At 39.5% G+C, this 57,671-nt stretch carries 46 protein-coding genes (1 of these 46 running past the window's edge); 30 read left to right on the top strand and 16 right to left on the bottom strand.

Annotated elements, in window-relative coordinates:
* A protein-coding gene (locus H5158_RS11645) for a hypothetical protein (RefSeq protein ID WP_182718640.1) crosses the window boundary here: on the bottom strand, window positions 1–309 show its start. The gene continues 615 nt to the left of window position 1, outside the view; the window shows 309 of its 924 coding nt (coding positions 1–309); its start codon is at window positions 307–309; the stop codon falls past the left edge of the window.
* A gap of 91 nt (window positions 310–400) precedes the next feature.
* Complete coding sequence (locus H5158_RS11640; RefSeq protein WP_182740065.1) at window positions 401–2,314, bottom strand: bifunctional diguanylate cyclase/phosphodiesterase; 1,914 nt, start codon at window positions 2,312–2,314, stop codon at window positions 401–403.
* A 650-nt stretch (window positions 2,315–2,964) separates the two neighbouring features.
* Here H5158_RS11640 and H5158_RS11635 point away from each other — a divergent pair.
* From H5158_RS11635 to rluF, 10 genes are all read left to right on the top strand, one after another.
* Entirely contained in the window at window positions 2,965–3,264 is a 300-nt protein-coding gene (locus tag H5158_RS11635) for an isoamylase early set domain-containing protein (RefSeq protein ID WP_182718642.1), read from the top strand.
* A gap of 10 nt (window positions 3,265–3,274) precedes the next feature.
* The gene (gene malQ, locus H5158_RS11630) at window positions 3,275–5,272 is read left to right on the top strand and encodes a 4-alpha-glucanotransferase (RefSeq protein WP_182740064.1); all 1,998 of its coding nucleotides are present in this window, start codon (window positions 3,275–3,277) and stop codon (window positions 5,270–5,272) included.
* Window positions 5,273–7,501, top strand: a complete 2,229-nt coding sequence (glgB, locus tag H5158_RS11625; RefSeq protein ID WP_182718644.1) for a 1,4-alpha-glucan branching protein GlgB — start codon at window positions 5,273–5,275, stop codon at window positions 7,499–7,501.
* Window positions 7,485–9,545 carry a glycogen debranching protein GlgX gene (glgX, locus tag H5158_RS11620; RefSeq protein WP_182740063.1) on the top strand — a complete coding sequence of 687 codons (2,061 nt, stop codon included), beginning with the start codon at window positions 7,485–7,487 and terminating at the stop codon, window positions 9,543–9,545. The genes glgB and glgX overlap by 17 nt, the downstream gene beginning before the upstream one ends.
* Window positions 9,535–12,060, top strand: a complete 2,526-nt coding sequence (locus H5158_RS11615) for a glycogen/starch/alpha-glucan phosphorylase (protein ID WP_182740062.1) — start codon at window positions 9,535–9,537, stop codon at window positions 12,058–12,060. Before glgX ends, H5158_RS11615 begins: the two co-directional genes overlap by 11 nt.
* A 14-nt stretch (window positions 12,061–12,074) precedes the next feature.
* Window positions 12,075–13,376 (top strand): glucose-1-phosphate adenylyltransferase, encoded by a 1,302-nt coding sequence (glgC, locus tag H5158_RS11610; RefSeq protein ID WP_149980163.1) that lies wholly within the window; start codon window positions 12,075–12,077, stop codon window positions 13,374–13,376.
* Window positions 13,377–13,408: 32 nt separating this feature from the next.
* Entirely contained in the window at window positions 13,409–14,950 is a 1,542-nt protein-coding gene (locus H5158_RS11605; protein WP_182718647.1) for a glycogen synthase, read from the top strand.
* A gap of 118 nt (window positions 14,951–15,068) precedes the next feature.
* Window positions 15,069–16,280, top strand: a complete 1,212-nt coding sequence (locus tag H5158_RS11600; protein ID WP_182718648.1) for an EAL and HDOD domain-containing protein — start codon at window positions 15,069–15,071, stop codon at window positions 16,278–16,280.
* A gap of 16 nt (window positions 16,281–16,296) precedes the next feature.
* Complete coding sequence (locus tag H5158_RS11595; RefSeq protein ID WP_259398509.1) at window positions 16,297–17,382, top strand: DUF418 domain-containing protein; 1,086 nt, start codon at window positions 16,297–16,299, stop codon at window positions 17,380–17,382.
* 303 nt (window positions 17,383–17,685) lie between these two features.
* Window positions 17,686–18,609 (top strand): 23S rRNA pseudouridine(2604) synthase RluF, encoded by a 924-nt coding sequence (gene rluF, locus H5158_RS11590; protein WP_182740061.1) that lies wholly within the window; start codon window positions 17,686–17,688, stop codon window positions 18,607–18,609.
* A gap of 60 nt (window positions 18,610–18,669) precedes the next feature.
* On the opposite strand, the gene H5158_RS11585 is transcribed toward rluF, so the two are convergent.
* The gene (locus H5158_RS11585) at window positions 18,670–21,732 is read right to left on the bottom strand and encodes an efflux RND transporter permease subunit (protein WP_182740060.1); all 3,063 of its coding nucleotides are present in this window, start codon (window positions 21,730–21,732) and stop codon (window positions 18,670–18,672) included.
* A 1-nt stretch (window position 21,733) separates the two neighbouring features.
* Window positions 21,734–22,816, bottom strand: coding sequence for an efflux RND transporter periplasmic adaptor subunit (locus tag H5158_RS11580; RefSeq protein WP_145235892.1), 1,083 nt, complete (start codon window positions 22,814–22,816; stop codon window positions 21,734–21,736).
* 122 nt (window positions 22,817–22,938) lie between these two features.
* Between H5158_RS11580 and H5158_RS11575 the strand changes: the two genes are divergently transcribed.
* Window positions 22,939–23,832 (top strand): LysR family transcriptional regulator, encoded by an 894-nt coding sequence (locus H5158_RS11575; RefSeq protein WP_145235888.1) that lies wholly within the window; start codon window positions 22,939–22,941, stop codon window positions 23,830–23,832.
* On the top strand, window positions 23,833–24,138 hold the full coding sequence (locus H5158_RS11570; protein WP_145235885.1) for an MGMT family protein: 306 nt from the start codon (window positions 23,833–23,835) through the stop codon (window positions 24,136–24,138). It abuts the gene before it with no gap.
* Between the two features lie 9 nt (window positions 24,139–24,147).
* Here H5158_RS11570 and trhA read toward each other — a convergent pair whose 3' ends face one another.
* Window positions 24,148–24,786, bottom strand: a complete 639-nt coding sequence (trhA, locus tag H5158_RS11565) for a PAQR family membrane homeostasis protein TrhA (RefSeq protein WP_182740059.1) — start codon at window positions 24,784–24,786, stop codon at window positions 24,148–24,150.
* A 255-nt stretch (window positions 24,787–25,041) separates the two neighbouring features.
* Here trhA and H5158_RS11560 point away from each other — a divergent pair, with 255 nt between their 5' ends.
* The 15 genes from H5158_RS11560 (at window position 25,042) to H5158_RS11490 (ending at window position 36,279) form a co-directional block, all read left to right on the top strand.
* Entirely contained in the window at window positions 25,042–25,332 is a 291-nt protein-coding gene (locus H5158_RS11560; protein WP_149980170.1) for a hypothetical protein, read from the top strand.
* Window positions 25,333–25,545: 213 nt separating this feature from the next.
* On the top strand, window positions 25,546–26,124 hold the full coding sequence (locus H5158_RS11555; protein ID WP_182718651.1) for an LON peptidase substrate-binding domain-containing protein: 579 nt from the start codon (window positions 25,546–25,548) through the stop codon (window positions 26,122–26,124).
* Between the two features lie 66 nt (window positions 26,125–26,190).
* Window positions 26,191–26,814: a sigma-70 family RNA polymerase sigma factor gene (locus H5158_RS11550; protein WP_182740069.1), complete on the top strand. Its 624-nt coding sequence runs from the start codon at window positions 26,191–26,193 to the stop codon at window positions 26,812–26,814.
* Window positions 26,807–27,469 (top strand): ChrR family anti-sigma-E factor, encoded by a 663-nt coding sequence (locus H5158_RS11545; protein ID WP_182718652.1) that lies wholly within the window; start codon window positions 26,807–26,809, stop codon window positions 27,467–27,469. The genes H5158_RS11550 and H5158_RS11545 overlap by 8 nt, the downstream gene beginning before the upstream one ends.
* A gap of 8 nt (window positions 27,470–27,477) precedes the next feature.
* A complete protein-coding gene (locus H5158_RS11540) occupies window positions 27,478–28,431 on the top strand; it encodes a DUF523 and DUF1722 domain-containing protein (protein ID WP_145235868.1) in 954 nt (317 codons plus the stop codon).
* On the top strand, window positions 28,431–29,825 hold the full coding sequence (phrB, locus tag H5158_RS11535; protein WP_182740058.1) for a deoxyribodipyrimidine photo-lyase: 1,395 nt from the start codon (window positions 28,431–28,433) through the stop codon (window positions 29,823–29,825). Before H5158_RS11540 ends, phrB begins: the two co-directional genes overlap by 1 nt.
* A 1-nt stretch (window position 29,826) precedes the next feature.
* Window positions 29,827–30,255 (top strand): nuclear transport factor 2 family protein, encoded by a 429-nt coding sequence (locus tag H5158_RS11530; RefSeq protein ID WP_145235859.1) that lies wholly within the window; start codon window positions 29,827–29,829, stop codon window positions 30,253–30,255.
* Complete coding sequence (locus tag H5158_RS11525; RefSeq protein WP_182718654.1) at window positions 30,255–30,965, top strand: SDR family NAD(P)-dependent oxidoreductase; 711 nt, start codon at window positions 30,255–30,257, stop codon at window positions 30,963–30,965. Before H5158_RS11530 ends, H5158_RS11525 begins: the two co-directional genes overlap by 1 nt.
* The gene (locus H5158_RS11520) at window positions 30,962–32,218 is read left to right on the top strand and encodes an NAD(P)/FAD-dependent oxidoreductase (RefSeq protein WP_182718655.1); all 1,257 of its coding nucleotides are present in this window, start codon (window positions 30,962–30,964) and stop codon (window positions 32,216–32,218) included. Before H5158_RS11525 ends, H5158_RS11520 begins: the two co-directional genes overlap by 4 nt.
* Window positions 32,211–32,945 carry a DUF1365 domain-containing protein gene (locus H5158_RS11515; RefSeq protein ID WP_182740057.1) on the top strand — a complete coding sequence of 245 codons (735 nt, stop codon included), beginning with the start codon at window positions 32,211–32,213 and terminating at the stop codon, window positions 32,943–32,945. The genes H5158_RS11520 and H5158_RS11515 overlap by 8 nt, the downstream gene beginning before the upstream one ends.
* 26 nt (window positions 32,946–32,971) lie before the next feature.
* Entirely contained in the window at window positions 32,972–34,234 is a 1,263-nt protein-coding gene (locus tag H5158_RS11510) for a cyclopropane-fatty-acyl-phospholipid synthase family protein (protein ID WP_182718657.1), read from the top strand.
* The gene (locus tag H5158_RS11505; protein ID WP_182718658.1) at window positions 34,212–34,724 is read left to right on the top strand and encodes a DUF2878 domain-containing protein; all 513 of its coding nucleotides are present in this window, start codon (window positions 34,212–34,214) and stop codon (window positions 34,722–34,724) included. The genes H5158_RS11510 and H5158_RS11505 overlap by 23 nt, the downstream gene beginning before the upstream one ends.
* 44 nt (window positions 34,725–34,768) lie before the next feature.
* Window positions 34,769–35,260, top strand: coding sequence for a chalcone isomerase family protein (locus tag H5158_RS11500; RefSeq protein ID WP_182740056.1), 492 nt, complete (start codon window positions 34,769–34,771; stop codon window positions 35,258–35,260).
* A gap of 1 nt (window position 35,261) precedes the next feature.
* Window positions 35,262–35,795, top strand: coding sequence for a DUF3833 domain-containing protein (locus H5158_RS11495; protein ID WP_149980180.1), 534 nt, complete (start codon window positions 35,262–35,264; stop codon window positions 35,793–35,795).
* 208 nt (window positions 35,796–36,003) lie between these two features.
* Window positions 36,004–36,279: an HU family DNA-binding protein gene (locus H5158_RS11490; protein ID WP_145235830.1), complete on the top strand. Its 276-nt coding sequence runs from the start codon at window positions 36,004–36,006 to the stop codon at window positions 36,277–36,279.
* 69 nt (window positions 36,280–36,348) lie between these two features.
* On the opposite strand, the gene ilvN is transcribed toward H5158_RS11490, so the two are convergent.
* Window positions 36,349–36,846, bottom strand: coding sequence for an acetolactate synthase small subunit (ilvN, locus tag H5158_RS11485; RefSeq protein ID WP_149980181.1), 498 nt, complete (start codon window positions 36,844–36,846; stop codon window positions 36,349–36,351).
* Entirely contained in the window at window positions 36,846–38,570 is a 1,725-nt protein-coding gene (locus H5158_RS11480) for an acetolactate synthase 3 large subunit (protein WP_182740055.1), read from the bottom strand. The genes ilvN and H5158_RS11480 overlap by 1 nt, the downstream gene beginning before the upstream one ends.
* 543 nt (window positions 38,571–39,113) lie before the next feature.
* On the opposite strand from H5158_RS11480, the gene H5158_RS11475 reads away from it, so the two are divergent.
* Window positions 39,114–42,146: an immune inhibitor A domain-containing protein gene (locus H5158_RS11475; RefSeq protein ID WP_182740054.1), complete on the top strand. Its 3,033-nt coding sequence runs from the start codon at window positions 39,114–39,116 to the stop codon at window positions 42,144–42,146.
* 64 nt (window positions 42,147–42,210) lie between these two features.
* Here the strand turns inward: H5158_RS11475 and H5158_RS11470 are convergent, their stop codons facing one another.
* The 6 genes from H5158_RS11470 to H5158_RS11445 form a co-directional block, all read right to left on the bottom strand.
* Window positions 42,211–43,218 (bottom strand): isocitrate dehydrogenase, encoded by a 1,008-nt coding sequence (locus tag H5158_RS11470; protein WP_182718661.1) that lies wholly within the window; start codon window positions 43,216–43,218, stop codon window positions 42,211–42,213.
* Between the two features lie 345 nt (window positions 43,219–43,563).
* Window positions 43,564–45,252: a hypothetical protein gene (locus H5158_RS11465; protein WP_182740053.1), complete on the bottom strand. Its 1,689-nt coding sequence runs from the start codon at window positions 45,250–45,252 to the stop codon at window positions 43,564–43,566.
* A gap of 10 nt (window positions 45,253–45,262) precedes the next feature.
* Window positions 45,263–45,646: a DUF3192 domain-containing protein gene (locus H5158_RS11460; protein ID WP_149980185.1), complete on the bottom strand. Its 384-nt coding sequence runs from the start codon at window positions 45,644–45,646 to the stop codon at window positions 45,263–45,265.
* 69 nt (window positions 45,647–45,715) lie between these two features.
* On the bottom strand, window positions 45,716–46,489 hold the full coding sequence (gene xni / locus H5158_RS11455; RefSeq protein WP_182740052.1) for a flap endonuclease Xni: 774 nt from the start codon (window positions 46,487–46,489) through the stop codon (window positions 45,716–45,718).
* Window positions 46,490–46,503: 14 nt separating this feature from the next.
* A complete protein-coding gene (gene ppnN, locus H5158_RS11450) occupies window positions 46,504–47,847 on the bottom strand; it encodes a nucleotide 5'-monophosphate nucleosidase PpnN (protein ID WP_149980187.1) in 1,344 nt (447 codons plus the stop codon).
* A gap of 41 nt (window positions 47,848–47,888) precedes the next feature.
* Window positions 47,889–49,424 (bottom strand): diguanylate cyclase, encoded by a 1,536-nt coding sequence (locus tag H5158_RS11445; protein ID WP_404687826.1) that lies wholly within the window; start codon window positions 49,422–49,424, stop codon window positions 47,889–47,891.
* A 217-nt stretch (window positions 49,425–49,641) separates the two neighbouring features.
* On the opposite strand from H5158_RS11445, the gene H5158_RS11440 reads away from it, so the two are divergent.
* A complete protein-coding gene (locus H5158_RS11440; protein WP_182718664.1) occupies window positions 49,642–51,426 on the top strand; it encodes a M61 family metallopeptidase in 1,785 nt (594 codons plus the stop codon).
* A gap of 21 nt (window positions 51,427–51,447) precedes the next feature.
* On the opposite strand, the gene H5158_RS11435 is transcribed toward H5158_RS11440, so the two are convergent.
* The gene (locus H5158_RS11435; protein ID WP_182718665.1) at window positions 51,448–52,248 is read right to left on the bottom strand and encodes a glycosyltransferase family 25 protein; all 801 of its coding nucleotides are present in this window, start codon (window positions 52,246–52,248) and stop codon (window positions 51,448–51,450) included.
* Window positions 52,249–52,465: 217 nt separating this feature from the next.
* On the opposite strand from H5158_RS11435, the gene H5158_RS11430 reads away from it, so the two are divergent.
* The gene (locus tag H5158_RS11430) at window positions 52,466–54,625 is read left to right on the top strand and encodes a S46 family peptidase (RefSeq protein ID WP_182718666.1); all 2,160 of its coding nucleotides are present in this window, start codon (window positions 52,466–52,468) and stop codon (window positions 54,623–54,625) included.
* Between the two features lie 150 nt (window positions 54,626–54,775).
* On the opposite strand, the gene H5158_RS11425 is transcribed toward H5158_RS11430, so the two are convergent.
* Both H5158_RS11425 and H5158_RS11420 read right to left on the bottom strand, forming a co-directional pair.
* Complete coding sequence (locus H5158_RS11425) at window positions 54,776–57,193, bottom strand: PAS domain S-box protein (protein WP_182740051.1); 2,418 nt, start codon at window positions 57,191–57,193, stop codon at window positions 54,776–54,778.
* Between the two features lie 230 nt (window positions 57,194–57,423).
* Window positions 57,424–57,671 (bottom strand): transposase (locus tag H5158_RS11420; protein WP_182740050.1); only part of this gene is annotated, 248 nt, incomplete at its 5' end.

Raw genomic sequence — 57,671 nt, 5'->3', positions numbered from 1 at the left:
ACCTAAAAAGAAGTGCCCAAAGTCATTCTGAGTCATATCTTCCCAATCAATGTTTTTCGCATTAGTAACAAGGACCTCTTTGGCGATAGAGCCATCTTCGTTGAGGCGATAAAGTTTTGGATCATCACCGCTGTCATTTATTGCCCACAAGCGCTTGAATTTATCAAATTCGATCCCCGATATTTCTTTGAGTTTAGGATCAACACTGAGTTTCTTTTTGCTGTATAAGGTATAAATTGAAATGCTGGTAAGTACAATACTCACCAAAATGATGATTGAGATTAATGAATAAATACTTTTTTTAAGCATGGAGGAAGTAGAATCTGATACTAAGTTATTGAGTATTATTATCTATTTTAAGGTGAATTTCCATGCCAATAAGACTATAAATGAATAATCGTTAAGTTTCGAGGCTCCATACGCCAGTGCCTGTCGCCGCGATATGATTAACATTTCCTTGTAGTACTTTGCTGCCAACATTCACAGATGACTGCGGACGACTGACCAAATACCCTTGCACGCAGCTAATACCCATACGCTTCACTAATTCAAACTGGGCGATTTCTTCCACCCCTTCAGCAACGATTTTAAGGCCGAGCTTCGAGCCTAACTCACTGATTGAATTTAATATTTCATTATACTTCGGGTTTTCATTAGCTTGGGCTATGAATAATCTATCAATTTTGATCACATCAATAGGTAGATCAGCTAAGGTGCTTAAAGAACTAAAACCGGTACCAAAGTCATCAATTGCGATAGTGACGCCTTCTTTTCGTAATTTTTCTAATTCATTAATAATAGTGTGACTTGCGGTGATCAATGTTGATTCGGTGATCTCTAACATCAAAGAAGTAGGCGGGAGACCCGTTTTTGCGAGTTTTTTCATTACCCATTCGTGAATAGGGCGATGTTTGAGTTGAATGCCTGAGACATTAACTGAGATTTTAACTTTGCGCATACCAGCATTATGCCAAGCTGCCATTTGTCGACATGACTCTAGCATTATCCAATCACCAAGCTCTAATATAAGGTTTGATTCTTCGGCAATCGGAATAAACTCTACTGGAGAAATAGCCCCTTCAACAGGATGATCCCAGCGCACTAATGCTTCGAAGTAATCGATGGCGCAATCTTCAACATGCACAATAGGCTGAAATGATAAATGAAAATTATGACACGCAATCGCTAAACGCAGCTCTTCGAGTAAGTAGTGGTAGCGACGCATTTTATTGCCCATTTCTGGCGAATAGACTTTAAAAATACCACGTCCATCGGTTTTAGCACGATACATAGCCACATCCGCCATTTGCAACAAAGCATGGGGAGTTGATGCACTCTCAGGATAAACCGCAATACCGACACTGGCACTGATCTTAATTAGTTTATTGCCTAGTACAAAGTCTCGCTCTATTTCGTTTAATACATGCTGTGCAACATCCAAACTTTTAGAACTGGAATCAATGTTATTAATAAAAATAGAGAATTCATCGCCCCCTAAACGTGCTAGATTTTGCTCTAGCAGACTGGTGGGATTGATATCATTAAGCTTGTGATGGCGTAATACGCTTGCGAGGCGTTCGGCTACTTGAATCAATACTTCATCACCAAAACTGTGACCAAAAGAGTCATTTACTTGCTTAAAACCATCTAAATCAATAAATAACAAGGCACAGTGAATGTTTGTGAGTTCAGCACCACTGAGTTGACGGTCTAAGTGCTCAATATAAGCGTGACGGTCAATTAACAAGGTCAATTTATCTTGGCAAATACTGGTTTGAGTTTCACGAGCATAATTGGCTACATGGCTGGTTAAGGCATTAATTGCTTGGCTTAAGCGGGTAACTTCTGTTGCATGCTCAAGCTCAGGAAGTTGAATGTTAAATGACTCGATTACTTTTTTTGTTTGTGTATTAAGTTGTTCTATTAATTGTTTTTCGCGTTTAATGTTTAATTGCTTACCAAAATACCACGTTAAAAATAAACCTATTAAAATCAATAAAATAAAGTTTATGGGTGACAAAATAGTGGCATTGAGCATTGATGATACTTGGGCAGTAATAAATTGTGCGTCTGTTGCTTTAATAAGTAAATAATCCGTACCATCTTTGCGAACAATATAATGGCCATTTAATATAGGATTATACCAAGAGGGCATCGTTAGTTGGGTGGTAGCAGTATCAAAAGCGCGAGTGGCAATACTAGATTGTTGCGGGTTAATGGTATTGACTTGCTTGGTCAATAAAATATTCATGCCGTAGCAAAAAATAAACATAGCAATAAAGGCAATACTGAGTAAGCGAAAAAATTTAGTCATTCCATTAAACCATTTTATCCCAATTATATGAGTTTTTTATTAGGTATTACATAATTTTATCAGTATATAGTTTGTCAGAGTCACTGACAAAACATTTCTTTTACAATAGTCTTGTAAAAGCAACCCTTTTCCTGTTAAGTGTTATTTTATCGATGTTTGCCGAACTTTTACTCAATTTAATCATTAAATAAATTCACTTTACCAGCGGTTATTTGTTAACTACTTTAAAGGTCATAATTCAGACCTTGATTAAACTTGGTTTAGTTCTTGCTCTCATTTAATTGGTGATAATGAGGTGAGTGTTTTGTGTTTTATTTGCACATATTTGGTGCGATATTTTTTTAATTGCACTGTCATAAAGCATAAATATAACTTTGTTTAACTAGGGTGTGTTTATTTTTCGAGGTTACTTTTACTGCAGTATGTTTGATTGTTAGGCAAATCAGAGCACATAGTAGTGTTTTATCTACATAGATTGTGCGATAACGTAGCATAACGACCAAGCGCAGTCTGAAAGTTGAACAAATTTCAAGCTTGAAAAGTTACACGCCCTAATAAAAATACATTTTACAGCCCTGCGTATGTTGAGTAGTTGAACGCACTTCTGTGGCAAGGATTAATTGACCTTAAGGTTTAGTTTGGAGCCCACTATGTTAAGTAAACGATTTTTTAAAACTAAAAATGAAGCTGAAGTTACATTTGAATTTCAGCATCCTCAGGCTGAGCAAGTTCAGTTAGTTGGTGAATTTACTGATTGGCAACCTGTTACTATGAAGTTTAATAAAAAAGAGCAATGTTTTAAGTTAAAACAGCGCTTACCGAACGATCAACAGTTTCATTTTCGATATTTAGTTAATGGTACTATTTGGGATAATGATCACCATGCTGATGGATACATAGCAAACAGCTTTGGTACAGAAAATAGTATAGTCAATACACAACGTATTTAAGGCGCGGTAAATGGAGTCTCTTTCACAGCTTTTTTATCTACATGGTATTGGCTATGAATACACCAAATATACCGGTGAACACGTGGTTTTTAGCGATGCAACCCGCAGTGCGGCACTCAGTTGTTGTGGTGTTGATGTTACAGATCACGCTCAAATAGCGCATTTAAATATCAGCTTAGATGCCAATAAGTGGCTGCAACTAGTACCAGAGTGTAGTTTGGTATGTGCTGAACAACCAGCCGTTAAAGTGCGTATTGATAGGCGTATGCTAGGGCAACAATGTACCGTATCATTTGCACAGCTTGATTTGCCCAGCATTACTCACCAATTAGCTGATTTGCAATGCAGTGGCGATTATTTATTTAACGACGTCACTTATTTAGAGCTTATTTTTCCGCTTCCATTATTGCCAATTGGTTATCATGATGCGCATATTAGCGTTGCAGGTTTAACGGCGACAACTCAACTGTGGGTGACACCTAAATATAGTTTCCAAGTGACAGATAAAAAGCAAAGCGGGCTTTCAATTCAACTTTATAGTTTAAAAAATAATGCAGCACTAGGGATAGGCGATTTTGCCGATTTATTATCGCTGACCGAGCAAGCAGCAAGTCATAAACTGGATTATATTTTACTCAATCCACTGCATTTATTATTTTCTGAGCAACCAGAGCGAGCAAGTCCCTACAGTCCAAATAATCGCGCGTTATTAAACCCACTCTATATATCAATTGATTTATGCGATGACAGCATTAATAACCCCGATATCACTGCGTATTTACAAAGCAGCTATGCGAGTGACTTTAAAAAGCGGACTCTGCAGTCGCAGTATATTAATTACAGTGCAGTGAGTGAATTCAAATACGCAGCCTTTAACTTGCTATACCAGCATTTTTGTATGCATGGGAGTGAGCACCGCAAACAACACTTCAGCGATTTTTGTCAACAGCATGGTTCGACACTTGCGACCTTAAAAGTTACTGACAGCGACTTTGCTTACTACTTGCAATGGCTAGCATATGTGCAATTAAAATTATGCCAAACTACCGCCCGAGAGCAGGGAATGAGTATTGGTTTGATCAATGATTTAGCGGTGGGTTGCGCCGGTGATGGCAGCGAGTTTCTCAATCAACAATCGTTGTTTACCGATTCTGCTTATGTAGGTGCACCGCCTGATCCATGGGCAGAGCATGGCCAGAACTGGGGATTGCCAGCATTGAATCCGATTAAGCTCAGCGATAATAATTTTAGCTACTACCGAGCATTGATCCGTGCCAATATGGAAAACGTTGGTGGCTTACGTATTGACCATGTTATGGCTATCCGCCGTTTATGGTGGTGTTTTGAGCATCAACAGCAACAAGATGGTTGCTATGTGTATTATCCATTTGAGCATTTATTAGCGGTACTGACAATAGAATCCCATTTGAATCAATGTATTGTCATTGGTGAAGATCTTGGGGTTGTTCCACCAGAGGTGAAAGCTGCACTTGCAGATAAAGCAATATTTTCAAATAGCTTATTCTATTTTGAAAAAGATTATCATGGTGAATTTTTAGCGGCTCAGTCATTTGCGCCACAATCATTGTTAATGGTTGCAAACCATGATGTACCGCCTTTCTTTGGTTGGTGGCAGGGGCTTGATCTTACTTTGAAATTAAAATATCAATTAATTGATGAACAACAGTTAACTCAACTGCATGCAGACCGAGAAATTGAAAAACAACGACTACTGCGTTTTCTGTCAGGATGTGCAGAGCACTCCTTGTTTGTGGACAGTACAGCAAGTGATGTTTATCAGGCGCTGACCTTAGGCTTGGCCGCTGCACCAGCGCGGTTATTTACTATTCAGCTCGATGATTTAGATGAGCAAACATTACCTGTAAACATTCCTGGAACGGATCAAGAATACCCTAATTGGCGTCGGGTATTAACGCATTCAAGTGAACAAATATTAACTCGTCACAGTGCATTTCTCAGTGCTATTAATTCCATAAGGACTAATTAAATGAACAGTATTGTTCGTAAAACCGCAAAGTCACAGCACTATGATCAACAAGTTAATGCTTTAAAGCGCGGCTGTTTTAAAGATCCGTTTAGTTTTTTAGGCGTACATGCAATTACTGACACGCACAGTGAAATACGCTGTTATATGCCCGGGGCAACAAAATTAACGATTAAACTGCCTCAGCAAATGATTGTTAGCATACGCTATGGTGATTCAGATTTATTTATAGCACAGCTTAGTAATCAAGATATTTCAGCTTATCAGCTAGTGGTAGATTACAGCGATTGTCAGGTTATTTGTGAAGATGTGTATAGTTTTGATAGCAGCCTAGATGATAGTGCAATGTACTTATTTAATGAAGGCACATTAGAGCATGCATATCGCCATCTTGGTGCCCACTTTATTGATTTTAAAGGTGTTGCAGGTGTGCGTTTTAGTGTTTGGGCACCTAATGCTAGCAGTGTTTCAGTTATTGGCGAATTTAATCACTGGCAGCAAAGCCAACACTTTATGCGTTTTAACCCTGCGTCTGGAGTCTGGGATTTATTTATTCCAGAGCTCAGTGAAGGTCAGTGTTATAAGTTCTCTATAACAACTCTCAGTGGCGAAGTGCTCGAAAAGGCTGATCCATTTGCATTTAAAATGCAGCAAGCACCAGGCACTGCTTCAGTACTTCAAACTCGGCCCACAGCAATTAAACTAACTGATAAAATGCAACGTCAGCGTGTTAAACGCAACGCGATTGATGCACCTATCTCTATCTATGAAGTGCATTTAGGTTCTTGGCAGCGAGAAGAGGGAGATCGTTATTTAACTTATCAAGAATTAGCACAGCGGTTAATTAATTATGTCACTGAGCAAGGCTTTACGCATATCCAACTTATGCCGATCAGTGAATTTCCATTTGATGGTTCTTGGGGGTATCAGCCAGTTGGCTTATTTGCACCAACGAGTCGGTTTGGCGGTTTGGATGATTTTCGTTATTTTGTAGAGCAATGCCACCAAGCTAACATTGGTTTACTCATTGATTGGGTTCCAGGCCACTTCCCAAGTGATCCACATGGCTTGCATCGTTTTGATGGCACACATTTATTTGAACATGCCGATGTGCGTCAAGGTTTCCATCCAGATTGGAATACCTATATCTACAACTATGATCGCCCAGAGGTTCGCAGCTTTTTAGTTGCTAATGCAATGTATTGGTTAGAAGAATTTGCCATTGATGGATTACGTGTCGATGCTGTTGCCTCAATGCTATACCTTGATTACAGTCGTGAAGATGGACAGTGGATCCCGAATAAGTTTGGCGGACGTGAGAATCTTGGTGCTATTGAGTGTTTAAAACAAGTTAACTTACGTTGTTATGCTAATAACCCCGGCATTATGATGGTAGCTGAAGAGTCAACGGCATGGCCTGGTGTTACCCGTCAGGTGAATCATGATGGCTTAGGGTTTGGTTACAAGTGGAATATGGGCTGGATGAACGACAGCCTTCACTATATGCAACGCGATCCTTTATATCGCCAACATCATCATCACGAATTAACTTTTTCGATGGTGTATGCCTATAGTGAAAATTATATTTTACCTTTAAGCCATGATGAAGTGGTGCACGGTAAAGGCTCATTAATTGAAAAAATGCCTGGTGATGATTGGCAAAAATTTGCAAATTTACGCGCGTATTATGCATTTATGTGGGCGCATCCAGGCAAAAAATTACTGTTCATGGGCGGTGAGATTGCCCAGCGTAGCGAGTGGAATCATGATCAATCAATTGATTGGCATTTACTTGAGCATCTATCGCATCAAGGTGTACAACGAACTATCGCGCAGCTCAATAAAGTATATCGCGATGTTCCAGCTTTACATCAGCTAGATACTGATCCGTCAGGTTTTAGCTGGATCGATAATCAAAATGCTCAACAAAGTATTTTTAGTTTTATTCGCTTTGCTAAGAAAGCCAGTAATTACGTGGTTGTGGTAAGTAACCTCACACCAACGGTTTATCATGATTATTGTATTGGTGTACCAAGCTCAGGTGAATTTGAAGTCATTTTAAATACCGATGACGAACAGCTATTTGGCTCTGGAGTACAAGTGTGTGGGCAATCAGCTAAAACAACCAGTACAGCAACTCCATGCCACGGGCATCAACATAGCATTAAACTCTCACTGCCAGCGCTTGCGACGGTTTATTTAAGAAGGGTGGCTGATGAGTTTATCGATTGAATTAAATAAAGGGCAAACTTTTCCGCTGGGAGCCAGTGTATTAACAAACGGTGTAAATTTTGCTGTTTATGCGCCATTGGCTAAACAGTTGTATGTGTGTTTATTTGATGCCAGTGGTCATACCGAAGTTTTAAAGTTAGCAATGAATAATAATGAAGGGGGGATATGGAGTTTACATATAACCCCACTGGCTATGGGCACTTTATATGGTTATCGCGCAGAAGGTGAATATCAACCTAAAAAAGGATTGTTTTTTAATAGCCAAAAATTGTTAATTGACCCCTATGCAAAAGATTTATTTGGTGAGTTTACCTGGAGTGAACGCCACTATGGGCAAATGCCTAAAGGTACTTTGAGTACGGTAAACAACGCCATTGATATCCCTAAATCTAAAGTCACACAGCTGCAGCCTTATCAAGGTAAAAAACCGAGCCATAGTTGGGGAGAAACGGTTATTTATGAATGTCACGTTAAAGGCGCCACAGCACGACATCCCTCTATTCCAAGTCAGCTACAAGGTACCTATTTGGGCTTGAGCCATCCCAGTTTTATAGAGCATTTACGTACACTTGGCGTAACCACTTTAGAATTGTTACCGGTACATAGCTTTATTAGCGAACAGTTTTTAACCGCCAAAGGCCTGCAAAACTACTGGGGTTACAATACATTAAATTTTTTTACACCAAATAAAGATTACTTAGTAACTGATGAAATTGGTGAATTTCAACAAATGGTTACTAAACTTCATCAAGCGGGTATTGAAGTGATTTTAGATGTGGTTTACAACCACACCGCAGAGGCTGGTAGCGACGGTCCTTTGTTATCTTGGCGCGGCCTAAATAACCCAGGTTATTACCGTAGTGTTAACGATAACCCTGAAGTTTATATCAATGACACTGGGTGTGGTAATACCTTAAATATAGACGACCCATTTAGCTTGAAAATGGTACTCGATAGCTTACGTTATTGGGTAGAAATAATGGGTGTTGATGGTTTTAGGTTTGATTTAGCAACTATTCTTGGACGGACGCCGCATGGCTTTAGCCAAACCCATAGTTTTTTACAAGCAATCAATCAAGATCCAGTGTTAAGCCAAGTGAAATTAATTGCTGAGCCTTGGGACATAGGCCCTGGTGGTTATCAATTGGGAGCATTTCCTGCGCCTTGGCGTGAGTGGAATGATAAATACCGTGATGTTGTTAGGCGCTTTTGGCAAGGGCAGCACAATATGCTGGCTGATCTTGCAAAACGTTTACATGGCTCTTTTGATTTGTTTGATCATAATCACCGTGGGCCATTAAATAGTATTAATTTTATAACCAGTCATGATGGCTTTACTTTAACCGATTTAGTGAGTTACGAACAAAAGCATAACGAAGCAAATGGTGAACAAAACCGCGATGGGCACAGTGCTAATTATTCGTTTAATTGCGGTGTTGAAGGCTTTACTGATGATTTAAAAGTTACCTCCATGCGGTTACAACAACAAAAAAACTTTTTACTTACCTTACTACTTTCCAAAGGGGTGCCTATGCTGTCATCAGGCAGTGAAATGGGGCACTCGCAAGGAGGGAATAACAATGCTTATTGTCAAAATAACCGCACTAGTTGGCTGGCATGGAAAGACTCGCAGCGTAGCCACAGCCTCATTCGTTTTATTGACGATGTATTGACCTTACGAAAGCAACACTGTGTGTTTAAACACAGTGTATTTTTACACGATAGCGATAAGCGATTTAGTGTTGATTGGTATACCGAGCAAAGCCAAGCCATGCAAGAAAGTGACTGGCATGATGGTTCAAAACAGTTTTTGATGTATAGCTTAAAAGATACACAACTAAATACGGCATTACTCATTATTTTGAATGCCAGTAATGTGGCAGTTAAATGTCAATTACCTACTAATCACGATTTATCGGTATGGCGTTTAGCGCTTAGCAGTGTTGATCAAGCAATGGTTAAAAATACAGAACAGTTTGAGGTTGCTGCACAAAGCAGTTGGGTTTTTACAGCCAATTTAGAGGACGAATGTAATGGCGAATAATGGTGAACAAATGTGTGTTGCTAAAGGTTGGCAAGATGCCCCTTTAATAGATGAAAGTACGCTTGAAGATGATTTATCACGCCATTTCTATTATACCCTTGGGCGCGATAAGGTCGGAAAGTCTCAACTGTATTTGTATAACGCACTAGCGTTGACAATTCGCGATCGATTAGTCGCTCGTTGTCGAGCAACAAAACAGCAAATGCACAGTGAAAAGCGTCGTAAAACGGCTTATATATCACTTGAGTTTTTAATGGGCCGAGCACTAGGTAATGCCATTTTAAATTTAGATTTAGAAGAGCAAGTCAAACTTGCACTTAATAATTATTGCGCTCACATTGAACATGTTGCGCAAGCAGAGCATGACGCTGGGTTAGGTAATGGTGGTTTAGGCCGCTTAGCTGCGTGTTTTCTAGATAGTTGTGCGAGTTTAGCATTACCTGTAACCGGTTATGGTATTCGTTATGAATACGGCATGTTTAACCAGTCAATCGAAAATGGCCATCAAATAGAGCAGCCTGATAATTGGTTACGTGAAGGGCATCCATGGGAGCTGAGCGCACCAGAGCAAGCCAAGCGTGTTAAGTTTTTTGGCCATGTTGAAAGTTATACTGATAAGAACGGACGCATTCATCGACAATGGTTAGACACTGAAGATGTATTAGCTGTCCCTTATGATGTGCCGATCCCTGGCTATAAAAATGACATAGTTAACACCCTCAGACTCTGGAAATCAGAAGCCACTGATGAGTTTGATTTAGGTGAGTTTAACGCCGGTAGTTACTCAGAAGCCGTCGCGCATAAAAACCTTGCCGAACAAATCACCATGGTACTTTATCCTAATGACAGCAGCGAAAATGGTAAAGAGCTACGTTTAAGGCAGCAATACTTTTTATCGTCGGCGAGCTTACAAGATATTGTTGGTCTATGGGTATCACAGCATGGTGAAAAGTTTAGTGATTTTGCTGATTTTCATGTTTTTCAACTTAATGACACCCACCCAAGTATTGCTGTTGCAGAGTTAATGCGATTGCTGATTGATGATTATGACTTGGATTGGGATGCTGCATGGCAGATCACCACAAAAACCATGGCGTATACCAATCATACGTTACTTCCAGAAGCGCTCGAAAAGTGGTCTGTGTCATTATTTGCGCGTTTATTACCGCGTATTCTTGAAATAATTTATGAAATAAATGCACGTTTTCTTGCTCAAGTTGCGTTGGCGTGGCCGGGGGATGTTGCAAAACAACAAGCGTTGTCTTTAATTGAAGAAGGCTCAGATCCACAAGTAAGAATGGCGTATTTAGCCATTGTTGGCAGTTTTTCAGTTAATGGCGTAGCAGCATTGCACACAGAATTACTTAAAGAAGGTTTGTTTAAAACTTTTTATGAATTGTGGCCTGAAAAATTCAACAATAAAACTAATGGTGTAACGCCAAGGCGGTGGATAGCTCATTGTAACCCCAAACTAACACAGTTGATTGGTGAAAAAATTGGTCAAGATTGGGTGAGGGATTTTGCGCAAATTAGCCAGCTGCGTCGCTATTATGATGATGTTAAATTCCATAAACAATGGCAAAGCGTCAAACTTGAAAACAAACAACGGCTAGTTGATTTAGTCAAAGAGCGTTGTGGTGTTGAATTTGACACTAGCATGCTATTTGATGTGCAAGTTAAACGAATTCATGAGTATAAGCGCCAATTACTGAATGTATTACACATAATTCACTTGTATGACCGGATCCGTCGTGGCGATACCGCCAATTTAGTGCCACGCTGTGTATTACTAGGAGGAAAAGCTGCACCGGGGTATTACATGGCTAAGCGCATTATTAAGCTAATTAATAATGTTGCAGATGTGATCAACAAAGATCCGCTTGCTCAGCCTTATTTACGGGTGGCATTTTTACCAAATTATAATGTTACAGCAATGGAAACGATTTGCCCCGCAACAGACTTGTCTGAACAAATTTCAACCGCAGGTAAAGAAGCATCTGGTACCGGTAATATGAAGTTTATGATGAATGGGGCGTTGACGATTGGCACTTTAGATGGTGCTAATATAGAAATTCGCGATGCAGTAGGGGCTGATAACTTCTTCTTATTCGGCGCACAAGCGGAACAAATTGAGGGAATAAAACAAAGCTACAACCCATTACACATTATTCATAATACGCCTGACTTACTAAGTGTTATGCAATTACTTGAAAGTGGGCACTTTAATTTATTCGAACCTGGTTTATTTGACGACATTATTGGTGCAATCAAAAGCCCACATGATCCTTGGTTGGTTGCCCACGATTTTGATAGTTTTGTACAAGCACAAAAGGCGGTTGAACACGCTTATCAAGATCAACAGCATTGGACGCAAATGAGTATTTTAAATACTGCGGCCAGTGGTACTTTTTCAAGTGATAGAACGATCAGCCAATACAGTGATGATATTTGGCATTTGGAAGCATTAACAACATCTAGTTCGGCCGACACAGCCGTAAGCAACAGCAAAGATTAATACGGAGATAAATTATGCCAAGTTATGCAAATCGCTACATAAGTAGTCTGACACGAGAAACCTACGCACTGATTTTAGCAGGGGGCAGAGGTTCACGCTTACATGAATTAACAAACTGGCGGGCCAAACCGGCAGTTTATTTTGGTGGCAAACATCGTATTATCGATTTCCCGCTATCAAACTGTATTAATTCAGGTATTCGTCGTGTTGGGATTGCCACACAGTATAAATCGCACTCGCTGATCCGCCATGTCAACCGTGCATGGGGCCACTTTAAAAAAGAACTGGGTGAATCGGTAGAGATATTACCGGCATCACAGCGTTATGGTGACGAATGGTATTGCGGCACTGCAGATGCGGTGTTCCAAAATATGGATATTATTCGTCATGAGCTACCTAAGTATGTAATGATTTTATCTGGCGATCATGTTTACCGTATGGATTACGGCGGCTTATTGGCAAAACATGTTGAAACAGGTGCAGACATGACGGTGTGCTGTATTGAAGTTCCTTGCGAAGAAGCCGCAGAAACATTTGGTGTGATGACGGTAGATGAAGAGAAACGAGTACGTCGTTTTGATGAGAAACCGAAAATGCCAAGTTCAATTCCTGGTCGTCCGGGCACTTGTTTAGCGTCAATGGGTAATTATGTATTTAATACTGAGTTCTTATTTGAACAACTAAAAAAAGACGCAGAAAACGAAGGTTCAGGCCGTGATTTTGGTCATGATATTATTCCGGCAATTATTGAAGAGCATAATGTATTTGCTTTTCCATTTCGAGAGCCAGGTCATGACGGCCAACCTTATTGGCGTGATGTGGGTACACTTGACTCATTCTGGGAAGCAAACATGGAGCTGGTGATGCCAGAACCACAGCTGGATTTATACGATCCAACTTGGCCTATTTGGACTTACCAAGAACAACTGCCACCGGCTAAGTTTATTTTTGATAATGATGACAGACGTGGCATGGCTGTAGATTCAACCGTATCAGGCGGCTGTATTATTTCAGGCTCGGTGGTTCGTAAATCACTGTTATTCTCTAATGTACATATTCGCTCATACTGCGTCATTGAAGAGTCGGTGATATTACCAGGTGCGATTATTCAACGTAATTGCCGTATTCGCCGTGCTATTATCGACCGTGGATGTGAAGTGCCAGCCGGTGTTGAAATCGGTTTTGATCGTAAAGCAGACGAAGAAAATGGTTTCAGAGTATCTAAAAAGGGTATTGTGTTAGTGACCCGTGAAATGCTCACAGAACTTTCCAAAAAACTTGAGCGCCAAGAGCGTGAGAGTAAACAATTAGCTTAAAATATCATACAGTTGTAGGAAGTAAGAAAAAGATGCATGTATTAATGGTTGCGGCCGAAAATGACGCTTTACCAAATGCCAAAGTGGGTGGTGTTGCAGATGTACTACGAGATTGTCCCAAAGCATTAGCGGAGCTTGGCTTAACCGTTGATGTGGTTATTCCAGATTATGGTTTTACCACGTTAGAGCGTGTGCAATTAGGCACGCTCCATGTGCCCTTTGCCGGATATATCTATGATGTTCAAGTGTGGCAAGTATATGTTGATCAGCAGCAAGTCAGGCAATTAGTACTATCACATCCGTTATTTAGTCAGCACCATGGCGCTGTATACTGTAATGATGATGGTGACCGACCTTTTGCCACTGATGCCACTAAGTTTGCATTATTTAATGCTGCAGTGTGTGAAGCGCTATTGCAAGGTGTGATCACTCGTCCTGATGTGTTGCATTTGCATGATTGGCACAGCGCGTGTGTGGCGGTATTGTTAAAGTTTGATCATCGGTTTGCATCTTTTTCTTCTTTGCGCAGCGTATTTACAGTACACAATATTGCACTGCAAGGGATCCGCCCATTCAAAGGAGATGATTCAAGTTTAGAAGCATGGTTTCCGGCGTTAAGTTATAACGGCGAGATATTATGCGATCCGCGTTATCCTCATTGCTTTAATCCGATGCGCAGCGCTATCAATTTAGTTGATAAGATACATTTAGTATCTCCAAGCTACGCACAAGAAGTATTGCAAGCCAGTGAACCGCATAATGGTTTTTTTGGTGGTGAAGGCTTAGAGCGCGATTTGAATAATGCGATGGCGAACAATAAAGTCGTCGGAATATTAAATGGCTGTGAGTACACTGAGCACAACGCACAGTCAACCAGTACGCTATCACAATTATACTTTGAGATAGAGCAGGCATTGTTTGTTTGGATGGTTAAAGAAGTTAACCTGCAAAGCAGTTACTATATAGCTCATCAACGGTTACAGCAGTTCATTGAGCAGCCAGTTAAAGGGCCTTTAGTCACCAGTGTTGGACGCCTAACCGATCAAAAAGCTTTGTTACTGCGCCAACCCTACGAAAACCAGCAAGTGCTAGATGCATTGTGTGAAAAGTTAAATGAACAGCAAGGACGTATGATCATTTTAGGTTCCGGTGACACGGCCCTTGAAGATGTTATGACAGCCGCCATGGCACGAAATAGTAACTTATTATTTTTAAAGGGTTATGGTAATAGCGTTGGCGAATTACTGTATGAGTTAGGGGACTTATTCTTGATGCCTAGTTCCTTTGAGCCATGTGGTATTAGCCAAATGCTTGCTATGCGAGCAGGGCAGCCTTGCTTAGTACATCAAGTCGGTGGTTTAAAAGATACTATTACTCATTTGGAAAATGGTTTTAGCTTTAGTGGTGACACATTACAAACACAAAGCGAGGCGCTGGTAACGTGTTTTGCTAATACTCTTACTCTGAGACAAGAACAACCCAAACAATGGGATGAAATTGTCAGCAATGCTAAGGCTGCTCGCTTTACATGGTCTTATGTAGCAAAGGACTATATCAGTAAACTTTATAATTAATACTGCTATTTATCATCTTACTAGCTATAATGGATTGCAATAACATTATGATTTAGTTACTTAGTATTGTGTTTTATTTCGTAACTAACCATCAATAGTCGAGTTTAAGGGTGAAAAAGTGCAAGTATTTGTTGCGCGCCAAGCAATATTCAATCGTCAACAACATGTAGTTGCCTATGAATTATTGTTTCGTAATAGTACCAATAATTGTTTTCCAGATATTGACGAAAGCGTCGCAACAGCAAAACTGATCATGGAAAATCAGCTTAATTTTGGCACTCGACATATTACTGCTGGTAAAAAAGCACTGATTAATATCGGTCCTGATTCTTTAAAAATGGATTTATGTGCATTTTTGCCTTCGCAAGATGTGGTACTTGAGTTGCTCGAAACAATTGAGCCGACAGAAGAAAACTACCAGCTATGTCGTGCGCTGTTTCATAAAAACTTTGTGTTAGCACTTGACGATTTTGTATATGAGCCTAAGTGGGAAAGGTTTTTAAAACTTGTTAAATTAATCAAATTTGATATTCAAATAACTCCTTTGCAGCAAATTGAACCGATGATTCGACGGCTGCAAAAATACAAAAAGCTAAAGTTGCTTGCTGAAAAAGTCGAAACTATTGATGATTTTAAAATAGCTCATAAGATGGGCTTTGATTATTTTCAGGGTTATTTTTTTGCCAAGCCGGTAGTCATTCAACAAAAAGACATTGATATAAACTATGCATTAGCATTGACCATCTATGCACAAGTTATGAAAGAGCATCCTGATATCAATGCGATTGCGCGATTGTTTCAATTAGATACAGCGTTAGCATTTAAGTTATTAAGATTGATCAACAGCGGTGTGTTTCCTGTCCAAAAAGAAATAGAGTCACTCAAACAGGCTTTAGTCTATTTAGGCCATGATCATATAAAGAAGTTTGTTAGTTTGATCATTACCGCTCACGTTGGACAAACGAAACCTAACGAATTGATCAAAATGTGTATCATTCGGGCGCGATTTTGTGAGCTGATAGCGAAAAAGATAGCGCCTTCGCAAGCGAATAGTGCCTTTTTAACCGGTCTTTTTTCGTTGTTGGATGCAATATTAGATCGCCCAATGGAGCAATTACTCCTTCGTTTACCATTTCCAGAACCAATCAAAGACGCTCTAATGGAAGAAAAAAACACCCTGTATTATATCCTTGCAACAGTAAAAGCGTATGAATCAGGTAGCTGGTGGGCTATGGAGCAAGCAGTTGTATTTATTAACATAAATAGTGATTTACTGCCGAAGTTTTATCGAGATGCGCTAGACTGGTCAAACATACATAAGCACAACTAATAAGTCGAGCCCAATAATGCGTAATCAAAATATGGATGTTATTCGTGGTGTTGCTGTGCTTGGCTTAATGTACATGAATGCCTATTCCTTTGGTTTATTTGAATTTGGTTACGTACCATTACAGTCCCCGCCTTTTTCGGATCATGTTATTCAATGGGTGAGCCTTAGTGTTATTGACGGCCGCTTTCGCAGCTTATTTTGCTTACTCTTTGGTGCTGGCTTATATATTCAGTGGCAGCGTTACCAGCAGCTTGAGCAATTGCAAAAACGCTTAAAAGTATTGGCCGTGTTTGGTTTACTACATGGCTTTTTGTTGTGGGCTGGTGATATTTTGTTTATCTATGCATGCGCAGGTTGGTTGGTCATACAGTACCTTGATGCGAGTGACGAGATGTTATTAAAACGCGGTTGGCAATTTCTATCATTAGCCGCAGCGATAACGTTTTTGATAGCCTTAATTGACCCCACACTGACTATCTATCGAGATTCAGCCGATTTTTTAGCAAGTTATAATGCTTCACGAGGATCGGCATTAACTATTTTTGTCAATAATAGTGTGATGTTTATCGTGATGCTCATTGCACTTCCGCTGATCACTTTGTGGATGGCTGCAGGATTAATGCTATTCGGTATTTATGGCTATAAAAATAAACTGTTTGAGACTGGTTTAACTAAATTAAGCAAAATCAGAGTTTTGTCAATTGCGCTACTGTTAAGTGCGATTAGGATCAGTTTTGAATACCAATCTAGCTTATTTATTAGTGCATTAAAAGAACCCGTAAGCTGGTTTGCAGCATTATTCACAGCCCTATTAATTATTCATTTTGTGGTAATGCTGATGACAAAACATGACTTTCACTTTATTGCATTGCAGCGTGCAGGAAGGCTCGCATTAACTTTATATCTAATGCAAACTATTTGCTTGTTATTGTTGTTTAAAGTTTTTTATCCGCACTGGGTGCTAAGCTTTAATCATTTAGAATATTACGTATTAGTGAGTGGTTTAGTTATTTTTCAACTTAGTTTTAGTGTGATTTATTCGCGTTATTTTAAGCAAGGTCCAATGGAATTTATTTGGCGAAAGTATGCAAATGCTGCTTGAGTTGAAGCTACTGTAAATAGTGTGGTAATTTTTCACTGTCACTGCAGGTTAAAATTATCGCAAACCCATATACCGTAAAACAGAGCAATCGTTTAAGTATAAACAAACAGACTAGATGTTTGCTGTGAAAAGGCTAATTGTTGGTTTAACGGCGCTTTATACTGCGTTATTAATTTTAACAAGTGGCTTCTATTGTTTGCAATCTATGCCTTGTCTAAATCGCTTTTAAATTCAACTGAGCTCGCATCTTAAGGTGGTTTGGGTATACAATATCGGCCTTTAAAATTAATATGAATTTGGCCCATGACAGACTTAAAACGATTAAATAAATTTATTAGTGACACTGGTTTTTGTTCACGACGCGAAGCGGATAAATATATTGAAGATGGTCGTGTTACTGTCAATGGTATTCGACCGGAAATGGGTGTCAAAGTAGCATTGTCTGACACGGTACTGATTGATGGTAAGCCGCTGAAAAAAGTGCCGAAACGCGCGTACATCGCTTACAACAAACCCGTTGGTATAACCTGTACAACTGAGCGTAAAATTCAAAGTAATATCGTCAAAGCGGTTAACTACCCAGATCGTATTTTTCCAATTGGTCGCTTAGATCGCCCATCAGAAGGGTTGATTTTCCTGACAAATGAAGGAGATATCGTCAATAAAATCCTTCGTGCAGGCAATAATCATGAAAAAGAGTATGTTGTTACAGTCGACAAGCCATTAAATCGTCAGTTTGTGAATAAGATGGCAGGTGGTTTACCAATTTTAGGTACAGTCACGAAAAAATGCAAAGTTACACAAACAGGACCGCAACAATTTACTATTGTATTAACGCAAGGTTTGAATCGTCAAATTCGTCGTATGTGTGAGTACTTGGGCTATGAAGTGGTCACCTTAAAACGCGTACGTATCATGAATGTCACGTTAAAAGGCTTAAATGTTGGCCAGTGGCGCCATTTAACTGAGCAAGAAATGGCTGAGATTAATAACTCGATTGCCGACTCGGGCAAAACCGAGGAGTTATCAGTGGATGAGAACAAACAATCTGCGAATATCAGCAAGCCTAAACAAGCATGCACGCCTTACAAAGATAACGATAAAAAGCGTGATTTTGCTAAGCATGTCAAACAAGGCCGTTTTGATTCTAAAAATGACCAAATTAACGCCAAACCTGCAAGAAGAAATAGCACCACTCGAACCGGCACATTAAGCCTTAAAAAATAAGATCAAATTGTAAAACCAGGAACAACATAAATTGTGCTCCTGGTTTTATTTAAACCTCAGTTATTTTGCTTTTGGCACCTCAATTTTAAATAGCACGGTATAGAGCACCGGCACTACGATTAATGTCAGCACGGTTGCAAAGCCTAAACCAAACATAATCGTCACCGCCATTGATTGGAAAAACACATCAAATAATAATGGGATCATTCCTAAAATGGTGGTGATTGCTGCCATCGCAACGGGGCGCACACGGCTTACACCGGAATCAAATACTGCTTGATAAGGCTCTTTGCCTTCACTGAGCTCAAGGTTGATCTGATCAACCAACACAATGCCATTTTTAATCAACATACCGCTTAAGCTTAATAACCCAAGTAGCGCCATAAAACTAAATGCGGCGTTCATCACTAGCAAGCCGGCGCTGACACCGATGATTGCTAAAGGTACTGTGGCCCAAATAACCAGAGGTTTTTTTACTGAGTTAAATAGCAACACAGTGACTGCAAACATCGCTAAATAGCCCAAAGGTAACGAGCCAAAAATAGCTTTTTTTGCCTTTGTTGATGATTCAAACTCACCGCCCCATTGTAATTCATAGCCATTAGGGAGTTTAATTGCTTCAATACCTGGCCTGACTCTTGAAAATAGTTTAGCGGGTGTTTCATCGCCTATTACGTCATGATCGGCCATTACTGTAATAGTACGTTTGCGATCGCGGCGCATTATTAGGCTGTCTTCCCACTGTACAACAAACTCATCCACCACTTGAGTAACTGGCACGAATACGCCTAATACTGGGCTGTATATTTGTAGGTCACGGAGGCTTTCAACATTAAGACGCTCTTGTGCCGGTGAGCGGGCAATAATGGGGATCTGTTGAGTACCATCTTTGTAAATGCCGACTTTTTTACCGGAAAAACTGGTTAATAATAGTTGGTCCAAGTCTGTTTTAGCGATACCCAGACGCCGCGCTTTTTGTTCGTTAAGTTGCGGGCGAATGAGTTTTGAGCGTTCACGCCAATCATCACGAATATTATAAGCACCGGCATCTTTTGCTAGCACTTCTTTTGCTTGTTTAGCTAATTGGCGAAGCACTACTGGATCAGCCCCCGAAAAACGCGCTTCTATTTTAGCATCAGTAGAAGGGCCTATTTCCATACGTTTTATTTTAAGCTTGGCATCAAATACGTGGCTGTATTCATAGTCGCGAACTTTTGCAATCATCGTCGCCACTGCTTCGCGGTCTTTTACACGGATAATTAATTGACCATAAGCTGGGTATGATTTTTCAGGTGCGTAGGTCAACATAAACCGTGGTGCGCCTTGTCCTATCGTTGATGTTACTTCTTCGACCAGCTCATCTTTTTGTAAGAATGCTTCGAGTTTGGCGACGCCATCTAAAGTGGCATGAATATCAGCCCCTTGGGTATGCCAATAATCTACGTAAAACATTGGCGTGTTAGAAGCTGGAAAAAACGCTTGTTTAATAAACTTAAAGCCAAAAACAGAGCTAGCTAATAAAACGACCATCAACAATAAAGTGGTTTTACGAAAACGCATCGAGGTGCTTAATAAACTTTTATATAGATTAAAGATCACACCTTGATATGGATCTTCATCATGGCTTTGCTGCTTGAGCTCTGTTTCTTTGAACATTAAGTCAGCAAAGAAAGGAGTTAAGGTGATGGCAGTGATCCAGCTTAGTAATAATGAGATAAATAATACCCAAAATAAGCTGCCGGCAAATTCCCCACTAGCGTCAGAGCTTAAGCCAATTGGCGCAAATGCAGTAATCGCAATCACGGTTGCGCCAAGTAAAGGCCACTTTGTTTGCTCCACTATATTAGCCGCTGCTTTTATCTTTGTTTGCCCTCGCTTTAGGTTTATTAAAATCCCTTCGGTGACTACAATGGCATTATCAACCAACATTCCTAATGCAATGATCAGCGCACCTAAAGAGATTCGTTGTAAATCAATCGCAAACAGTTTCATGAAAATGAATGTACCTAATACGGTCAGCAATAAAATTGCCCCGATCAGTACGCCACTTTTAAAGCCCATAAAGACAAGCAGGACAACAATAACGATAGCGACAGCTTCGAGTAAGCTGATGATAAAGCCATTGACTGATTTTTCGACTTCAACAGGTTGGTTATAAACGGTATTTATTTCCATGCCATGGGGGCGTTGATATTCAAGCGATGCTAAATGCGCTTTAATGTTATCGCCTATATCCACAACGTTTACACCACTGCTAAACGATACGCCAACTAGTAAGGCTTGCTGCTGGTTAAAACGGATTACATTATTAGGTACTTCGGCGTATTCACGAAACACCGTTGCAACGTCACCGAGGTAAATCAGTTCATTTTCACCTGGTTTTGAGATCAGTAGATTTTCGAGCTCTTTTACGTCTTTGAATTCGCCTGTTGGGTGCAGTCTAATTGATTCATCGCCTACGCGTATTTTACCTGCATTCGATACGGTATTTTGTGATTGCAATAATTGATAAATTCTAGTTGGTGCAATACCAAGCTGCGCCAGCTTACGCGTCGATATTTCAACCATCACCTGTGCTTGTTGTTCACCACTGACGGTCACTTTACCTACGCCGTCAACGAGTACCAGTTCGCGCTTTAAGTAATCAACATAGTTTTTTAGTTCGTCATAAGAGTAACCATCGCCAGTGACGGCATACATTACGCCGTATACGTCGCCAAAATCATCTAAAATGGTACTTGGGTATACACCACTTGGCAGTGATGAAGCGTTATCGTTAATCTTGCGCCGTAGCTCATCCCAAATTTGTCGTAAGTCTTGTTTGCGATAGTTGCTTTTCATTTCAACGGTAATTTGTGATTTCCCTGGAGATGAAATGCTGGTTACGTAATCCACATACGGCAATTGTTGAATTGCATTTTCAATCGGAAAAGTAACTTCATCTTCTACCTGTTGTGGTGAAGCGCCAGGATATAAGGTGATCACCATGGCTTTTTTTATTGTAAATTCAGGGTCCTCAAGCTGACCAAGTCCTAAATAAGATACTACGCCACCGATTAATAGTAATAGCGCGCACATCCAACTGACGACCTTTTGTTTTATGGCAAGTTCAGCAATGCTCATTTTATAAGCCTCGCTCTTTTTGCCACGGACGTACTTGCATGCCTTCTTTAAGGTAGTGAACACCAGCTGCGACCACAGTTTGACCTTGCTCTAAACCAGCAAGCACTTCAATACCACGTCGATGTAATTGGCCAACTTCAACAGCTTGCTTTTTCACCTTGCCAGTCTGTGGATCGTATAGCCAGACATAGCTGTTATTAGTAGGCTGTGTTGGTTCAGAGAACACAGCTTCAACAGGGAGTAAAATATAGTGTGATTGCGAGTGAGTAACTTTACTTAGATCAATATCTACACTGCCGGTCATGCCTGCCAACAGGTTAAAATCTTTAGGCACTGGTAATGAAAATACCACCTTGTAAGTTAATGTGGCTGGATCTGCTTGGGTGTCGAATTCTTTAATCATTAAGGTATATGATTTATTTGGAAAACCGTCAAAAACCACGCTTGGCTGATAGTCAATGTCTTTATCAATACGGGCGATTAGTTTTTCGGGTACTTGAATGATCACATCCATTAAATCACGGGTTTCTAAGCGAAGAATGTTTTGTTTTGCTTGGATATTCTCAAAGTTTTTAACAAACACTTTGGAAACGGTGCCGCTAAAAGGGGCACGTAATTCGCTATTATCTAAGTTGGTTTTTGCAATTTTTAATGCCGACTCAGCTACCTGTTTATTGGCAAGTGCCTGATCAAGTTCGGATTGACTGGTAATTGATTTATTAAATAGTTTTTGTACGCGTTCAAGTTGCGAGTGCGCCAATTCAAAACGTGCTTTTCGCTCATCATATTGCAGTTGAAAATCTTCAGGGTCTAACTTGGCAAGGAGTTGATCTTTTTCAACATGTTGACCCGCCAATGCCGGGAACTCTAATAACTCACCGTTAACTCTAAACGCCAAATAAGAGCCTTGATTTGCCACTACTTCTGCCGGAAAACTGCGTATTGTCTGATCTGAGTTAGTATCAATTTCAAATAGTTTTACTGGACGAATAGCTTGTTCGACGTGAGTGTCGGTATTTGATTCTTTACAGGCGACTAAACTCAGTATTAATGTAGATATAATTAAAACTGGCGACAGTTTCATGGTCTTCTCCGTGGCTATGAAAACATAAATTAGGTGCAGCATACGCCGCGAACATATAAAATAAAAATTATTAAATTTTAAAAAGATCATAAATAAAATTTATGATTTTAAGTTGGACCATTATGAACTTAGTGCAGTTAAAAATGCTTGATGCCATTGTTCGCACTCAAAGCTTGTCGCAAGCTGCTTTAGCACTGTATAAATCGCAACCAGCTTTAACGTTAGCTATTAAGAAACTTGAAGCTGAGCTTGGTTTTGAATTGTTAGATCGTAGCCATTATCGATTGCAATTAACTGAAAAGGGTCGTATTTATCATCGCGAAGCAGCATTATTATTAGATGCTCAGGCACATTTAGCACAACTGGCCAGTGAGCTTGCACTTGGTAATGAAGCAAATTACAAAATTTGTTATGAGCAGTTATGTCACCAAGCACTGTATAACGATATTATTTGCAATGCTTTTGTTAAACATACCAGCACCGAGTTTAGTGTAACCAGCGGAAAACGCTTTGTTTCTCTTGAGCAAGTTAATAAAGGACAAGCAGACTTAGGGATTGGACCGTGGTTTGATTTGTTTCATGCTACAGGCGATTTAGAAAGTTTACCGATTGGCAAGCTCGATATTGGTATTGTTAGTGTGACAGGATTAGTGCCAGATAAAGTAACTTATCAACAATTACAGAACTTTCCTTGTTTAGCGATGTTTGAAAGTGATATGAGTTTTGACTCTGATCGTTTATCGTATTCAAAAGGCTCTACCATGATGAAAATTGATGATATATCAACTTTAAAATCGTTTTTATTATCGGGAGCTGGCTGGGCAATGATGAGTTTAGCGCATTGTCAAAATGAACTTGAAAGTGGTGTATTACAACAAATTAAAATACTAGACAGAGAAAATACGTTTAGCGCACAGATCAGAGTATTCCGACAAAATGCCACTCATCATGGACCCGTGGCAAGAGCCGTGTGGCAAGATTTTAAGCAGTTAAGTAAAACGTTTTTAGGGTCGTAAATGCAAGCCAGTAAAGAAGACAAAATTTATACTGTGATGGCGAATATACCGCCAGGAAAAGTAGCTAGTTATGGACAAGTAGCGGCAATGGCAGGATTGCTAAATAATGCTCGGCTAGTAGGGCGGTTATTAAAGTTAATGCCAAAAGATTCAAGCATACCTTGGCATAGAGTAATCAACAGCCAAGGTAAAATTTCTTTTCCTGAAGGGACAGCGCAGTACCAAAAGCAATATCAATTACTGCAAAGTGAAGGCGTAATTTTTAAAAATGGTCGTGTTAATATGCGTCAATTTCAGTGGGACTAATTAAAAAATTTAACCGACCGTAATAATATAGCGGCTGATTGCAATATAGTGACAAACACAGCCTGCAATCACAAATACATGCCAAAGTGCGTGGCTATATTGACGACTTTTAGCACTATAAAAGAGTGTGCCGAGACTATACAAAATCCCTCCACTGAGTAACCACCATAGTGCATTTACTGGCACATTTAAATAAAGCGGGTAGACAATTGCAACTGCAAACCAACCCATTAATAAATATGTTGATAAAGACACCTTTTTGTTTTGTTTTTTCACCATTAATTTATAGCACACTCCGCCAAGTGCTAAAGACCATATAAATACCAGCGTTAAAATCGACCAAATTCCGGTTAATGAGAGTACTAAAAAAGGGGTGTAAGTGCCTGCAATCAAAATATAAATAGCACAGTGGTCACATTTTTTATAAAAAGCCCGCGCACCTATGCTGCTACTGCTGTGATAAAGCGTAGATGATAAAAACAGCAACAATAAACTACCGCCATAAATAATTGCACTGACCGTTGCTTCAATCGTGTGTATCTTGCCGGTAAGCTCCCACAATACAAACAGTGAAAATACAACGCCTGCGCCGTGAGACAAGCTATTAAGTTGCTCTTCTTTTTTAGAATAAGCGGGTTCAACCGACATCACATACTCATCGTAAAACATTAATATGGGTTTGAGTGTACAAGTGTACGCTGAAACTTTCAATGCTTATTTATTGACTATATTTTAGTATTTTTAACCACTTTGAATGGTTTTAAAATTCACATCATCAAAAGGTTATGCACTTATGTGATTTAAAGTGCATAAAAAACAATTGGTTAAAATTTATTTCGTGGTTGGCACAACCTTTGATTAAGTAATAGCGACTAACTTAATAACACAATAGGGAATACCATCATGAAAAGCATTATTAAATTATCTGTTGCAGCACTTTTGGTTGTTGGTTCTACACAAGCAAGTGCAAATGACGGTCAATTAGATATCACTCAAACGCTATCAAACAGCATTGCACATTATATTGAAAGTACGAGTGATGAATTACAAAGCAAATTAAAACAGTCATTGTTTAGTGATTCGCAAAAAATGTTAACTGAACTGCTTTCACAGCATAGTGAGCAATCAGCTAAAGTTGCGGAAAATACATCACAACTCGTTGCAACTAGCAATGCAGTAAAAGTTGAGGATTAAGGCAATGAGCAGCGAATTAGGATTATTAGCTTTAATGTTAGCACCTGTAGTGAGCTTATTAAGTGTGTATGCCTCAGTTGAATTATTACGCAACGTAGGGCAGTGGTTAAACATAGGCTAAGGGGATAGCGATAAGTAATAATCAGTAACGTTGATCTTATTTGCTGCGGTGCACGTAACGTAATGCATAGTTAAACTGATGTAGTAAGCCTTATGAAACGTGCAATCTTTCCATTACCGGTATTTATTCTACCAAGCGGGTATACGCGGTTACGTATCTTCGAACCTCGCTATCTTGATATGGTTAAAGAATCACTTAAAAATGATCATGGTTTCGTACTTTGCCAGTACGATGTTGATAGTTATCTCAACGTTCCTAAGTATGGATGCTTAGTTGATATTATTGACTTTTCACAAGATCAACAAGGACAACTATTAATTGATGTGGTGGCCAAATCTGTGGTTGAGTTAACTGATATAACTCAAGATAAACAGCAACTGCGTTTCGGTCAGCTATCTGCACCTAAAACATCTCTTTGGTTTGAACAACCTCACAACTTAGAGCGCGATGATTCATATTTAGTATCGGCACTAGAGCAGTTGTTTGCTGCTAATCTAGAGTTAACCGATTTATACCGCCAGACACACTTTGATGATCTAAACTGGGTGCTTGCAAGATGGCTTGAATTATTACCTATTTCAATTGATAAAAAACAACAGCTTGCCTTTAAATCGGACTTTGCGAATATCCACTCTTTCCTTCATACTGTGATTAATAACGAATTTTCCTAATTAATATGATCTTATTTTAGTTGCTTTGCGTATTGCATATGCAAGAACACTAATAGGAATATTATGATGGTAAGTCAACAACTTTCAACACGTTGTGAACCTAACACAGGTAATTACACTGCCATGCCACAAACGCCAAGCAAAGAACTTGCAGATGCATTATCTGCGGTTGCAGCTAATCGTGATAAACAGGCTTTTGCTTATTTATTTGCGTACTTTTCACCGAAAATAAAACGCTTCGGTATTAAGCAATTTAATTCAGAAGCGCAAGCGATGGAATTAGTGCAAGACACCCTTACCTCAGTGTGGCGAAAAGCACATCTTTATAATAATGATAAAGGTGCAGCTACAACGTGGGTATATACCGTAATGCGTAACGCATCATTTGATATGCTCAGAAAAATGAAAAGTAACAAAGAAGACAATATTAGCGAAGATATTTGGCCGCTAGTTGAGCAACATGATAATGCCGACCATGAATTTAGTGATCATCTTGAAAACCAGCAAATCAAAAATTACCTCGATAAATTACCTCAAGCTCAACGCGATGTTGTTAAAGGCGTTTATTTTCAAGATATGTCACAAGAGCAACTTGCAGATCAATTGAATATTCCAATTGGTACTGTGAAGTCACGTTTACGTTTAGCGTTACAAAAATTACGCAATGAAATGGGAGACCGCAATGATTAAACATCACCCAAGTGATGCGCTATTAGCGCAGTATTGTAATGCGTCATTACCGGCGAGTATCAGTGTTGCTGTCGCTATTCATCTTGACATGTGTAGTTGCTGTAAAGATAAAGTGCAACGCATTGAAGCGAAAAATGCTGTAGATGTGTTTGCGCATCATAATGAACAACTGCAAACTACAGATTTAGCTATTGATGAACTATCATTACTTGATGCAATTACCGCTGACGATAGTGTTGATGATGTATATAAAGTGACGCCACAAACTATCCTTGTCAATCAGCAAAATTATCAATTGCCCCGTGCTCTTGCCCGTATTTCACATGGTAAGTTTATGCAAATGGGTAAGTTATCACGTTCTCGTATCGCTCTCGATGATGGCGCGCTACGTTCGAGTTTGCTACACATAGATGCCGGTGGGGAAATCCCTGAACATACACACACTGGTTTTGAACTGACTTTATTACTCGATGGTGAGTTTAGTGATGAAGACGACCATTATGTGCCTGGCGACTTTATGTGGCTCGATGGTCGTCATCAACACACTCCGATCACAGAAAAAGGCTGTTTATGTTACACAGTAGTCAGTAGTGCTCTACACTTTAATAAAGGACTGAGTAAGTTACTCAATCCAATTGGCAATTTGATTTACTAGGAGTGTATATGCAGCAATCGACTATTCAAATAGGCATAAGTGCATGCCTTGCAGGTGAGAAAGTTCGGTTTGATAGTGGCCATAAAAAATCAAATTTTTGCATGGATGAATTCGCAAAACACGTTGAATATAAACGCTTTTGTCCCGAAGTGGCGGTAGGTTTACCGATCCCAAGACCGACAATTAGACAAGTTAAAGTAGGCACAACTATTAAAGTGTGCCGTCCTGACGGCAGTGGTGATGTTGGCCCACAATTGACAGAATATGGTAAAAAAGTTGCCACAGAGCAGGCTGCACAATTAAGCGGCTTTGTTTTTTGTGCTAAAAGTCCAAGCTGCGGCATGGAACGGATCAAAATATACAATGAAGCAGGCACCGGTAATACATCTGAAGGCGTGGGCTTTTTTGCTGCGCAAATTATGGCTCACAACCCATTGTTACCGTGTGAAGAAAATGGTCGTTTAAATGATATGCACTTGCGTGAAAACTTTGTAATGCGAGTGTTTACTTATAAAAACTGGCAATTATTGCGTCAACAGCCAGCAACCCTGCATAGGTTAACGCAGTTTCATGCGCAATATAAGTATTTGTTAATGGCTCACAATTATCAGGCATATAAAGATCTTGGTAATTTACTGGGCACCTATGTTGGCGATGATTTTGAGCAGCTTGCTGACGATTATATTGCAGGTTTAATGGCAGCGCTGAAAAGACCTGCATCACGCAAAAATAACAGCAATACTTTAATGCACTTACAAGGCTACTTTAAAAAACATTTATCCAAAATTGAAAAAGAAGAGTTACGAGATGCAATTGATGAATATCGCTCAGGTTTAGTGCCGCTGTATGTACCGCTGACACTCTTAAAACATCATTTGAAAGTACATCCAAACGAATACTTAGCAAAGCAAGTTTACTTCAACCCTTATCCTCACGAACTAAAATTACGCTACGGAATTTAATGAACACTGTATTTTGGTTTAGGCGCGATTTGCGCCTTTTTAATAATCATGCCCTTTATCAAGCAATCGACAATGGTTGTAAAGACGCTATATTTTTTATCACTGAGCAACAATGGCAACGCCATGGTGTTGCTTCAATACAAATTGATTTGCTAAAACGAAGGTTAAACTTCTTAGGTCAGTTACTAGCTGATAATGGCATCACCTTGCATATCATTGAAGCGGGTAATTACGCAGGATGTGTGCAGCAGTTAAGCGAATTCTGCCAGCGACATTCAGTAACGCAGTTATTTGCCAATAAAGAATATGAAATTAATGAAGTTGAGCGCGATAACGCATTTTTACATCATACTGATGAACTTAAAGTATCAGTCACCTTGTTTGATGGTGACGTGGTTGCACCGCCTGGAACGGTACTGAATCAAAGTGGTGAGATGTTTAAGGTGTTCACCCCTTTTAAAAATGCCTGGCTAAAGCAATATCAAGATACTCATTTTTATTTTCAAGCCCCCCCGACAATGTTTAGCCCAATACCTTGGCAAGGTTCAGCGTTACTTACCGGTGATGATTCCTCACATAAGTGGCCAGTTGATGATGCGTCATTAAGTCAAATCTGTGCCCGCTTTATCAGCGATAAATTACTCAGTTATAAAGATCAGCGAGATATTCCAAGTATTAAAGGCACATCAGGCTTAAGTCCGTATTTAGCTTTAGGAATTGTCAGCGTTCAGCAATTAATTGCTCTTGTACAGCAACAATATGTCGATGTTTTAAGTAGCTCTAAAAGCAATTTATTTACTTGGGTCAACGAGTTAGTGTGGCGTGAGTTTTATCGTCATTTAATTGTGGCTTATCCAAAACTTAATAAATATAACAATTTTAATGAGAAATATGACCCAGTAAAGTGGCGAACTGATGAGGCTGATTTCACTGCTTGGTGTGAAGGTAAAACAGGCTACCCGCTTGTTGATGCCGCTATGAGGCAGCTTATTCAAACTGGCTGGATGCATAATCGCTTACGAATGGTAGTTGCCAGTTTTCTTACCAAACACTTGTTAATTGATTGGCGTAAAGGTGAACGTTTCTTTATGCAGCATTTGATCGATGGCGATTTAGCGTCTAACAACGGCGGTTGGCAATGGGCTGCAAGTACCGGGTGCGATGCCCAGCCATACTTTAGAATATTCAACCCGATTACTCAAAGTGAGCGATTTGATCCTGATGGTGATTTTATTCGTAAATATATACCGGAGTTGGAAAATGTGCCGAATAAGCAAATTCATTTTCCACATGAATATTTAGCGAAAAGCGGCAAAGCAAAAGCAGTTTATTGGCCAGCAATCGTTGATCATAAAACGGCTCGCTTACGAGCGCTTGATGCATTTAAGGTATGATATGAGCAACCACAGAACAGATAAATTTATCGCGATATACCAAAAGCTAAGTAAAGAAAATCTACATTTACTGAGTGATATTTATGCTGCAGACATTCACTTTTCTGATCCATTGCATGAAGTCGATGGTTTAGCTGACTTACATCAATATTTTGCTAAACTTTATAGTAATGTTATTGAATGCACGTTTGATATCAGTGATGCTGTTAGTGTAGGCGATAATGCTTTTGTTTACTGGACTATGTATTATCGCCATCCAAAGCTTAGTAATGGCCAGCAAATAGCCGTAGCAGGCCATAGCAAGTTAACATTTACTGGTGACAAAATCAGCCTTCATAAAGACTACTTTGATGCTGGTGCATTACTTTATCGACATATCCCTATTCTCGGTTCAATTATTAAATACATAGATAATAAGGCAGCGGAATAATGATCACGCTTATAACAGGTGCAACATCAGGTATTGGTGAACAACTTGCGAAACTGTATGCGCAAGCCGGGGATACAGTGATCGCTTGTGGGCGTAACCAAGAAAAACTAAACGAACTTGCGCAACTAACGAATATTGAAAGTTGTCAGTTTGACGCTACTGATTTACAAGAAATACGAAGTAGCACTGTTGCTTATACGCAATTTGATCGCGTTATTCTTAATGCTGGCAATTGTGAGTATATCGATGATGCGCATAATTTTGACAGTGCATTGTTTACCCGCGTTGTTACTACTAATTTGCTTTCGATGGGTTACTGTCTTGAGGCTTTACTACCGAGGATAAAGTCCGGTGGTCAGTTGGTGATTGTCAGTTCAAGCGTAACTTATTTACCGTTACCGCGCTCACAAGCATATGGCGCATCAAAAGCTGGGGTCAGTTACTTAGCAAAAAGTTTAGCCATTGATTTAGCTGATATTGACGTAACCTTAGTGCATCCAGGCTTTGTTAAAACACCGTTGACTCAAAAAAACGATTTTCCAATGCCAATGGCAGTTACTGCAGAAAAAGCGGCAAATTATATTATCAAAGGGGTCGCTAAGCGCCGCAAAGAGGTGCATTTTCCTTATCGTTTTACCCTTATTTTAAAATGTTTACGCATGTTGCCGCTGCCAATTTGGCTCATGCTTGCAAAAGGATTAAGTCGTTGAAAAAAATAGCAATTATAGGTTCTGGAATTGCAGGATTAAGCTGCGCGCATTTGTTGCACAAAAAGTATGATATTACGGTATTTGAAAAAAACAACTACATTGGTGGGCACACCGCAACGATAGATATACAGGTTGATGGTGTTAAGCGTGCTATTGATACTGGCTTTATTGTTTTTAATGATCGCACTTACCCTTATTTTGAAAAGCTGTTAAAGCGCATCGGCGTTGAACGACAACCGACAGAAATGAGTTTTAGTGTGCATAATCAGCAAACTGGTTTTGAATACAATGGCCACACTTTTGCCAGTTTGTTTGCTCAAAAGCGCAATATATTTCGTCCGCGTTTTTGGAAGTTACTTAGTGATATTGTGCGTTTTAACACCTTGTGTAAAAAACTATATCATGACAACGACTACCAAAGTGAGCAGATGCTAGGTCAGTTGCTCGACCAACACGGTTTTAATGATTTTTTTCGTTACCATTATATTTTGCCAATGGGCGCAGCTATCTGGTCAACAAGTATTAAAGAAATGAGTAATGTTGGCGTTGAGTTTTTTGTAAAATTCTTTTTCAATCATGGCTTATTAGATATTACTAATCGTCCGCAGTGGTATGTTATTCCCGGTGGCTCAAGGGAATATATCAATCCATTGATCAGTGGTTTTAAAGATAAAATAAAATTGAACACGGATATACAGTCTATTTTTCGCACCCCGGAGCAGGTGTTGATCCGATTGAAAAATGGTACTGTTGAGCAATTTGATAAAGTGATTTTTGCTTGTCATTCTGATCAAGCTCTCGCTTTACTTGAAAACCCAAGCACAGATGAAAAAGCAATTTTATCAGCCATTCCCTACACTGAAAATTCAGTGATTTTGCATACTGACACTGCTTTGCTGCCAAAACGTAAAGCCGCATGGGCAAGTTGGAATTATCTACTTACCGATAATCTTGATAAAGCTGCTGTTGTAACTTATCAAATGAATATTTTGCAAGGCATAACAAGCAAAACGCAATTTTGTGTCACGCTTAATCACCGCGAAGGAATTGATAAAACTAAAATACTCCGAGAATTTACGTATCATCATCCAGTATTCAATAAAACGTCTATTGCTGCTCAGCAACAGAAACAGCTTATTGATGGAGCCAACAACAGTTATTTTTGTGGCGCTTATTGGTATAACGGATTTCACGAAGACGGCGTGAAAAGCGCTGTAGATGTTGCTCGCAAACTTGGGGTTGAATTTGAATAGTGCACTTTTAATCGGTGATGTTCGTCATCACCGATTAGCAATTAAAGCGCATAGCTTTAATTATCAGTTGTACATGATGTGGGTTGATCTTAATGCTCCTCAGCAACTTGATGGTGTTCACCCTTGGCTTGGAACAACAGGCTTTAAAGCACTTAAATTTAAACAATCCGATTATCTTAATCGTGATTTAGATACTCAACAACCAATCAAACAACGAGCAATTAATAAAATTGTCGAGCTGGGGATTACTGCTCCGTTTAGTAATGTCTATATGCTCGGACAGCTGCGCTGTTTTGGGGTGTATTTTAGCCCAGTTAACTTTTTCTTCTATGAAACGGCTGATGGCGATTTTCCCTATATGGTTGCTGAAGTGAGTAATACCCCCTGGAACGAGCGACACTATTACTTGGTTGATTTACACAGGAAAGTGAACTTTAAAAAGGCTTTCTCCGTATCACCATTTATGAGTTTAGATATGGATTACCACTGGAAAGTGCGTTTAACAAAGCACAATACTATGATCCATATAGAAAATAAAAAAGATAATACGCTATTATTTACTGCCAGTTTGCGTTTACAACGCCAGTCACTCAGTCGTGCTGCGGTTACTGCGTTACTGAAACGTTTTCCTGCCATGACCATCACTGTGATGAAAGGAATTTACGTACAGGCGTTTAAACTATTTTGTAAGCGAGTGCCTTTTTTAGGTCACTCAGGCAAGAATTGATTAGCTAAAATAACGAAGGTCATGAGATGGAAAAAATATCCAGTTTAGCTGATAACGCATCAAGTAGCTTGTTAAGTAAGCTGTATAAAAAGTTAGTCATTGGTGCGTTTGATAGCATTGAAGTTGGCGCAATTACCCTAGTTGATGGTAACGACGTTCAACACTTTGGTGATCCTCAAAGTCACTTGCAGGCTAAAGTAGTTGTTAATAATCCGGCAATGTATAAAGCATTTGCGCTCTCTGGCAGTGTCGGAGCTGGCGAAGCTTATATTTTGGGCCAGTGGGAATGTACTAACTTAACTCAGTTGATTGAAATTTTTGCCATTAATCAGGCTCAACTGGACCAATTTGAACGTAAGTTTGCGTTTATTAGTAATCTTTACAATCGAATAAATCACCGTAAAAACAAAAATTCTGAGCAAGGTTCAAAGAAAAACATTGTTGCTCATTACGATTTAGGCAATGAGTTGTATTCATCATTTTTAAGCACTGAAATGCTTTACTCAAGCGCTGTCTACCCATCAAAAGATGCTTCTCTTGAGCAAGCACAAAGTCATAAGCTTGATTTAATCTGCCAACAAGTAGATTTACAACCCGGTGAAACGGTTATTGAAATTGGCACAGGGTGGGGAGCGTTTGCCATTCATGCTGCAACACATTATGACTGCCACGTTACTACTACAACTATTTCTGATGAGCAACATGCGTTTGTGGCAGAAAAAATTATCCAGTTGGGGCTTGAAGATAAGATAACCTTATTGAAACAAGATTATCGTTTACTCGAAGGCAGTTACGATAAGCTAGTGTCAATAGAAATGATAGAAGCGGTTGGTCATGAATACCTACCCAGCTTTTTCAAAAAATGTAATGACTTACTCAAAGACAGTGGTGCAATGCTGATCCAAGCAATTACAATTGCTGATCAACGCTATCAACATTACCTGAAAAATTCTGATTTTATTCAGCAGTATATCTTCCCTGGTGGTTGTTTACCGTGTATTGATGAAATGAATAAGCAAATAAAAAGTCAATCAGACATGGTGGTACACAGCATTAACGATATCGGCGTTCATTATGCAAGAACCTTAGCTGATTGGCGCACACGGTTTATCGCAAGCTGGCCAGAAATCGACAAAGTTAAGTTTGACCAGCGCTTTTATCGATTATGGTTATTTTACTTAGCTTACTGTGAAGGCGCATTTAGGGCGCGAGTAACCAGTACAGTGCATTTAGTTGCCCGTAAACCGCGTTTTAACCATTCAAGTGATGACATTGCGCTCAGTTATTAATTTTTTGCTGTTTCAAGGAGTGTGGTTTTTAGCATTATTCCTTGAGCAGCGCGCTATCATACCGATTTTATTAATCATCATAGTGATGTTATGTCTGTCGCAACAAAAGCAACAAGATATGCTGTTACTGTGCTATGGCTTAATGATCTCGTTAAGCTTTGAATATTTGATGGTTGAGGTTGGCTTTTTATCTTTTAGTATATCGCCCTTTCCATTGTGGTTTGTATTACTTTGGTGTGCTTTACTGTTAACCATCAATACATCAATGCAATTTTTGCATCGCACGCCTTGGTATTTAGCGCTGTTGCTCTGTGCAGTTTTTGCCCCCGCAAGTTATATTGCTGGTGCACGCTTTGGGGCGTTAGAGGTTCATCCTGTAGTTTGGCAATTTTGGCTTATATATGGTTTAGCTTGGTCGTTTATGTTCAATTTTATCAGGATTATAAATACATACAGCAAAAAGTACCTGTTAGTTTCTGAACATAAATGAACATACAGGTGTAACTATTTAACTTAGAAATTTGGAGTCCGGTAATGATAGCAAGATTAACTAAAGGGCTAATTATTTTAAGTGTATTGGTATGCAGCCGAAGCTTTGCTGCTGATTTTAAAGTGGTCGGTGAGGCTCGTTTTGAGTATCTATTTTGGGATGTTTATCAGGCGCAGTTAGCAACCCCATCGGGGAGCTATCAGTTTAGCAATCACCCCACTAAACTGACATTGACCTATTTACGCGATTTTGCTGCCAAGGACATAATCAAAGCGACGAACGAACAATGGCAGCATTTGGGCAAAAAAGAGATCATTAAAAAATACGATGCACAGTTAGCTGCGCTTTGGCCGGATATCAAAAAAGGTGAATCGCTATCGTTCATTACGGATGAAAATGGTATTGGCACATTTTATTTTAATGATAAAAAGCTAGGGGCTATAGAGCAAAGTGGTTTTGCGGATGACTTTTTAGCTATTTGGCTTGATGCTAATACCTCTGAGCCACAGATGCGAAAACAACTAATAGGGCAATAACATGAAGCGAATTACTATATTATTTTTACTTAGTTGCACATTTTTATTAAGTAGCTGTGCTGCGCCAGATGTTGAGTATTACCAAGGAAGTCAGCCAGAATTTAATTTTAAACAATTTTTTAATGGCAAATTGAAAGCCTATGGCGTTGTCCAAGACTTTAAAGGTGAAGTAACCCGTAAGATGGTCGTTGACATGAATGCGAGTTGGGATGGCAATAACGGCGTTATAGAGGAAGATTTCGTTTACGACGATGGTGAAACCCAACGCCGAGTGTGGAAAATAACACTCAATGCTGACAATACTTTAACTGGCACTGCAGGTGATGTGATAGGTATCGCGAAAGGAAAAAGTAATGGCAGTGTATTTCATTGGCAATATACCCTTAAATTACCCTATGGAGATGACACCATTGAAGTTAATTTAGATGATTGGATGTATCTGGTAACACAATCGCGCTTGATTAACCGTACAGCTATTGATAAGTTTGGCATTGAGGTTGGGGAAGTGACCTTAGTTATCGAAAAAGTTGAATGATAAACAAATTGTCATATTGATTTATTAAATACTGCTTAAATTCATTGTTGGTTAATCTTTAAATCAATATTTATTTCGGCAATTATTTAAAATTTACTCATTTTTTAAGAATTTACGCGAAAAAAGCATTTTGCTGTTGCCAATACTTAAAAAATGCATAAAGATAGGTTTTGCGAAGGCAAAATAATAACGAATAGGAATTTAACAAATGAATAAAGCTCAATTAGTTGAAAAAATCGCTACTGATGCAGAAATCTCTAAAGCAGCAGCTACACGTGCACTTGACGCATTCACTGGTGCTGTTACTTCTTCTTTAAAAGAAGGTAATTCAGTTGCACTAGTTGGTTTTGGTACTTTCTCTGTAAAAGAGCGTGCTGCACGTACTGGCCGTAACCCACAAACTGGTGCCGAAATCCAAATTTCAGCGGCAACTATCCCAAGCTTTAAAGCAGGTAAAGGTCTTAAAGATCAAGTTAATCCTTAATCAATTAGATTGGTTAAATAAAAAAGGGCTAATTAGCCCTTTTTTTGTATCTACTCATTAATCTAAGGTTTAAGCTTTTAGTGCTTTATCACCGCGGCCAATACCTACCGCACCAGAGCGTACAACTTCAATTATGTCTGTCTCATGACGTAAGGTATCTAAAAACGATTCAATTTTATCTGTGCTACTAACAAGCTGCAATGTGTAGCTGTTGCGACCCATGTCTAAAATAGCACCTTGGAATACATCGACCACTCGCGTTACTGCCGCTCTTTTAGCTTCATCTTGAGCGAATACTTTTACTAATAGCAGCTCACGTTCAATATGCGCCATTTCAGTTAGATCAATAATCTTTAATACATCTACTAATTTATTAACCTGTTTAGTGATTTGCTCAACCACACGGTCATCACCCATGGTAGTGATAGTAATACGTGATAAAGAATGATCGTCTGTTGTGCCAACGGTTAAACTATCGATGTTGTAAGCTCGTTGTGAGAATAGGCCAACAATACGCGACAATGAGCCTGGTTCATTCTCAAGTAAAATAGATAATATACGACGCATTATGCTTTCACTCCTTTACGTAACCACATTTCATCAACTGCTCCAAGCTTAATTTGCATTGGGTATACATGTTCATTTTCATCAACAAGAATATCTAAAAACACCAAACGGTCAGTGATCGACATGGCTTTATCGATTGCCGGCTGTAGTTCATCAAGAGTATTAACGCGAATACCGACATGGCCATAACTTTCAGCAAGTTTGACGAAATCAGGTAACGATTCCATATACGACGATGAGTGACGACCGCCATAGACCATATCTTGCCATTGACGCACCATACCCAGAGAGCGGTTATTCAGTGACACCACTTTTACAGCCAAGTTATATTGTAAACATGTCGAAAGTTCTTGAATGTTCATTTGAATCGAACCATCACCGGTGACACACACTGACTCTTTATCCGGGAACGCAAGTTTTACTCCCATTGCCGCTGGCAGACCAAAGCCCATAGTGCCAAGACCCCCTGAGTTGATCCATTGGCGCGGGTTTTTAAACGGGTAGTACTGCGCCGCAAACATCTGATGCTGACCTACATCAGAGCTTATATAGGCATCACCATTGGTAGCTTTATAAATTGCTTCAATGACGGCCTGAGGCTTTATATTATCGCCCGCGGTGCTGTAGCTTAAACATTTTTGTTCACGCCAGCTAATGATCTGACGCCACCAATCTTCTTGAGCACTACGATCAATTTTGATTGGACTTTTATCTATGGCTGTCTGTAATTGCTCAAGTACGGTTGATAAACAACCGACGACTGGAATGTGGGCTTTGATCGTTTTTGAAATAGAGGTCGGATCAACATCAACATGAACAATCGTCGCATTGGGACAAAATTTCTTCACGTTATTGGTTACCCTGTCATCAAATCGGGCGCCTAGAGCTAAGATCACATCGGCATTTGCCATCGCCTTATTTGCTTCAAGGCTCCCGTGCATACCTAGCATACCAACGAAATTAGGGTGAACCCCGGAAATACCGCCCAATCCCATTAAGGTATTAGTGATTGGTGCATTGAGTGATTCAACCAAATGAGTCAGTTGCTCTGAAGTGTTAGAAATAATAATCCCGCCACCAGAGTAAATGACCAGTTTTTTAGCTTCTAAAATAGCGGCAACGGCTTTGCGAATTTGCTTTGGGTGGCCTTTGGTATTTGGGCTATAGGTTCTTAGCTCTGTGGTTGCTGGAAACTCAAAATCAAATTTAAGTGCAGGGTTTAACATATCTTTTGGCAGTTCTACGACCACAGGACCTGGGCGTCCAGTACTTGCAATATAAAATGCTTTAGCCAAAATTTTAGGAATATCTTTTGCGCTACGACAGTTAAAACTGTGTTTTACGATTGGCCGAGAGCAACCAACAATATCGGTTTCTTGAAATGCATCATCACCAATTAAGTTAGTCGGCACTTGACCGGATAGCACTACCATAGGAATAGAATCCATATAGGCTGTAGCGATCCCCGTGATACAGTTTGTCGCACCTGGACCTGATGTTGCTAATACTACGCCCACTTCACCTGTGGCACGTGCATAACCATCAGCCATATGGGTTGCTGCTTGTTCATGACGAACTAAAATATGCTCAACATCATCTTGCTGAAATAATGCATCATAAAGATCTAATACTGAGCCACCGGGGTAGCCAAATATATATTTTACCTTCAATGCCTTTAATGCCTGAACAACTAGTTCGGAGCCATTATATTGTTGTGTACTCATCCTCATTCCTCTGTGTGCCTGTTACCGATTGATTATTATCATGAGTAATAATGTGCTATTGCACGCACTCCCCATTTATTCTGTGCAATTACCGTATAATTTAAATGCATAAAAAAACCCCCGCTTAGGGCGGGGGTTTTTAAAAAGCTATTTCACCTTCTAATACATCCCCGCTGGGCTTAAAACTAAGACCAGTACGAGTACAGTGACTAGGTGAAATTGATATTTCATAACGTTATTTTTCTTCTCGGTATTTGTTATATAAGTTCAAATGAGTTATTGCGCTGAGATAGCCGAATAACTCATTTAGTCTACAAATTTAATAGTCTTATTTTTAAAGGTTTTGCCAGCTAATGTCAACAGCCAAAACGGCAATGTTGCATTAAAATTCCAAATTAATTGTTTTTATATTTAAAAGTTGCTTTAAATTGCATTTTTAACCGTTAAAAGCAAAGAAATTATGCTTTTTTGAAGCGTGGCGATATTCACTGTATATCTATAAATGTAATGTAAGTATATAAATTATTCGCTATTATTATCGTTATGGAGTTGTTGATAGGTGATCCTGTGAAATACTCACAATTGTTATGTGGCCTGACTTTGGCATTGTTAAGTCAACAGAGTGTGGCAAAACCACAAAATAGTAGCCCAACTGATATTGGGGTCGTTAACAAAGAGCGAATTTTATATTGGTTAGATAAACGCGGGCAGCTTGACGATAAAATAGCGCATGACAAATTATTGTCTGATTATATTGGCCGTGGTGAATCGATGCATTCACGTCGGCAGCTTAACCCTCAAGTTTTAACCCAACAACGAAAAATGGCTCAGCGCTTAGCGAGTGTGTCTTCGCAGTTACCTAACTCGACGCACAATACCGTAAAAGTGTTGGCTATATTGGTTGATTTTCCTGACTTACCTCATGATGATAATGGCTTAGCCGCAGTTGATAGCGATATGTACTACTCAAGCTATAGTCAGCAGCATTACCAACAAATGTTGTTCGCTACTGATGGTTACTCAGGTCCACAGCAGCAACCGTTGCAAACAGCGTATCAATACTATCAGCAAGCCTCAGGGGAAAGCTTAGCATTTACGGGTCAAGTTTATGGCTGGGTAACAGCCGATAATGATGCGAAAAGTTATGGGGCTCGCCAAGGGGGTAATAATGATATTGATGCCCCTAGTTTAGTGCATGAAGCGGTAGAAAAAGCCGTAGCCAAATTTAATATTAATTTAGCCGATTATGATTTAACAGATTTGGATGATCGTGATGGTGATGGGATCACCAATGAACCTGATGGGATTATTGACCATGTTATGATTTTCCACTCGAGTATAGGTGAGGAAGCCGGTGGTGGCGTAATGGGTACTGATGCAATTTGGTCACATCGTTTTTATGTGTACGACCAAAACAATCAGCCAAGTGCGGTTGATGGCAGTAGTATTCGTTTATTTGGTTATACTATAAATCCTATCGATGCTGGTATTGGCGTGGTGGTACATGAGTTTGGTCACGACTTAGGTTTGCCTGATGAATATGATTTAACCGGCAGTGCGCTGGGGGAGCCAGTTGCGCTTTGGTCTGTGATGTCTGGTGGTAGTTGGGCAGGCTCACCTCGTGGCTCACAGCCGGTGATGTTCAGTCCTTATGCACTCGAGTACTTACAAAACCGTTATCAAGGAAACTGGCTTAATCAAACGACGATATCGTTAGACGAAATCGATACCAATCAACAGCAAATACTTCGCCATAGTAGTGGGGTATCAACTGAATTAAACCAGTTAAAAATCACCCTACCAACCAACTTACAACCGTTTTATCAAGCAGTAGAAGGGCACTTGCAATACTACTCTGGCAGTGGTGATAATGTTTCACAAAGTATGACATATACAGTTAATTTACCAGCAAGTACGCAGCCTACTTATCTTGATTTAAGTGCCTATTACAGCATTGAAACGGATTATGATTATGCTCAAGTATTAGTAAACGCACAGCCTATTGCTTCGCAATATACTCAAGCAGTCAATCCATTTTATGGAGACATTGGTCCATATATAACAGGGTCTTCAAGTTCAGTAAATGACGCTCAGCAGCCGAATAATTATTTACGGCATCGTTTTGACTTATCAGCTTATGCTGGTCAAACAATCACACTTAGTTTTAACTATAAAACGGACACTTATACTCATTATTTTGGTCTAGTGGTTGATGATATGACCATTAGCCAAGGTGATACTTTCGTTTGGCAAGATAATGCAGAGCAGTCAACACAAGCACAACTTGATGGCTTTAGCCGAGTGGGGGATCACATCTATGCAAAACCACACAATTACTATTTACAGTTACGTAGTTATTTAGGAATAGATAGTGGTTTACAAGTTGAGCAGTATTCACCGGGTTTATTACTTTGGTCTGCTAATGAACAGTATACAGATAATAATACTCCTGAGCATATTGGTGAAGGGTTTATATTGGTTGTTGATGCCGATCAAAATGCCATTGCAAAAGGTAATAGCAGCGCACCTGCCAGTACTACGATTCAGTTAAGAGATGCTGCTTTTAGTCTTTATGATCAGCGCCAAGGTTTAGGCGATACGCAGTTAACAGCAATCACTGAGTTTAATGATAATAATGATTACAGTTTTGCCACGCAACCGGCCTCTGGTGTAAAAGTTTCAACGTTTGGTTTTAATTTTTCTATTGTTGAGCAAGCGATTAATAATAGCTCAATTGAATTGAATTTAGGCTATACACCACAGTCTGGGATCAATGTAATTACTAATGATCTCGAAGCGAGTTTTGAAATTAAAGGAATGGCGTTGACCCCAACCGATAGTTTTAACTGGCAGTTTGGTGATGGACAAAGTAGTGATGAATTGAATCCAAATCATAAATTTGCCGATTACGGTAGTTACACTGTGGGTTTTACTCGTACTAATGAACAAGGGCAGCAGTTTCAAGAATCGATGACTTTTGTGCTTACTGCGCCGTTATCAATTTCTAGTGTGGATACCAGTATAGAGAAAGGCAATGTTACTGCAAAAGTCACTGTATCAGGTGGTCAAGCACCTTATGACTATGCATGGCAATTAGGTGATGGCTCAACTGCGAAAGGGCAGAGCATTAACTACCGCTATGAATACAGTGGCGATTATACCTTGAGCGTTATTGTAACTGATGCAAATGGCGCTATGCAGTCTTTTGCAACCCAAGTGTCGGCAGATGTATTACTTACAACACAGGCCAGTTACAGTGCAAAAGATTTGCTGGTTAATTTTAACAGTGATACCAAAGGCGGGTTTAATAATTACACTTACAGTTGGGATTTTGGAGATGACAGTGCTGTAAGCCAACGTGCTAATCCTACACATACTTATAGCCAAGCGGGAAGTTATACGGTGACACTGATCGTGACTGATACCTCTGCAAAAGGCATAAAAAACACCTTACCGTCTAGCAAGCTTATGGTAACAGTGCAAAAACAAGTTGCCAGTTCAGGCTCCAGTGGCGGAAGTATATTTTGGTTATTGTTACTGCTACCGCTCAGTTTTCGAACAAAGAGGCAAGCATAAACTAAGTGACAAAAAAGCCAGTAAATACTGGCTTTTATTATAATGCTAATAATCTAGGTTTGGTTTATAAACGGTCGATAACAGCTTGAGTGAAGTCAGTAGTACCGTGACTGCCACCTAAATCGCGAGTGGTACGATCACCCGATTTAATTACGTCAGCTACAGCACTGCGAATACGCTCTGCAGTTTCGCCCATTTCTAAATGCTCTAACATTTGAATAGATGCCAAAATAACAGAGGTTGGATTTGCTAAGTTTTTACCAGCAATATCAGGTGCGCTGCCATGAACTGCTTCAAAGATTGCTGCATCTTCACCGATGTTAGCGCCAGGTGCCATACCCAAACCGCCTACTAGACCAGCACATAGATCAGATAAAATATCACCAAACAGGTTTGTAGTAACGATAACGTCAAACTCTTCAGGGCTCATTACCAGTTTCATACAGGTTGCATCAACAATCATTTCAGTTGATTCAATTTCAGGATAACGCTCAGCAACTTCACGAGCTACTTTTAAGAATAAACCTGAAGTTGATTTTAAGATGTTAGCTTTGTGAACCGCTGTCACTTTTTTACGACCTTCACGCACGGCTAGTTCGTAGGCAAAAGTAACGATTTTTTCAGCACCTTCACGGGTGATCATAGACATTGCTTGTGCTTCGTTGCCATCTTCTGATGTCACTTGGCCTAAACCTGAATACATACCTTGCGTATTTTCACGTACCGTGATGATATCAATGTCTTCATAACGTGCTTTGGTGCCAACAAATGACTTTACTGGGCGTACATTGGCGTATAAACCAAACTGCTTTCGTAATGTTACATTGATTGAAGTAAAACCTTCACCAACTGGCGTAGTTAGTGGGCCTTTAAGAGTAATTTTATTACGCGCAATAGTATCAATGGTATCTTGTGGTAATAATTCACCGGTCTTTTCTAGGGCTGCAAGACCTGCATCAACGAATTCATAATCAAAATCGCACCCTGCGGCTGTTAAGATCTCAAGGGCTGAATCAATAATACTCGGACCGATGCCGTCGCCTTTGATCACTGTGATGGTTTGTTTGGCCATGAACTTTTCCTATTACGAGTTAGAAATGCACGTAAATGTGACGCATTATTATACCAATCGACTTAAATATTTAACCATTCTAGCGTGCTAAATAAAGCGCTAACTGCGTTATGAATTTCTCAAGTAGAACAACTACATGTCGAAATTTATGCCTTGTTATCACTCTATTTATCTGTCGCTATAAATGGCTAGTAACTTAACACGATTGGTATTAAGCGATTACTTGTTAGATTATTTACGTGAATGAGTTTGAAAATACAAGCGGCTTTTATAGCAATTTATTCAACTTTTTGCCAGTAAAACCCACGAAAACGCACTAAATTAGTCACTATGTCTAATAAATATTCATACGCTATTGCTTAAACCTAGGCTTGGTAGCTGTGCATAAAAATCCTCGCTGGACTGCCAATCTAAGCGTTTTAACACTTGCTCAAAAGTGTGTGTTTGCCAACTACTTTGTATTACGTTGGGTTGATACACCTTAATAACGACGAGTTTTATTGCAACCCATAATTGTGCCTCTGCAGATAAGTGTTGTTTTTTTTGCTGCTCTGCATCTAAGAGCGCTTGTGTCCATGGATTGTCACCAAGCAATTCAAGTAAATAAGCCGATAAATGCCCACTATCATGAATCGTGACACCAAATAGCCACGCAAACGGCATACTTACATCACTTTTAGGTGAGTGTTCATACACTGTCTTACGGCTAATTGTGGTGCTACAGTATTCAATCAAATAATTAACGTAACCATAAATAGGCAAAGCGAGGTGCTCGAACTGGTTGTGTTGATCACGACTTACCAGCTGGTTTAATAAACTTATTATTGCCTGTAAGCGTAATTGTATATGTTGCATTAATGGATGTGCTTGGTAGTTTACTAATTGCTCAAAGAGCACCCGTTGAATGATCGCTGGTGCATTGTATAAGCCGACCATTGATAAACAATGGCGTAAATCTTTGCCTGCTAGGTGCTCTTTATTATAAGGCTTCACTGCTTCACGAAGTAACTCAATTGTCGCTGGATGATTGTTGAGTAATTTAGCAAGGGCACTGTATGAGTATTCTTGTTGTATTTTAACTTGGCTTATCAGCATCAGTAATTGTTGTTTTTCAAAGTTTACAATTTCAACAGGGGGGGCTATGTGCTCATTGAACCATACGCTAAACAATAATCGCTTGTCTTTACTTGGGCGTTGTTTTGAATGTGATTCTAGCTTTGCCTTAACGCTATACCATTTGGTTTTTTGCTGCTCATGCAATGCAATTAATAAATCCCGTTGCTGGTGGTTTTTACCAATATAAGTGAGCTGCTGATCGCTATAATTAACTAAAGAGCCTGGCAGGTAAGGGCCAAAATGACCGATTAATGCTTTTAATGCTTGTTGGGCAAACAGGTTAGGAGTACGGATATAAATATCAGCCACTGCCTTATAGATATCAATATGATCATTTTGGGTACGATAGGTAATGTTCATCGCAATAATATTTGCTAACGCAACTAACGTCGTTGGTCCATCATAGATCATGATTTTTGGCGTGCTTAGCAAGGCCTGCTTATACTTATTTAAGCGCGCTAAAATACACGCAATATGGTCAGTGGGAACGTTAGCTGATTGCAGTAATTTTACTGCTAGCTGATGACGCGACTGCCATTGCTTTTTTTCTTGTTGGGTAAGAGGTTGGCGCAGGGCCAGCTTATTAGTTTGTGTTTGCACACATAAATAGTTAGTTAAACACACACAAATAAGCAATTGGCTGATTTTACTGTCGTAACTTAAACTGCGACAAAATGCGGCGACAATGACACATTGATTGACCACTAAGTTGGTTGTATAACCTTGTGTTTCTGCATATAGAGTAAGCTGGGCTTGTAGTGCATTTGGATGTGAATCATAGAGTTTATAATATTGCTCAGCTAGTTGTGTCAACAGCGGATAAATTTGTGGCCACTGACTTTTATTATTATAACGCCTTAATATTTGGTGAGTTTTTTCAAATAGGCTGGCAAGATCTTGTGCGCAGAGTGCATCCATAAGTAATTAATTACCCGCGTTGCTCAAATGCATCAAATGCACTTGGGCCCCACAAAATCAATTCGCCATTTTTAAACAGTAAACCAGTACACTCATCCATAGTCGTGATCCCATCTGATTTGATATGTTGAGTACGGTAAAAAATAATTTGCCATACTTCCTCTTTATCACGTTTCGCGAATGTTAGATCAGGACTGCCTAAATACTCTAAAACTGTGTTTAAGTTAGTCGGTGTTTCGACACTTAATTTAGCGATATAACGTTTATTGAACGCTTCTCGGTCTTGCCAGATCATCGCCTGTGGATCATCTTTATAAAAAGTAATGACCAAAGTAGCGATCAAGGCGTATACACCCAAACCTAATATGAGATAGCGAAAAACCTTCTTAAACATTGTGCACTCTTACGCTGAGACTTAAATTTAGTATACGCATAGTTCAAATCCAGTGCTACGTGAATGCGATTAATTGAGCCTTAACTGCTTTAAACTAAAGCCTAAGTTAATATCTGTACGTAAACCAACCAAATGTTTAGAGGTAATATAGTCAGCCATTCCTGTCGCTAACTTTTTACGAACTGCTGTAGAGAGCGTTTCATCCTCTACCGCCAATGTTATATCTGCGTGCTTACTAATAATCTCTTGTGCTGTTTTAGTACCAATTCCCTTAATACCCGGAATATCATTGGTTTTATCACCAGCCATTGCCCAAAAATCAATTAATCGAGCTTGCTCAACACCAAAACGTTGTACGATAGAGTGATGATCTAAATATTCTTTTTTAAAATAATCATACACATTAATATAATTATTTAAGCTAGGTAAAAACCCTTTATCAGTGGAGATAATTGTACTATGCAACTGATTTTGCGCCACTTTATCGGCTAATGTCGCGATAATATCATCAGCTTCATCATTTACTGGGGCAAACACCACAATACCCGTTTGCTCAATCGCCTGTTTAAATTTATCTAATGAATTTTTCAGAGTTTCAGGCATGGGGGCACGGCTGCTTTTATATTGAGCGTAATAATGATACCGCCAGCTTTTATCACCATCAAATACAGCAATAGCATGCGTTGCTTGGGTGATCTTTATAAGTTTTTCACAAGCGTGAGCTACCCGCGCGCAGCAGGTATTTATCATTTGCTCATCACTGCCTTTGTTTTGATTACTATCAACTGCATAAATGCGCCTAATTAAATTAAGCGCATCGATTAAAAGTAACTGACCTGACACGAATACATTAACCCTTATGCTTTGACTTCATAACATGGAACATATTGACTGCCTGGGAGCTTCATCCTTCCTTGCTCAACAAATGCTTGCAGCAGTTTGTCCATGGCTTTCATTAAAGTCGGCTCACCGCTAATGATAAACCGGCCATGTTGTTTAATGGCTTGTATGCCTTCGTCTTTAACATTCCCAGCAACAATACCTGAAAATGCACGGCGCAAATTAGCGGCTAGTAATTGTTTTTCTTGGTCTAAATGTAAATCAAGCCCAGCCATATTGGCATGAGTTGGCGCGAAAGGTTGCTGAAATTCATTTTCAATTTTTAACGTCCAGTTAAAGTAATATGCATCGCCCTGACTCTTGCGGTAATCACGCACATTTGCCATTGCAGATTTGAGTTTGATCCCAACTAATTCTGGGTTATCAATAATAACTTCAAATTTATCAAGCGCCTCCTTACCTAACGTCATTTCAATGAACTGGCATAATTCGCTAAAGTAATTTTCACTTTCTTTCGGCCCAGTTAAAATAACCGGTAACGACTGTTTGGCATTATCAGGGTGAAGTAAAATGCCTAGTAAATACAATAACTCTTCAGCAGTGCCAGCGCCGCCAGGGAAAATAATTATAGCGTGGGCGGTGCGTACAAAGGCTTCAAGGCGCTTTTCAATATCTGGTAAAATAACCAGTTCATTGACGATCGGATTTGGTGGCTCTGCGGCAATAATACTTGGCTCTGTTAAGCCCAAATAACGGTTATTGGTGTTGCGTTGTTTTGCATGTCCAATGGTTGCACCTTTCATTGGACCTTTCATTGCACCGGGGCCACAGCCAGTACAAATATTTAAGCCACGTAAACCAAGCTCATAACCTACTTGTTTAGTGTATTTATATTCGTTTTCATTAATGGAATGACCACCCCAGCAGACAATCATACTTGGATCGCTATTAACGCGAAGCGCTGCGGCATTTCGCAACATATCAAAAACCATATGAGTAATGGCTTTTTGTTCGGTTAAATCTTTTTCGTATTTTTGACAAATAAATAAAATATCACGAATAACAGAGAAAATATGTTCGTGGATCCCAGTGATTATTTCACCATCAACAAAAGCCGTAGTCGGAGGATTGAGTAGTTCAATTTTTATGCCTCGCTCACGGCTTAATAAGCGAATATCAAAATCTTGATATTTATTGTAAATCTCTGAGCTGGAGTCAGTATGACTGCCAACATTGAGAACAGCTAGCGCACAGTTTCTAAATAATTTATAACGCTCACTGGTAGACGATTGCTCTAATAAATCAACTTCGAGCTGCGACAGTAAATCTAACACACCTGTCGGGTTTAACTGTATTAACATAGGCGTTCTCCTTGCTATAAAAAGCACTAGGTCGGTCGCTGTTATTTATTGATACACAAGCGATCACGACCGGTATTTTTTGCTTTGTAGAGAGCATCATCGGCGCGGTCAAAAGCGCCCAATGGGGTATCACCTTTTTTAAACTGCGTGGCACCGACGGAAACTGTTATCTCTACTTGTTTATCTCTGAACTTAAACGGAATCCCTTTCACCGCTTTTCTTAGTTTTTCAAGAGGTTTTTTGGCATGCTCTAAGGGCATACCTGGCATTAATAAAACAAATTCTTCACCGCCATAGCGGGCTATGAAATCAGATTTACGAATTGACATTTGCAGCGCTTTGGCAATCACTTGTAACGTTTTATCCCCCGCGCTGTGACCATATTTATCGTTGATAGACTTAAAGTGATCAACATCAATCACCACTAAGGTGACATCGGATTCTTGTACTGCAAACAAATGAAATTCGTGATGAAAGCGTTCGTCAAATGCGGCTCGGTTTGGCAGTTTGGTAAGGCCATCAAGCAAACTTTTAAAACGTTGCTCATGCAGGCGTTTTTTATATTTAGATAATTTAGTTTCAAGGCTGCCAATGCGTTGATTGATCTCTTGAAAACTGTTTAGCAACATATCGCGATCTTGCTGCTCGAGGCGCTCTTTTTCAATTAAGTCTTCACTTAACGATTTTAATTCGTTATCAACTAAGGCTTTTAATGATGAAATTGAAGTAGCATTTTGGGTTTGTGCTGTCAGATTGTTAATTTTATCTTCAATGCGCTTATTTAATGCAGTAAATTCAGCCCCCATTGCTTCTGAATGTTTACTTGTAGAAACAATTGAGTGGTGTAATTCTTCAAGCGTTTGGTTCAATGACACTAAAAAGCTTTGTGCAGATTGACGCTCTTTACTGATATTGTTGGCAATGATGCGAATAATATCGATTGCAGAGGTCAATAAATCATCCACTGAATCGGTTTCAGAGATATTATTTTTGATGGTTTTTACTTGATCTGCAGCTTCATCTTCAAATACTAAATCATTAGCTAAATTGAGTAACTCTTTTGCTAAATTAGGTTGCACAGCAGTTTGCTGGCATTCAGGAATAGTCAGTTTTACTTGTAAGGCTTGATGATAAATCGTCACTAAACGATTAAGGAGTGGAATGAAATCCCGCGTCGATTGCACATTATTCAGTTCATGATCCAGTAAATGACGCAATGTTCTGCGTGCATCATCTGGTAACCCTTTGGTTTTCTGCAGTAACTTGCCAGCATCGAGCACACTGTTATGAAGTTCACGCTGATGTGTGGCCTGTTGTGCTTCTTGATTTTTTAGCAGTGTAAGAATTTCATCGATCTGTGGCGCGAATAATTCAAAATCGACCCCTTTAGCCAGCGCACTACGAAACTTAGCTAAGCGATTATCAAGTTCAATGTCCATACCTTTACAGCTTAACGATAACTTAGCTGCAAAGTGTGTCAATGTGTCTACTTGATGCTTACGTGCATGTTCAACTACCATACGAGTATCAATGGCTTGTTTAAGTTTTTTATTTAAAACTTCGAGCTGTTGTGACACTAATAGTTACCGCCATTGATTAAATCTTACATGGTTGTAAGTTTACAACAAAAATTGCACAAATGTAGTCAGTAAGTCAAAAACTTAGCATTTGTTGATGATTTTTATTCATCGAACCTATCTGCACGTGTATTTATCGCTTTTAATTCACATTTTCTATCATCATTGTTAGGCTCACGCATAATAAAATCACTTGATATATGAATTAAGAGCCTCTATGAAAAAGTTTTTAGCATTATCGGTATTAGCCGCTTTATCTCACTCGGCATGGGCCGATGTTAATTATTCACTTGCTGTTACTCAACCTGAACATCATTTAGGCAACGTTAGCGTAGAATTTCCACAAACGGCACAAGCACATTTAGATGTAAAGTTGCCAGCTTGGCGAACAGGTCGTTACGAAATTTTGAACCTTGCAAACGGTGTGCGTTTTTTTGAAGCAACAGGCGATAATGGTAAAGCATTAAAATGGGAAAAAATTGATGCCAGTACATGGCGGGTACATTTAGATAAACCAACAGAAGTTAAAATTGATTATCAAGTGTATGCTAATGAGTTAGGTAAACGTGCGCGCCATATTGATGATAGCCACGCATTTATAGATGCATCAGGCTTTTTTATGTTTAGTGAATCATTTCGTCAAGAGCCAGTGACGGTTAAGCTAGATGTACCGAAAGCATGGCGCTCAGTATCGGGTATGGATAATGCAGGCTCAAAACATAGCTTTAAAGCCGCAGATTACGATGTATTAGTTGATTCGCCGATTGAAACGGGTATTAATGAACTCCATAAATTTGCCGTAGATGGCCGCGATTATGAATTAGTGATCTGGGGCAAGGGCAACTATGATGTTGAGCAAATGCTTGAAGATCTTAAGAAGCTGGTAGCAACAGGCAATATTATTTGGGATGCTTACCCGTACCAACGTTATGTATTTATGGTACATGCAACCTCAGGGGCAGGTGGTGCCACCGAGCATTTAAACTCAACGATTATTCAGCGTCCGCGTGACCGTTTTGGCTCGCGTGAAGACTATCTTGCATTTATTAGCACCGCAGCACATGAATTTATCCATACTTGGAACGTAAAAGCATATAGACCTGAAGGTTTAGTTCCTTACGATTACACGCATATTAATTACGATAAACTATTATGGATAGCGGAAGGTTCAACCAGTTATTTTGAAGATCATTTAATGGTGCGCTCAGGGATTGCCACGACGGATGAATTTTTAAACGTGTTAACGAAAACCGTCAACCGTCATTTATCATCGCCTGGGCGTGAGGTACAAAGCGCCACCGAAACCAGTTTTGATAAATGGATAAATCAAGGTGGTGACCATGCTCGTAACTACAGTACTAATATTTACTCAGAAGGTTCATTGATTTCGATGGCCCTTGATATTGATTTACTTGAGAACAGCCAAGGTAAGCAAAGCTACCGTGATATTCATCGTGCACTTTACAATCAATATAAAATGCCGCATGGCTTTACTGCAACTGACGTGAAAACTATTTTAAAACAGTTAACGGGCCGCGATTACAGCCAGTGGTGGGCAAATAATGTTGATGCACCAGCAGATATTGATTTTGACGCACTGTTTAAAAAAGTAGGCTTAATGTTAGAGCGTCCAAAAGATGCAAAAGCCGTTGCCAGTGTTGATGCGATGGCAAAAAATACCGGTGAGTTATTAACTTTAACTCATGTGCGTCGCGATGGCGCTGCATGGCAAGCGGGTTTGACCAGCGATGACAAAATTGTGGCAATTAACAAAAAGCATGTTGGTAAAGATTTAAAATCAAGCTTAGAAACATTTAAAGCAGGGGATAAAGTAACCATTGATTTTATCCGCCGTGATGCACTGCAAAGCACCACAATAACGCTAGCACAAAGCTTTGATAAAGATAAAAAGCTAGTTGCTGACAAACAGGCAACTGCACAGCAAATGGCATTATTTAAAGCATGGATGGGTGTAGAGCACCCAAACCTCGTTAAAAAATAAATACTATTTAATGATGCTAGGTTATGAGTAAAAAGGAGCTGCGGCTCCTTTTTTGCATTTAGGAGTAGTGGGTAAAGCACGCTTAGTTTGGGCAATAAATGCCGCCGTTGCAAAGTGATTGTTTACCGCACTACGGAGTTGCTGACCTTTACGCGCTAAAAACGATTTCTTTTCGCGCGCATTACTACGCGATTTGATATCACTTACCTGCTCACAATCTTGGGAGAATGGATACGGTAGTAATGAATAGCCAGCGACTTGAGTTTCCCAAATATGTTGTAGATCACAATCAACAGGGCGAGCAAACGTTTTAGTGGCAGCTAATAATTGTTTTGCACCTTGATAACTGATTGCAGTAGCACAACATCCTGTCATCAACTTTTTATGGATCACTAATCGTTGCTCAAACTGCAACGGTATCTGATAGGCGATTTTGCGAGTACGGTTTTGATAAGCTGAGAGTTTTATAAGTTGCCAAGCAAGCGGTAATTGCTCAATATTTTTAATTGCACTACCGATACTTGAATCTAAGATAAAGTCATCTTCGAGCACAATTGCGTAATCAAGTTTTCTATCGACAATGGTTTGCCACGCTTTGCGATGGCTCAAATAACAGCCAATCTGCCCAGCACTGAGCGGGTAGTGATATTCTTGTGTATTGAGGCTAGGACTGTAATTAATTTCTTTTTGTGCTTGCGTGAGCATGGCGCCATCAATTGCATCTATACGCTCAAAACTTAGCCCATGTGCGGTTAATTGTCGCTGGCTGTTTGCCAATCGCTCGGTTGAGCGAGCGAGGTTGATCAAAAAAATAGCAGTCATAGTTAGGCCGTGCATTACTAATAGTATTTAAATCCTAACGATTGAAAATGACTAAATGATTGCATTGTTGTGTTGTTTTTATTGCTAACAGAGCTCGATGAAATATTTGTTTTCAGTATTTTGTTACACAATAGTGTGGCTATTTTGTCGCAGAAATATTGACCTTGCTAAGGCTGCACGCGTAACCTGTTATAGAAACAATAAAAAGGATTAAAAAATGCGTTTAAAACCACTCATAGCATCACTTGCTATTGTAGTATCGGGCTCAACATTTGCTGATGAAGGCATGTGGCAACCACACCAACTTCCTGATCTAGAATCAATTCTGAAAGCCAAAGGATTAGAAATTGATGCAAAATCGATTTCTAAATTAACCGAGTTCCCAATGAATGCAGTGATAAGCCTTGGTGGCTGTACCGCATCATTTGTATCGCCAAAAGGGCTGGTGGTTACCAATCATCACTGTGCTTATGGTTCGATTCAATATAACTCAACACCAGAGAACAATATTTTAGAAAATGGTTTTTTAGCAACAACACCGGCTGAAGACTTACCAGCGGCACCCGGCTCTAGAGTGTATGTAACTGAAACAGTTACCGACGTGACCAAAAAAGTAATAAAAGGCACTGAAAAACTCAGCGCCAAAGCGCGCTACGACGCGCTAGAGAAAAACGAAAAAGCATTAGTGTCAGCATGTGAAGCTGACGATAATTATCGCTGTAATGTGTATTCATTCCACGGTGGTCTAGAGTTTTACTTAATCAAATCACTAGAAATTAAAGATGTACGCTTAGCATACGCGCCTGCCATGGGCGTAGGTAAGTACGGTGGCGATATCGATAACTGGATGTGGCCGCGCCATACCGGCGACTTTTCATTTTATCGTGCATATGTAGGTAAAGACGGCAAACCAGCTGAATTTAGCGAAGACAATGTACCTTATGTGCCTGACTCATATTTAAGCGTCAGTGCTAAAGGCGTCCAAGATGGCGACTTTGTTATGGTAGCAGGCTATCCTGGGCGCACTAACCGTTACCGCATTGCTGCTGAAGTTGATTATGTATTTAATACCAGCTATCCCAAATCACGCGAGCATAATTCAAAATATGTGTCTTTAATTGAAGAGAATTCAGAAGATGGCAGCAAAGCGCGTATTGCTTATGAAAGCACTATTGCGGGTTACAATAACTATATTAAAAACTACGGGTCAATGATAGAAAGCTTTAATAAAGGCACTATGTATGAACGTAAAAAGCAATTTGAACAAGATCTCACTGCGTGGATAAACAGCGACCGTAAGCGTAAAAAACAATACGGTAAAGTGTTAAATGAACTGTCGGCGCTAGTCGCTCAATCGCAACAGCACAATGATCGTGATCGTATGCTTGGCTATGTACACCGCTCACAAATGATCAGTACCGCACGTAGCTTATACCGCTTAGCGTATGAGCAACAAAAACCTGATAGCGAACGTGAATCTGGCTATCAAGAACGCGATTTACCACGCTTTGAAGCCGGTTTAAAGCGCATGAGTCGCCGTTTTGATGCAAACGTTGATAAAGCCATTTTATTACATTTTTTAGAGCTTTATGCTGCGTTACCTAAAGAAGAGCGTTTTGCAGAAGTAGATAAAGTTTTTGAATTAGAAAATGGCTTCGATAAAACCAAGCACAGTGCACTATTAGCAAAAATGTATGCTAATTCAACGCTAGATAATGAAGACGTTCGTATCGCGTTATCTACGCAATCATTTGCTGAACTTGAACAAAGCCAAGATGCATTTATGCAATACGCGAAGGCCATCTTTGCCGTAATGAAAGCTGAAGAAGACAAAGACAAAGCACTTGCCGGTAAACTACAAGCGGCGCGTCCACAGTTAATGAGTGCTATCATAGCGTTTAATGAAGCACAAAATAAACCTGTGTATGCAGATGCGAATAGCACATTACGTGTAACGTATGGCACTGTTGGAGGCTATTCACCGCAAGACGGTTTGATAGCAACACCGTTTACATCACTTGAAGGGCTACTTGCAAAAAACACCGATGTTGATCCATTTAACGCGCCTGAAAAACTGCAACAGCAAATCAAGGCTAAAATATTTGGTGATTACACCGGTGGCATGAATACCGTACCAGTTAACTTTTTATCAAACGTAGACACGACTGGAGGTAACTCAGGTTCACCAACACTTAACGGTAAAGCCGAACTGGTAGGCTTACTGTTTGATGGTGTGTACGAAAGTATTATTGGCGATTGGGATTATAACCCAGCACTTAATCGTTCAATCCACGTTGATTCACGTTACATGCTGTGGGTGATGGATAAAGTAGATAACGCACAAAACCTATTAGACGAAATGAAAATCGTAAAATAAGTAATCAGTAAAATAGTAGGGCGCTTACCATAACGGTAAGCGCCTTTTTTAATAAGTATAATTTGTAATGACTTATGTCTACTTTTTGCTATGAGCGGAAGTTGATTTGCCGAAGCCGAACTGGCAATAAAGCACAAACAAAGCAAGTACTTACTTTATAAATGAGCTCAGAACACCGTATAGGGTAGCAATATCAATTGGTTTTGCTATATGTGCATCAAATCCTTGGCTTAAATAATCAGCAACGTCATCAATCATTACATTTGCGGTTAGTGCAATTATCGGTATATGCTTATTGAAATTAATGATATTTTTCATTGCTTCAACACCATTCATTTCAGGCATTTGTATATCCATAAGTATCAAATCAAAGTCCTTTTCTTTAGCTGCTTCTACTGCCTGTTTACCGTTAACTACAATAGTTAATGATGCATTAGTGCCTTCGAGCATTGACTGAATGACAATTTGATTGATTTCGTTATCCTCAGCAATCAGTATTTTCTTTCCCCTCAACGGCGGCGGAGTCATAGATTTTTGTACGAAAGAGCTGACACTCTTATTGGTTATAGTTAATGGTAATATGACTCTTATAGTGGTGCCTCTACCCACATTGCTTTTTACATCGATAGTGCCTCTCATCATAAGAATAAGACTGAGGGTAATCGACATACCCAGCCCAGTTCCACCAAATTTACGTGTTGTTGAGTTGTCTGCCTGTGAAAAACGATCAAATATACGAGCTTGAGCTTCCTCACTCATTCCAACTCCTGTATCAGCCACTTCAAGACTAATAGCCTGCTTTTCTTGGTAAAGAGTTTCGCTCAAGTGAATGTTTACGCTACCCTTTTCAGTAAACTTAACAGCATTCGACACAAGATTGAGTAATATTTGCTTAACACGGACAATGTCTCCTAACCAGTGATCATTAAAATTTTCATCAATATTACTGACAAGTTTAATACCCTTATTACTGACTATGCTGTCCACTTCAAATTTCACAGATTTAATTATATCGCTAATCGAGAAAGGCTCTTGCTCTAGGCTTAGTTTATTGCTCTCTATCTTTGAGTAATCCAAAATATCGTTGATAATGGTTAACAGCGATTTAGAAGACGATACTGCATTTTTAAGCATTACTTTGGACTTGGCATCGAGATACTCAGTATTGACCATCTGCAGTCCGCCTAAAATTGCATTCATAGGCGTACGTATCTCATGGCTCATATTTGACAAAAATTCACTTTTCGTTTGGGTTGCCTGCTCAGCTTTTTGCTTAGCTACTTCTAGCTCATTTATCGCATTTATTTTATCTGTAATGTCGTAATTTACACCGATGACTTTTAGAGCGTTGCCATCATTATCTCTAATAACTTCTGCGCTAGCTTTGATTGTTCTTACCTGCCCGTTTGGATGTACTACTCTAAACTCTGGATTAAAAGCACCTAAACCTGATACGGCATCCTCTAATTGTTTGTTAGACTCTTCCATATCATCAGGGTGAAGACTATGAGTCCAAGCTTCATAAGCACCAGAAAAACAATTCTCTGTAATGCCATACAGCTTGTACATCCATTCATCCCAGATTAATTCTCCCGAAATGACATCCCACTCCCACACACCAATTTGAGCTGATTCATTTGCCAATTTCATTCTCAGAGAACTGGTTTCAGCTTGGTTTTTTGCTATTTGTAATTCGGTTTCTATCTGTTTCTGATGGGAAGTATCTTGGATGACAGAGCAAATCAGCTCATCGCCATTTGCACTCTTAATTATAACGCCCGACAATTGTACGGGGTATTCATAACCCTTTTTATGAATATATTCTTTATAGTAAGGTCCGTAACGGCCTGTTTCTGAGAGGGATTTTAGTTGTTCTTTTTCTTGTTCTTCGTACTTTTTTGGTGTCAACTTCCAATAGTCCATTTGATTTAGTTCGTCTTTGTCATAACCACTAAAACGACTCAGTTCCTTGTTAACATACTCAAATAAACCATTATCTAACCTATTAATTGCAATGCCTACCGGCGCTAAGCTAAAAAACTGTTCAAATTTTTCTTTTTCCTCATTGAAAGCGTAGCTAATTCGTTCTATGTCTGTTGAAGCACTATGCAATTTGTTTTGCGTCTCAACTAATTCACTAATATCTCTACCTATGGCTAAAATAAAAGCATCACCATCCACATTTAATACAGTCAGAGATACAAGGCATGGAAAAGATGAGCCGTCTAATCGAGAGTGAACCCACTGAAACAGCTGTGGCCCTTTAGTCAGAGTATTTTCAATGTGTTCTGCGGCTATTTCCTCTGAACGTCTGCCACATGGTTGATACTCAGGTGAGATATCAGAAGGCTTTAAATTAATAAAGTTGTCTTTACTTTCCACGCCGTGCATATTGATTGCAGCTTGGTTACATTCTGTGAATTTACCAGATTTCAGATCGATTATTGATAGTGCGTCCCCAGATACTTCAAACAACTTCTTATACTTTATATTTTCAGCTCTAGCGTTTGCAAGCTGAACTTTAAGCTGGTCAATCTCCGCTTCGAGATCGTTTGTGGGATTACTCATAAGAACTCACTGTTAATTGTGTTTTTTCTTTTCCTATATATAACAATAGCTATAGTCCATTTTTTGTAAAAACAGAAGTTTTAAATAGAGAGTATTGAGTGGCTATTTCCTTATAGCACCGTTTGACGAGAATCAATATTTTTTCAAATAGCTACAAACTACGAGAAGATAATTATAGTTGGCTGTAATGATAAGTGAAAAATACAACGTAAGCGTATAGCTAACGACACCTAGCTTTGCTTAATGTTCCAAGGTAGCAGTGGCTCAAGGTTATCTGGCTGCTCAGCAAGGCGCTGTAAGCAAGTAGACATATAGTCATGCACCACAAGGTCATTTGCCTTTGCGGTTTCAATAAGACTATAAAGTATAGCGCTGGCATGAGCACCATTGCAGGTATTTGAGAACAACCAGTTTTTTCGCCCTATTACGAACGGTTTTATAGCTCGCTCTGCACGGTTATTATCAATACTGAGCCTGC

This window comes from Pseudoalteromonas sp. SR45-6, assembly GCF_014163545.1.
Classification (GTDB): Bacteria; Pseudomonadota; Gammaproteobacteria; order Enterobacterales; family Alteromonadaceae; genus Pseudoalteromonas; species Pseudoalteromonas rhizosphaerae.
Note: the sequence above shows the minus strand (reverse complement) of the source record. Positions and strands in the feature narration are given on the sequence as shown.

Coding starts and splice junctions, on each gene's coding strand:
- trhA (WP_182740059.1), bottom strand. CDS start 24,786: ATGTCGGTTGAACCCGCTTATTCTAAAAAAGAAGAGCAACTTAATAGC.
- H5158_RS11530 (WP_145235859.1), top strand. CDS start 29,827: ATGAGCAACCACAGAACAGATAAATTTATCGCGATATACCAAAAGCTA.
- H5158_RS11545 (WP_182718652.1), top strand. CDS start 26,807: ATGATTAAACATCACCCAAGTGATGCGCTATTAGCGCAGTATTGTAAT.
- glgB (WP_182718644.1), top strand. CDS start 5,273: ATGAACAGTATTGTTCGTAAAACCGCAAAGTCACAGCACTATGATCAA.
- H5158_RS11570 (WP_145235885.1), top strand. CDS start 23,833: ATGCAAGCCAGTAAAGAAGACAAAATTTATACTGTGATGGCGAATATA.
- H5158_RS11500 (WP_182740056.1), top strand. CDS start 34,769: ATGATAGCAAGATTAACTAAAGGGCTAATTATTTTAAGTGTATTGGTA.
- glgX (WP_182740063.1), top strand. CDS start 7,485: ATGAGTTTATCGATTGAATTAAATAAAGGGCAAACTTTTCCGCTGGGA.
- ilvN (WP_149980181.1), bottom strand. CDS start 36,846: ATGCGTCGTATATTATCTATTTTACTTGAGAATGAACCAGGCTCATTG.
- H5158_RS11580 (WP_145235892.1), bottom strand. CDS start 22,816: ATGAAACTGTCGCCAGTTTTAATTATATCTACATTAATACTGAGTTTA.
- H5158_RS11640 (WP_182740065.1), bottom strand. CDS start 2,314: ATGACTAAATTTTTTCGCTTACTCAGTATTGCCTTTATTGCTATGTTT.
- malQ (WP_182740064.1), top strand. CDS start 3,275: ATGGAGTCTCTTTCACAGCTTTTTTATCTACATGGTATTGGCTATGAA.
- H5158_RS11575 (WP_145235888.1), top strand. CDS start 22,939: ATGAACTTAGTGCAGTTAAAAATGCTTGATGCCATTGTTCGCACTCAA.
- H5158_RS11475 (WP_182740054.1), top strand. CDS start 39,114: ATGGAGTTGTTGATAGGTGATCCTGTGAAATACTCACAATTGTTATGT.
- H5158_RS11490 (WP_145235830.1), top strand. CDS start 36,004: ATGAATAAAGCTCAATTAGTTGAAAAAATCGCTACTGATGCAGAAATC.
- H5158_RS11560 (WP_149980170.1), top strand. CDS start 25,042: ATGAAAAGCATTATTAAATTATCTGTTGCAGCACTTTTGGTTGTTGGT.
- ppnN (WP_149980187.1), bottom strand. CDS start 47,847: ATGTTAATACAGTTAAACCCGACAGGTGTGTTAGATTTACTGTCGCAG.
- H5158_RS11615 (WP_182740062.1), top strand. CDS start 9,535: ATGGCGAATAATGGTGAACAAATGTGTGTTGCTAAAGGTTGGCAAGAT.
- H5158_RS11525 (WP_182718654.1), top strand. CDS start 30,255: ATGATCACGCTTATAACAGGTGCAACATCAGGTATTGGTGAACAACTT.
- H5158_RS11510 (WP_182718657.1), top strand. CDS start 32,972: ATGGAAAAAATATCCAGTTTAGCTGATAACGCATCAAGTAGCTTGTTA.
- H5158_RS11635 (WP_182718642.1), top strand. CDS start 2,965: ATGTTAAGTAAACGATTTTTTAAAACTAAAAATGAAGCTGAAGTTACA.
- H5158_RS11440 (WP_182718664.1), top strand. CDS start 49,642: ATGAAAAAGTTTTTAGCATTATCGGTATTAGCCGCTTTATCTCACTCG.
- H5158_RS11605 (WP_182718647.1), top strand. CDS start 13,409: ATGCATGTATTAATGGTTGCGGCCGAAAATGACGCTTTACCAAATGCC.
- H5158_RS11460 (WP_149980185.1), bottom strand. CDS start 45,646: ATGTTTAAGAAGGTTTTTCGCTATCTCATATTAGGTTTGGGTGTATAC.
- H5158_RS11465 (WP_182740053.1), bottom strand. CDS start 45,252: ATGGATGCACTCTGCGCACAAGATCTTGCCAGCCTATTTGAAAAAACT.
- H5158_RS11425 (WP_182740051.1), bottom strand. CDS start 57,193: ATGAGTAATCCCACAAACGATCTCGAAGCGGAGATTGACCAGCTTAAA.
- H5158_RS11595 (WP_259398509.1), top strand. CDS start 16,297: ATGCGTAATCAAAATATGGATGTTATTCGTGGTGTTGCTGTGCTTGGC.
- H5158_RS11480 (WP_182740055.1), bottom strand. CDS start 38,570: ATGAGTACACAACAATATAATGGCTCCGAACTAGTTGTTCAGGCATTA.
- H5158_RS11470 (WP_182718661.1), bottom strand. CDS start 43,218: ATGGCCAAACAAACCATCACAGTGATCAAAGGCGACGGCATCGGTCCG.
- H5158_RS11555 (WP_182718651.1), top strand. CDS start 25,546: ATGAAACGTGCAATCTTTCCATTACCGGTATTTATTCTACCAAGCGGG.
- H5158_RS11505 (WP_182718658.1), top strand. CDS start 34,212: ATGACATTGCGCTCAGTTATTAATTTTTTGCTGTTTCAAGGAGTGTGG.
- H5158_RS11540 (WP_145235868.1), top strand. CDS start 27,478: ATGCAGCAATCGACTATTCAAATAGGCATAAGTGCATGCCTTGCAGGT.
- H5158_RS11495 (WP_149980180.1), top strand. CDS start 35,262: ATGAAGCGAATTACTATATTATTTTTACTTAGTTGCACATTTTTATTA.
- H5158_RS11585 (WP_182740060.1), bottom strand. CDS start 21,732: ATGAGCATTGCTGAACTTGCCATAAAACAAAAGGTCGTCAGTTGGATG.
- H5158_RS11550 (WP_182740069.1), top strand. CDS start 26,191: ATGGTAAGTCAACAACTTTCAACACGTTGTGAACCTAACACAGGTAAT.
- H5158_RS11430 (WP_182718666.1), top strand. CDS start 52,466: ATGCGTTTAAAACCACTCATAGCATCACTTGCTATTGTAGTATCGGGC.
- phrB (WP_182740058.1), top strand. CDS start 28,431: ATGAACACTGTATTTTGGTTTAGGCGCGATTTGCGCCTTTTTAATAAT.
- glgC (WP_149980163.1), top strand. CDS start 12,075: ATGCCAAGTTATGCAAATCGCTACATAAGTAGTCTGACACGAGAAACC.
- rluF (WP_182740061.1), top strand. CDS start 17,686: ATGACAGACTTAAAACGATTAAATAAATTTATTAGTGACACTGGTTTT.
- H5158_RS11435 (WP_182718665.1), bottom strand. CDS start 52,248: ATGACTGCTATTTTTTTGATCAACCTCGCTCGCTCAACCGAGCGATTG.